The following is a 54,767-nucleotide window of genomic DNA, read 5'->3' on the forward strand; positions in this document are numbered from 1 at the left end:
ACGCTCAGGGCCGCACCGTCAGCGGAGAAGCGATCTACCAGTACATCTACGCGATCCCCCGCGGTGAACTCGCCAAGCGAGGGATCTTCCTGCAGTCCAAACGGACCAAGCGCAGGCCCCGCACCACCGGCCGATCGTGGGGATGGTCCCCATCGCGGAACGAGGCGAGGACGCCGCGCGGCGGCGGGTGCCGGGACACTGGGAGTGCGACCTGATCATCGGGAAGAACGGGTCCTCGTGCGCCGCGACCCTGGTGGAGCGGATGAGCGGTTTCACCGGCCTGCTCGCCCTACCCTCAAAACATGCCGAGGGCACCGCGGACGCAGTCATCGAGTACTTCACCGAGTCGCCCAAGATGATGCAGGCCTCGCTGGCCTGGGACCAGGGCTCCGAGATGGCGCAACACGCGAAGGTTTCCCTGGCCACGGACATGCCGGTCTACTTCGCCGACCCCCACTCGCCCTGGCAACGACCCAGCAACGAGAACACCAACCGTCTCTACCGCGAGTACCTCCCCAAGGGCACCGAGATCCCCGACCACCAGCCCTACCTCACCACCATCGCCGAAGAGATCAACAACCGACCCCGACGCCGACTCGGCTTCCTGACACCGACAGAATCCTTCGCCCGACTACTTGCCGGCGAACCCCATGTTGCTTCCACGCTTTGACACCACCGAGCACTATCGCCTCCGAATGCTCCTCATCGCGGGAGGCCTCGACGCCTCACCCCACACTCAACTCTGAAAAGCCTCGTGAATGGAGAGCACCTCCGACGCGGGCATGGACCGCGAAGATGGTCGAGATCCTTGCCGAGAAGCGGCGGTTCTTTGACGAGTTCGCCAAAGCCGACCATACCGCGAACAGCGCTCCAGAGGCATTTGATATCACCGAGGCTGAGCTGGCCCGTGAGATGATCGCGGCCGAGCGTGAACGCCTGGCTCGCCGCATCCAAACCAAAGACGTCCCGTCCCCCGCCACGACCGAGGAGATCTCATGAAGTTGGAGGAGATCGTCGCCGGAGCGACTCTCGAAGGCGTGGTCCCGACAGGACCTGTACAGGTGCTTGCTGTGCAGTCACACGGATCGGACACGCGGGAACTCACCTACAAGGACAGCGCAGGCCGGTTGGCCCAGCGCCTGGTCTTCCGCAGTGACGAGTCCGCCTTTTCGTCCCGTCAAGTCCTCTATCGCCCAGTTCGACGCCGATCCCGAGAAGTTCAAGATCGCGGCCGAGGCACAGCGGATCCGGCTCGCAGGACTGAGCGACCCGATGCTGGCGCTCGCGACCAGCGACGTCCAGCCGCCGCCGCACCAGATCCGAGCCGTGTACGGCGAGTCGCTGCCACGGACCCCTCTTCGCTTTCTCCTCGCCGACGATCCGGGCGCGGGCAAGACGATCATGGCCGGGCTCTACATCAAGGAGGCGCTGCTGAGGGACGACGTCAAGCGGTGCCTGGTCATTGCCCCCGGGGGTTGGTGGACCAGTGGCAGGACGAGCTCTTCCTCAAGTTCGGGCTCGACTTCGACATCCTGACCCGGCAGATGACCGAGGCGTCTTTCCACACATCCGTCTTCGACAAGCACCCCCTGCTCATCGCCCGAATGGACCAGCTTGCCCGCAATGAGGACCTGCAGGACCAGCTCGCCGAGAGCGAGTGGGACCTGATCATCGTCGATGAGGCCCACCGCATGGCGGCCAACTGGTGGGGCAGCGAGCTGAAGAAGACCAAGCGGTTCCTTCTCGGGGAGCTGATCGGTCAGCGCACTCGTCACTTGCTGCTCATGACTGCGACTCCTCACGCCGGATCAGAAGAGAACTTCCAGGCCTTCCTGACACTCCTTGACAGGGACGAGTTCGCCGGCAAGTACCGCAAGCGACTCGGTCAGACCGACACCAGCCGCTACATGCGCCGCATGATCAAGGAGGACCTCCTCACCTTCGAGGGCACACCCCTGTTCCCCGAGCGGGTCGCCGAGACGGTGCCCTACCAACTCACGGACGCAGAGCAGGAGCTCTACGAGCGCGTCACTGAGTACGTCCGCGAGGGGATGAACCGAGCAGCGAAATTGGAGGGCAAGCGGCGCAACACCGTCGGTTTCGCCTTGACCGTGCTGCAGCGCCGGCTGGCGTCCAGTCCAGCCGCGATCCACGAGTCCCTGAAGCGGCGGGTTGCACGGCTGGAGCGCAAGAAGCACGACCTCGAGAACGGCGTCGGCGTGCGCGAGGCACAACTGCCCACGGACATCGACTGGGATGACGACTATGAAGACGACATCTCGGCCCACGACCTCGAGGAGATGGAAGAAGAGCTCGTCGATGCGACCACCGCGGCCCGCACGGTCGAGGAGCTGACGATCGAGATCGCTGAGCTCGAGGAGCTCGTGGGTATCGCCGCAGACGTGCGCGCATCCCAGAAGGACGTGAAGTGGTCCGAGCTGCGGTCAATCCTCGAGGACAACGAGATCCTTGCGACCCCTGACGCCTCGACGCCTCGTCGTTTGATCGTGTTCACCGAGCACCGTGACACCTTGGAGTACCTGCGAACGCGGATCACCTCGGTCATCGGATCGGCGACGGCGGTCGAGGCCATTCACGGTGGCGTGCCGCGGCCGGAGCGTCGCCGTATCACCGAGGAATTCACGAAGAACCCCGAGTGCCGGGTCCTCCTGGCGACCGACGCGGCAGGGGAGGGCCTGAACTTGCAGTCCGCCCACCTCATGGTCAACTACGACCTGCCGTGGAACCCCAACCGCATCGAACAGCGCTTCGGCCGCATCCACCGCATCGGCCAGACGGAAGTTTGCCGCCTGTGGAACCTCGTCGCCCAGAACACCCGTGAAGGCCAGGTCTTCGACCGCTTGCTGGAGAAGATCGAGGAGCGCCGCAAGGCTTACGGTGGCAAGGTCTTCGACGTGCTGGGGCAGGCCTTCGAGAAGACCTCCCTGCGCACCCTCCTGCTCGAGGCCATCCAGTACGGCGAGCTCCCTGAGACCAGGGAGCGCATGCACGAGGTCATCGACGCGAGCGTCGCCGATGGACTCTCGGAGCCGCTCCAAGAGCGGGCTCTCGCCAGCGATGTGCTGGCGGACAACGAGGTGGAGCGGATGCGCCGAGTCATGGACGAGGCCAGGGCACGGCGGCTCCAGCCCCACTACATCGAGATGGCCTTCCGCGGCGCCTTCACCGCCATGGGCGGCCGCATGTCACGAAGGGAGACGGGGCGTTTCGAAATCACCCATGTCCCGGCGGCACTGCGAGGGCATCGCGAGCCGGTGTCGACCAGATATGGCCGGGTGTGCTTCGACATAGACAAGATCGACGACGCCCGCTTGGGCCGAGCAGACCTCTTGGCGCCCGGACATCCTCTCCATGACGCAGTCATGCACGCCGCCGAAGAGCTGTGGGGCGACACTCTGCGCCGAGGCACTGTCCTGATCTCTGCAGATCTCGAGGAACCGCACCTATTGCTCGGAGTCCTTCAGGAGGTGATTGACGGCACCCAGGAGAAGATTGCCCGACAGTTCCACTACGCGTACGCGGATGCGGATGGACACGTGACACTCGCAGGGCCTGCGCCATATCTCGACTTGGCCCCGGCTCCCACTGGTGAAACAGCCGACCGGGCTCGGTCGCTTCCGTGGACCGGGCAGGCGGCGGACAGCGCGGCCAGCCACTTGAGCGCTCACGTCCTGCCCGAGTACACCCGTGAGGTGACGGACCAGCAGACGGCCGTGATCGCTCGTACCCGCGTGGCCGTTGAGTCGCGGTTGCAGGCCGAGATCCACCGGTTGGACAGTGAGGCGCTCGGCGCGAGCCAGAGAGAGCAGGCTGGGCAGAAGGTCAAAGAGTCTTCGGCGTCGCTGACGCGCAAGGCCCGCGACATGGAAGTGCGTCTGCAGCGACGGCTGGGCCAGTTGGATGCTCAAGCGCACGTGCAAGCCTCACCGCCGCTGGTGACGGTCCAGGCACTGGTTGTCCCGTTGTCCTGGGTGGAGAGTGAGTCGCCCGCTGATGCTCCGGTGCACGCCAAGGAGACCAAGGCTGTCGAGCGGCGTGCCGTTGATGCAGTGCTGGGCGCCGAGCGCCGGCTCGGTCGAGATCCACAAGAGCAGGCCTTCAACAACAAGGGCTTCGACATTCTCTCGATCGAGCCCGACGGCCACGCCGTGACGATCGAGGTCAAGGGGCGGATCGCCGGTGCGGAGGACTTCTTCATCACCCACAACGAAGTGCTCACCGGCAAGAACGCCCAGCCCCGCTACCGGTTGGCGCTGGTGCGGGTCAGCCCGAATGGCCCCGACCACGACGAGATCCGCTACGTGGCGAACCCCTTCGCCGGGACCGAGCTGGGGTCCTTTGCCGCGACGGGGATGCGCGGTCATTGGGAGAAGACGTGGAACCAGGGACAGGACCCGTTCTGATGAGCGCCGCAAGCAGTTCCCACGCTGTCGGTACCCGGAAGTAAAGTGGCTCTTCAGAGTTGTGTGTGGGGTGAGGCGTCGAGGCCGCCGGTGATGAGGAGCATTCGGAGGCGGTAGTGCTCGAAGTTGCGGAAGCCGCGGGCGATGCGGCGGCCGAGTTCGATGATCCCGTTGACGGCCTCTGTGCCGCCGTTGCTCGCGCCATCGGTGTCGAAGTAGGCCAGGAACGCCGTCCGCCAGCGGCGCAGGGTCTTCCCGAGCCTGGCGATCTCGGGGATCGGGCAGGATGGCGGCCGCAGCGATCAGTCGCTCGGCGAGGCGGCGTCCCTGGGCGGGCGTGGGCTGGTGGAACACGCCTCGGAGGTCCTGGGCGCACTGGTAGGCGACCTCGACCGCGACGTGATCGGGATGGGCCGCGAATGCGCTGGCCAGGCGGGTCTGCTGGCGCGGCGTGAGGCGTTCCCGTCCGGCGCGGAGAACATGACGGATCCCGTAGAGGGGGTCGCCCTTGCGGCCTCGGTGGCCGAGAGTCTCCTGCTGGATCCGGCGGCGGACGTCATCGACTGCGGCCCCGGCGAGCTTCACGATGTGGAACGCATCCAGCACGCAGGTGGCGTCCTCGAGTTGGTCATCGATCGCGTTCTTGTAGCCCTGGAACGGGTCCAGCGTGGCGATCTCGACCCGCTTGCGGAACTCGTCGCCGCGCTCGTCGAGCCAGTCTCGGTAGGCCTTGCCGGATCGGCCGGGGACGAGGTCGAGGAGTCTGGCGATGGGGTGGGTGCCGCGAGTCAGATCGACCATCCCGGTGAGCTCCTTCGGTCCGCGCCGGCGCGGGTCCCGGTGGTGCCAGATGTGCTCGTCCACGCCCAGGACCTGAACGCCCTCGAACCGGACCGGGTCGTTCGCGGCCCGGGTCAGGACTGGTCGGACCTGGGACCAGAGCGTGTTCCAGGTCGTGCCGAGCTGGCGGGCCAGGCCCTGGATCGTCGCTCCTGATGGCGCTCATCGGTTTTCCCCGGAGTTGCTCGGTGAAGTTCCCCGGGTCGCGGGGCTAGGTTAGCGGAGGTTCGTGCCGGTGGTGGCGCGGCGGATTTCTTCGGCGGCGGTGGCGTGGTGACGGAGCCTGTAGGAGGCGCCGTCGAGGGTGACGACGACGGAGCGATGGAGAAGCCGATCGAGCATCGCGGCGGCGACGGTGGTGTCGCCGAGGATCTCGCCCCAGGCACCGACGGGCCGGTTCGTGGTGATCACGATCGAGGTCTTCAGGTAGCGCTGGTTGATGACCTGGAACAGGGCCGAGGCCGCTTCGGCAGGCAGTGGGAGGTAGCCGAGCTCGTCGATGATCAGCAGGGTGGGGCCGGCGAAGAACCGCATCATCGTGGACCATTTGCCCTCGATCGCGGCGCGGTGGCGGCGGGCGGCGAGGTCTGCGGCGGAGGTGAAGTAGACCCGGTAGCCAGCGTTGATCGCGGCGTGGCCGAGGCCGGTGGCGATGTGGGTCTTGCCCACTCCGGGCGGGCCGATGAGCAAGACGTTCGTCGCGGTCTCCAGGAACCGGCAGGATCCCAGCTCGTTCAGGAGGTTGGGGTCGATGCCGGAGGCGGCGTCGTGGTCGAAGTTGCTCAGCGTGGCTCCGGTGGGCAGGTTCGCGAACCGGAACCGGCCCGCGAGGCGACGCTTCTCGGTGGCACTGACCTCGATCGCCAGCAGGCGTTCCAGGGCGTGGGTGAGGGTCCAGTTCTCGGTCTGGGCTTGGTCCAGGATGCCGGGGAGGGCGTCGGCGGCGTCGGCGAGCTTCAGCTCGTCCAGGTGGCCCTTGAGCTGTTGATAGACGCTCGCAGGGGTCGGGGTGGGTGAGGTGGTGGTCATGTCAGGGTGTTCCTGTTCTTCGCGGCCTGCTCATAGGCGGCCAGGTCGATCACGGTGGCATTCGGGGCCGGTGGCCCATTCAAGACCTGGGCGGCGGCCAGCGCCGCAAGCACCGGGTGGGATGCGTTCCTTGCGGCGATGAGGCCGTCCCGGCGGGGCCGAGGCCAGTGCGATGGTCTCCAGCGCGGTGACGTGCTGATCGGTGCGCTGGGTGATGCCCAGGCCCGACTCGGCCAAGCGATGGCGGGCCACCGCGGCGCCGGAGGTGGTGGTGATCTCGATATGGTCCGCGCCGAGGTGCTGATGAACATTCACCGTGGCCATCGCGAGTTCGGGAGGGACGGAGTAGCGGTTGCCGCGCCAGTGGATCAGGGCTTGCCGAGAGACGCCCCGTTGCTCGGTCACCACCACCGGGAACGCCATCGGCGGCAGTGGCCGGAGCCGCTCTTGAGCACGCATCGCCGCTGCGGTGGTGGTCCCGGTCGGGCTCTCGCGGCGCCTGCCGTCCTGCCGGGCCGCGAACCTCTCAAGCGAGGTTTGGGCCTGCTCCGCGGTGATCTCATCGGGCAGAGTCCGCCACCAGCGCTGGGCGGCGGTGTGGTTGTTCTTCTCGACCACGCCCTTACGGTTTCCCGAGCGGGGCCGGCAGACGACGGCCCGGACCCCGTGATGCTTCGCGAACGCGGAGAACATCGCGGTCAGGTCTCCGGTGGCGGGATCCAGCACGGTCCGCATCCGATCGAACCGCCACACCCGCGTCAGCCCGCCCAGCAGGCCCACGACGGTCGTCATCGCGGCCAACAGGTGGGGCAGGTCCATCGAAGGTGCGATAGCGGCCCGCCAGACGCCGGAATGGGCGAGTGACCCCACCAGCACATACGCGCCCTTCCGGGGGTAGCCCCACTGCTCGGGTGCGTCGGGCGGCTCGAGCCAGTCGAACTGGGTTTCTTCCCCGGGTGGGTGCTCGATCACCGCGTTGGGACGCTTCGTGACGTGAGCGCAGGCCTGGCAGGCCGGCCGCAACGACCGGTCACGGATCTGACGGGTCAGCGACTGGTAGGAGCCCGCGAACCCCAGCGGCCGCGGCTCGTCCAGCGGCGTCACCGCCCACAAGTGCGGGTCCTCGATCAGCCTGGCGGTGACGTAGTCGGTGAACGGCTCGAACACGTCCGGGGCGGCAGGTTTGCGGACCCCGGGCTCGCGATCACCGCGGAGGTAGGAACGGATGGTCTTGCGGTCATGGCCGGTGCGTCGGGCGATCTCGCTGATCGTGATTCCCTGCCGGTGCAGAGCGTGGATGTCCACGCCGCTCCTCTCTGAGAGCATGAGCGTCGGGCCTCCCTGGAAGGCTGGTGAGTGGTCAGAGACCACCAGCATCCAGGGAGGCCCGCCTCATGCGACGGAGCGACCCAGACTGGGGAATTTCAGTGAGCACAACTGGGGAATTTCAGCGAGCGTCATCACTCCCTCGCGCCGGAGTTGGCCGATCGCCCAGCGGATCGCGCGCGTGCTCAGCAGGCCACGCGGTGCACAGACCTCCGGGTTCTGCTCGGCGAAGGTCGTCACCGCGCAAACGCGCTCGAGGCAGATCCAGCGGCGCTTGCGCCACCGAATCCGCACCGGTCGGCCAGCCCATGGCGCGTCGATCATCTCGACCACCACTCGGCCGTGACCAGTGGCGATGACACCGCAGCCAGGGCATCCGGCCACTGGATCGCAGGACTCAACCTCAAGCAACAGTCCGGCCCGGGCCTTCGAGACGGCCACCAGATGAAGGCCAGGGAAGTCCAGGAGAACGTCGCATCGGTCGCGGCGGTCAAGCGCGTCAGGGCATACGCAACTATGGTTGGGCATCGTCGAGGTCCTTGGTGCGAGCAGAGGTTAGAGTCCGCTCATCATCGGGGACCTCGACGTCTATCCCCAGCTACCCCGCATCACCGGCGCGCCCACACTCAACTCTGAAGAGCCGATTATCGGCCTCAGTGGCGGTGCAGTCGAATCGATCCTCGGGGCCACCGTCCTTGCGGCCGTCGCAACTTTGCTAAAGTATCTGATTGATCGCGATTCCCGAATGAATGCGGTGGTGGCCGCCGTGGTTGAGTTTCGGCGACTCGACGACAGGTAGATTGAAAGTGCGTCAATTTCGGAGGTTTCGATCTGAGTTCAAAGCCGACTCTTTTGGTGATGTTGTCCTGCTAGGTGAGCGCTGGCGATGTTTCTTAGCCTAGCTCGTAGCTCCGCGTCCACCGCGAACACATACGTCCCCCGCATCCCCCGCGTCAGAAGCACGCGATAGACATTGGTGATGTATCGCGGCAGATCGTTGTCCGTGGTTGTCTGCCCTCGGGTCCGGTTGCTGGCTTTGCCCTTGGCGTCGAAGTAGTTCTTGCGATCGGCGACGAGCAGGCCTGTTCCGGGATCGATGCGCAGGTCGCCGCCGATGATCACGCCGGCGTAGTTGAGGTCGTAGCCCTGCACGGTGTGGATCGAGCCCACCTCCTCGAGGGAGGTCTTCGAGGCGATCCAGTCCACGTCGGAGACGTTCCAGTCCAGTGCGACGCCGTCCAGCTCGATGTCGTGCAGGCCGCTCTTCTTCCTCTTTGCGCCATCTCCACGCGTAGCCGGCGACGAGTCGGGCGAGGCCGTGCTCGGCGTCGCGCTCGCGGATCCGCTGATGCATGGCCCCGAGGTCGTCGAACAGCTCGAACTCGTAGTCACCGAGATCGGGCACGGACGTGGGTGGGTCGTCGGAGATCAGAGCTCGGGCGAACTCGAGGTACTCCTTGCCGCCCTTCACGCGCATCTGGGTGTCCAGCGGGTAGAGCCGCTTCTGATCGTGCGCCTCGGCCAGCACCCGCTCGAACACCTCTGCCTCGATGTCGATCGGGCGGACGCTCTGCGCCGTGTCGAGCAGCAGGATTGTGTGGCGGGAGCGCTTGCGGATCCAATCGAGCTGATTGATCGAATGGTCGTCACTCCCGAACAGCCGCCGTGTGATCTCGCCGTACCGCTTGGTGAGGGTGCCGTGGGCCTGTGCGCCGCGCTGGGTGAGACGGTGCGCCTCGTCGACCACGATGACGTCGAAGTCCTCATCGGCGTCCGCGACGTCGTAGGGGGTGAGCACCTGAGCGTCGCGCAGGGCCGGCACTTTTCGGAACACCCTGTTGATGGACTGGCGCAGCGACTTCTGAGGGATGACGAGACCGATCCGCAGATCGCGGAACAGCTCGCGGTTCCCCTCGACGAAGAGGTCCGAGAACATCGAATCGCCCTCCACCTCGTCGGTGGGATCGAAGTCGGCGAGATCGCGCATGAGCTTCATGAGGTAGATCCCGACGATCGTCTTGCCCGTCCCGGGATCGCCCTGGATCGCGGCGAGGGTGTGCACGTCGGGGTGGTGGAGGTCCTCGACCAGTCCCTCCATGATGTCGAGCACGGTGACGCCCTGCTCGGTGTTGAGTGCCTTGTACGGGGAGAGCTTGAAGAGGTCCGAGTTCTCGATCTCGGGGATCGACCGTTCGAAGTACCCGCGTGAGCGGAGCTCCTCGAAGATCTCCTTGAAGGTGTCGTTGTACTCGCTGCGCTGGAAGTAGTCCTGGTTGGTGATGCCCTCGTTGCGATTCATCACCTGGAACCTGCCGTCGCCGCCCAGCAGTCGGATCAGCAGGGACTCGAGGTCGAGGCAGGCGGAACCGTTGAAACGCTCGTCGAACACGATGCGCACCTCCTTGAGGTGCCCCTTCTGCTCGGACTTCAGATGCTGGCGCATACGGCGGTCGGCGCCGCCGGTCTCGCCCACGTAGATGTCGCGGCCGTCCTCGATGAGGTAGACGACGGGCCAGTTGGAGAACCGGGGGAGTCGGCTTCGCGTCTCCTCGACGGACTCCGGGGTGAAGCGGAGCTCCTCGATCTCAAAGGCGGTCATACTTCGTGCTCCGTCCCTTGGCCTTCTCGACCGGGTACTTCACCCTCGTGCGCTCGAGCTTCGCGCGGACAATCTCCTCGGGATCGAGGTCCAGCTGATCTGCGAGGTGGAGTGCGTAGGTGAGGACGTCGGCGAGCTCGCCGGCGACCTCGTCCCTGTCCGCGTCAGGACCCCACTGGAAGCACTCCAGGAGCTCTGCGGCCTCGATCGAGATCGACTTCGCGAGGTTCTCCGGGGTGTGGAACTGGTGCCATTCGCGCTCGGCGGCGAACGCTCGAAGGGTGTCCATCACGGAGTCGCTGGTCATGACCTCACGCTAGCAAGCGGTCTCGACAGAGAGCGCACAAAATCTGGCGCTCACTTCGCGATGGCCTTCTCGGCCACCCAGTCGCTGAGCCGGCGGAGAAGTTCGGGGCCCTCCGGGGAGCCACTCTTCTCTGCGAGGGAGTCGACATCGGGGCGCAGGAGGACGAGCAGTTCGTCGACAGTGGGGGATTCGTTGGGGAGCTCCCACGTGATGTCGTCCCCGCGCGCGCTCGCAAAGAAAAGATGAGCGACTCGAGATCCACGCGCTCGAGTCGGTTGCCGCCGCGGCCGGTGGGCATTTGCTCCCGCCACTCATCGAGGCGACCGATGTACGTCTGGTAGCTCTCGGTATCCCACGATCCAGTGGTCAGTGAGATGTCTGCCTCCGAACGGAACCAGCGGCGCACCACCGCATCCATCACCGGCGTCGTATCTGCGACCTCGGAAGCGGCAGTGAGGAAGTAGAGAAACTTCGTCCCGAACGCAGGACCGAGGTACTTGAGGTAGTCCGCCTGGCCCCGATGTTCTGCGATGTGCCGGAAGGCGTCCTCCCCACCGTTGGGGGACCCCTGTGCACGAGATGCGACGTCGATCAGGTGCTTCACGACGTCAGGGTCGGATGCGAGAACCCGAGACGTGCGATAGGGACCGTATCCGGTAGTGCCGTACCCCCAAATCATTGCCGCGAGGAAGGCCGTGACCACGGCTCGTGCGTCGTGTTCACCATCGCCAGGCATCAGAATCTCGGGCGCATGGAGAGAAGTGACTATCGTGCGATCGATGCGGTGAAGCCTCCCGTCCTCGGCCGCCTGCGTCGCCTCGGAGACCGCGCCTACCGCCTGTGCAAGATCGATCCCTTCGAGGGTGGACGCGTCAGCTCTCGTGAACCGTCGTTCCCAGGTGGCCGGGCGCCAGAGAAATCTAGGTTGCGGCGGGTAACCGCCACCCTGCCAGCGGTCGAGGGCCTCGAGGAGAGACGATGGAATCCGGGTCATGTCCAGATCGTAAGAATTTGCCGGCCCGTATGGGGCGGAAGCGGGCAACCACGGTGGCGACATCTTCGATCTACGATCACCTCATGCCCTCCACCGACGACGCCGAGGACGACATCCTCGCTCGCTTCCGCAAGCTGACCGCTGGTCTCGACCATGAGGTGTTCGGCCACCCGCCCGAGACCGCCGATCGCCGCCGGCCTGAACCGTCGGCCGTCCAGGTCCTCACCGTCCGCGTCGACCTCCACCGCTCGACCCCACCGATCTGGCGGCGCCTCGAGCGCGCAGCGATCTCTCCCTCGAGGATGTGCACACCGTGCTCCAGACCGCCTTCGGCTGGGCGGGCTACCACCTGTGGCGCTTCGCCGCCGGCGGCGCCCCGTTCGATGAGGACGCGCGGCAGTTCCTGTGCGAGTTCGACGTAGAGGAGGGAGAGGATCCGGACGGGATCCCCGCCGGCGAGGTGCGGCTCGGCGAACTGCTGCAGAGCGAGGGCGACACCCTGGAGTACCTCTACGACTACGGCGACGGCTGGGATCTCGGGATCGTCGTCGAGTCCGTGCGAGAGGCGGAGGAGGGCGATGCGCCGGCCCGTGCCACGGGCGGGAGACGCGCGGCCCCGCCCGAGGACTGCGGCGGGCTGCGAGACGAGGAGGACCTGAAGGCCCTCCTGGAGGACCCGGCGTTCTTCGACGTCGCGGCCCTGGATCTGGAGCTCTGGTCGGGTACGACGATGCTGACCGTCCCGGAGGACGACGTCGTGCCCGCGCTCCTCGTCGAGCCGTTGACGTTGATCGGCCGCGCCCGCGCTGGCCAGGACCTGATGGACCGAGCTCTGCTGCTCGGCGCCCCGCTCGCCCCGCTCCCGGACAGCGCAGTCGAGTCGGCCTTGCGCGCCCTGACCTGGTTCCTCGAGCGAGCCGACGCCGAGGGCGGCATCCCGCTGACCGGCGCCGGCTACCTGCGTCCTGCCGATGTCGAGGCAGCGAGCGCGGTCCTGCCCCAGATGGCGGACTGGATCGGCATGAACAACCGCGAGGTTCACGCCGTCCCGCTGCAGATGTTCCGCTCCTCCCTGCGGCGCGCCGGGATCCTGCGGAAGCACAAGGGCGCCCTCCTGCTCACCCGACGCGCCAGGGCGTACTACCGGACCGGCAATGTGCGAGAGCTCTTCCTGGACTCCCTCGTCCCGAGCAGGTACGAGACCGAGGAGCTCGCCCAGGTGGTGCTCCTGACCTACGTCGCGACGACCAAACCGGGACTGCCGGCGCCGATGGTCGAGATCACGCGCGTCCTCACCGCGATCATCGGACCGAGCGAGTCCGGCCCCGTCACGGCCGGCGAGATCCTCGACCTGCCTGCCTGGCATCTGCTCGCCAACACCGGCACCGTGACCTCGCGGCTCAGCGAGCGGGGCTTCTGCTTCTCCCCGGAGGCGACTTCCCTTGCCCGGGAGGCGCTGACCCGCTGAGCCGCGGTGTCGGGTCAGGGGCTGGCGAAGCAGATCGTGTGGATGCAGGTCAGCGGCCAGGACGCGGTCGCCCTGCAGGAGGGCGAAGCGGTGGCGGCCTCAGCGACCCAGCGACCGGGCGAAGAAGCCCTTCTCCGGAGCCGCCTCGGCGTGGCCGGGGCAGCGGTCGGCGGGGCGGATGTCCTTCATGACCTGGTCGACGTGCTGGCCGCGGCCGGCCCAGGTGGTCTTGCCGCAGGTGTTGCAGGTGGTGGCTCGGCACATGGCGTGCTCCTTCGGTGAGAGGTGAGAGAGGAGGGGTGTGAGCGGGGTGCGGGGCACGGTCCGGCGCGCCCCGGGGGGGGGAGGCCGCCCGGCACCGGAGCGGCGGGCTCCGGCGCGGGGCGGGTGACCTCGGCGGGTGGCCTCAGCGCGCCGCGACGACGCCGGGCACCAGGGCGGTCTCGACGGTGGGGGTGTCGGCCGTGCGGTTCCACGGCATCCTGGCGAGCACCGCGGCCATGGCGCAGGTGTCGCTGAGCGCCGAGTAGGTGAGCCCTGCGCCGATCGCGCCCGCGACCAGGCCCAGGCGTCGGTGGACCAGGCGCCCGGCGAGGGTGCCGGCGAGCACCAGGGTGCCTGCCGTCATCCGCACCTGGCGGTCCATCGCCCAGCGGCCGCCGCTGCGGTTCACGCCGCCCACGGCGTCCTGGTAGGCGGCGATGCCGCCGTCGAGCACGTCGATGTCCTCCAGGCCGGACTGCTGCGGCGCCTCGCAGGCCTTCCCGGCGCGGGCGCCGGAGCGGCACACCAGCACCACGTGCTCGCCCATGCGGCCGGCGAGCGTGTCGGTGTGGGCGGTGAGCAGATCCAGCGGCACGTTGTGGGAGCCGGGGATGTGGACGGTCTCGAACTCGCCGGGGGTGCGCACGTCGATCACCATCAGCTCGGGGTCCGTGCTGAGGCGGTGGGCGAGCTCGGCAGGGGTCACGGTGCGAGTGGTGGGGGTGGCGGTCATCGGGCGTCCGCTCCGGTGGTCCCCAGGTCGTGCTGTGCGGCGGCCCAGCGGGACCAGCCGGCGTAGCTGCCCTCCAGCTCCACCACGTCGTAGCCGGCGCGGCGCAGAGCGGCCGCGGCCACGGAGTTGCGCGACCCGGACTGGCAGAAGGTGATCAGGCGCCCGGCGTCCTTCGCGGGCAGGTCGTCGGGGTGGAAGAGCACCTTGCCGGCGGAGAGCTGGTCGGCGTCGTCCACCGTGCCGGCGGCGTGCTCGGTGCGCGTGCGCACGTCCAGCAGGTGCGCATCCGGCTCCTGCGCGCGCGGCGCGGCGAGGTCCGCCGGGGCCACGGTGGCGGGGGCGGACAGCTCCAGCCCGTCCAGGGAGGGGATGTAGCCGGTGAGCGCGTCCACGCCCACCCGCACGAAGTGGTCGTTGTAGGCGGCGGCGGTGGCCGCGTCGGGCGCGAGCACCACCAGCTGGGCGTCGTCGGCCTCGGGGTCGAAGGCCCAGCCGATGTGGGTGGCGGCCTTGCCGAGGAGGGGATCGACAGCGCGCCGGGCACCGTGCCCGCATGCACGTCCGCCACGGGACGGGTGTCCACCAGGGCGAGGGAGCCGTCGGCGAGGCCGCCGGAGAGCTCCCCGGTCGCCACCTCGCGCGGGGCGGGGCGCTCGCCCAGCAGGGCGGGGCCGTCGGTGTTCTGCCGCTTCATGCGGGCGAAGTAGGCGTGGGCGTCGGGCTGGCCGTCCAGCGGCTCGTCGATGAAGCCCTGCTCGTCGTCGTTCTCCAGGAACGGGCCCCACCAGGCGAACCTCCGCTCGTAGCCCACCGTGGTGGAGGGCAGCGCACCCAGCGCCTTCCCGCAGGCGGAGCCGGCGCCGTGGCCGGGGAACACCTGCACGTGATCGGGGAGGGTGAGGAACGCGCTCTTCAGGGAGGCGAACAGCCGCTTCGCGCCGGCGAAGCGGGTGTCCTCCATGCCCACGGCCTCGTCCAGCAGGTCCGGGCGGCCCAGGTCCCCGGAGAACACGAAGTCGCCGGTGAGGAAGTAGCCGGGCTCGTCGGCGAAGGCGCCGTCGGTGACCAGGTAGCTGAGGTGCTCGGGGGTGTGGCCCGGGGTGTGGCGGGCGGTGACGGTGATGTTGCCCAGCTGGATCGACTCGCCGTCGTGCAGGCGCTCGGCCTCGAAGCCGTACTGCCAGTCCTCGCCGCCCTCGCCGGAGACGTACGCCGTGGCGTCGGTGGCGGCGGCGAGCTCGCGGGTGCCGGAGAGGAAGTCGGCGTGGATGTGGGTCTCTGCCACGGCGGTGATCGTCATGCCGTGGTGGGCGGCGAGGTCGAGGTAGACCTGGATGTCGCGCCGCGGATCGACCACCAGCGCTTCCTTCTGCGCCTGACAGCCGATGAAGTAGCCGGCCTGGGACAGGTCCTCGTCATAGATCCGTTCGAGAAGCATCGTTCCTCCAGTGGGTGTGCGGACAAACAGCGAATGGGATACCCCCGAGGGTATCAGGTACCCCGGGGGGTATGCGAGGCGGGTCGGGCGGTGCGCAGCGGACAGGACGACACCAGCATCCAGCATCCGGCGGCGAGCAGGGCGAGAAGCGCCACGACTCCGCCGACGACGGCGCCGGCGGCGCCCGGGAGCTCCTGCACGAGGACGAGAGCCCCCATGGCGAGGACGAACACCCCGAAGCCCGTGCGCGGCGCCCGCTCGGGGAGGTGGCCTGCCGCTCGCGCGCCGAGCAGGGAGCCGAGCACGGCCGCCAGCGTCACCCCGCCCACCAGGGCCCAGTCCAGCGAGACGGAGGTGAGATAGCCGGCGAGCCCTGCGAACGACTTCATCGCGATGACCACCAGCGACGTGCCCACGGCGACCGGCATCGGCAGTCCGGCCAGCGGCGCCAGCGCAGGTACCACCAGGAAGCCGCCGCCCGCGCCGACGAGCCCGGTGACCAGGCCCACTGCGAGCCCTTCGAGCACGATCCTGCCCGCGGACGGCTCCCGGCTTGGCCCCTCCTCCGCGGGCGCGCCCCGTCGGCTCCGGAGCATCGCGACCGACGTCGCGATCATCATCAGTGCGAACGCGACCATCAGCACCGTGCTCGGGATGTGTCCTCCGAGGAGCCCGCCCAGGAAGGCCCCGGCCATCCCGGCGGCCCCGAAGCTCACCCCGGTGCGCCACCGCACCCGGCCGGCGCGGGCGTGGCTGACGGCGGCGACGGCCGAGGTCACGCCGACCACGACGAGCGAGGCGGCGATCGCCTCCTTGGCCGGAAGTCCCGCCACGTAGGCGAGGATCGGCACCGTCAGGATCGAGCCCCCGCCGCCGAGCAGTCCCAGGGAGACTCCGATGAGCACGGCCAGCGAGCAGGGTGAGCGCGAGGGTGGGTGTCACGAGGGGCCTTTCGAGAGGTGGGTCGGAGGCTCGCGGCGCGACCGCCTCCGCCGCCGAGCCTGCCACATACCCCAGGGGGTATGCAAGACACCCCTGGGGGTATAGTCTGGGGCGTGCGAACCGACCCGAGGAGAGCGCCATGGACCTGAACCCCGACGACATGACCCCTGTGGTCAACCGCCTCAAGCGCGCCCAGGGACAGCTCGCGGCCGTCACCCGGATGATCGAGGAGGGCAAGGACTGCAAGGCCGTCGTCACGCGACTCTCCGCCGTTTCCAAGGCGCTGGACCGCGCCGGTTTCGCGATCATCGCCAGCGGAATGGAGCAGTGCATGACCAGCCCGGAGAAGGACCTGGACCGCAAGGAGCTCGAGAAGCTGTTCCTCACGCTCGCATGAGAGGCGGGGTGCGACCCGACGCCCCCCGACGCCCCATCAGCAGACACTCCGGGCTCGCCTCGCCGTTCTCTCGCGGCGACGGGTGCCGACATCGGCTCGGAGCGCCGTGTTTGGGAGCGGCGGCCGACGGGCACTCCCCGGGAGCCGCCTCGCTCATCGCCCCCGCGCGGCGAGCCGTGCCATGAGCCCTGAGGGGGCGAGACGGGCGGCGGTCCAGATCGCGGTGTAGCGCCGACTCGGGACGGAGACGGCCTTGCCCCGCTCGGCATCGCGCAGCGACTCCTCGACCACCCGCGGCGCCTCCAGCCACAGCCAGTCCGGGATCCCCTCCTCGCCGCGCGGCAGGCCCAGCCGGGCGTGGAAGTCGGTGTGCGTGTAGTCGGGGCAGACCGCCGTGACGGTCACGCCGCGACCCTGTAGGCGCCGCTGGCCCAGCGGGAGAACTGCACCTGCCAGTTCTTCACCGCGCCGTAGGTGAAGCGGGGCATCACCGCGGAGACGGAGGCGATGTTCAGGATCGTGTCGAAGCGGCGCTCGAGCATTCCCGGCGGCGCGGCGTGCATCAGACGCATCGGCACCTCGACGTGCAGGCGCAGATGCCGGGCCTCGTCCTCGATGTCGTTGCGCTCGAAGTCGAGCGGCGACCCGAAGCCGGCGCTGTTGACCAGCAGATCCACCGGCCGGACCGGAGCCGGATGCCGGGATCAGCGCTCCCTCACTCCTCCTCGTCCTCGTCGCTCTCCACGTTCCACCCGGCACCGCAGTCCTCGCACGTCCGGTCGCTGAAGGCCAGGACGCACCCCTGCCACTGGACCCACGGCGGATCCTCCTCGTCGAGGCGCGGGTCCGGACCGCCGAGCGGATGGTGGATCACCTGGGGCGAACCGCACACGGGGCAGGTGCCGCGCGGCTGGTCGTACGGCTCCGGCGGCTCGTCGCCGAGGATCATGATCATGGGGTGAGAGTAGGGCGGGGATCCGACAGATCCACGCCCCCGCCGGACCGGCGCACCTCCCGCTAAAACACCGGGAACACGGCACGCCACACCGCGGCCCGCCCGATTCCGGAGGAGGGTTGCATATCCGCCAACCAAGGGGCGTAGATTGCAACTAGTGACCGACTTCCGGCGTCCCGCAGTGCGGCGGCCCGCCGGGGCCGGCACTCCTCCCATCCCCTCGTGATCGGCAAGGCCCCCATGACGACCGGCTCCACGGACACCGCCACGGAGGAGACGTTCCCCGTCCCCACCGGCGCGCCGCCGGCCCCTGCGGAGGTGCGCGAGCCCGCCGAGAAACCCCTCGGCCGCGCGGCCGCTGCAGCTGCTCGGCGTCGGACTGATCCTGATCGGGCTGAACCTGCGCATCGGCGTCGCCGCGATCGGACCGGTGATCGGCGAGATCCGTGCCTCGCTGGGCCTGTCGGCGACCGTCGTGAGCCTGCTGACCACGATCCCCGTGTTCGTGTTCGGGGCGTTCGCGTTCCTCACCCCGGGCCTGACCCGGCGGCTCGGCATGCACCGACTGCTCGGGCTCGTGCCGCTGGTCCTCGCGACGGGGAACCTGCTGCGGCACGAGCCGAGCATGACCGCCCTGTTCGCCGGCACCGTGCTCGTCGGCTCCGCGATCGCGGTGGGGAACGTCGTGATGCCCGCGGCGATCAAGCAGGACTTCGCCCACCGCGCCGGGCTGATGATGGGCCTGTACACGATGTCGCTGTTCGTCGGCGCGGCCTTCGCCTCCGGGCTGACCGCGCCGCTGTCGCCGGTCCTCGGCGGCGGCTGGCGCGGCTGCGCTGGCGATCTGGGCGCTCCCGGCCGGGCTGGCCCTTCTCGTGTGGTCGCGGCAGTCGCTCCGCTCGCCCGGACGCCTGCGCTCCGGCAGTGCGGTCGCCGACGCCCCGGTCGACCACGGCCGCTCGCCGCTGGGAGCGATCCTCACCGACCCCACCGCCATCGCCGTCACCGGGTTCATGGGGCCGCAGAGCGTCAGCTACTACACGACGGTGACCTGGGTGCCGACCATCCTGCAGGACGCCGGGATGGACGTGACCGCCGCCGGCGGCATGATCGCCTACTCCGCCTTCCCCGCCGCGCTCGCCGCCCTGCTCGCGCCGACCCTCGCCGCACGGATGCGGCCGACGTGGTCGCCGCCCGTCGTGGCCGTCTTTGCTCCTCTGCGCCGCCTATCTCGGGCTGATCATCGCGCCCGCCAGCGGAGCCGTGGCGTGGATGACGGTGCTGGGCCTCGGGCTCGGCGCCTCGATCAGCCTCTCGCTGACGTACATCGTGTGGCGCTCACCGACCACGCACCTGACCGGCCACCTCTCGACGGTGTCGCAGGGCTTCGGCTACCTGGTCGCCGGATTCGGCCCACTCGGCATCGGCGCGCTCCACGCCGCGACCGACAGCTGGGCCGTGCCGCTGATCGTGCTGTGCGTGGTGCTGGTCGGGCGACTCGTCGCCGGGGTCGTCGCGAGCCGGCCCGTGCACATCAGTCCTGCTTGAACTCCAGCACCCGCTCCTGACCCTCGCCGTTGGTCGCCCAGGAGGGATCGCCGGGCATGACCGCGAGCGGATCTCGTTCCCGGGGTGCGCGGCTCACGTCCGGTGCGGCCAGGCTTCGGCGCAGGGCCTCGTCGATCGTCACCCGCGCCGCATGGCCGTCCGGCAGCGAGCTCGGAGAGCCACCGCTCGTCCCGCGCGACCATGTCCTCGCGCAGGCTCTCCATCAGCGCGGTGACCGTGGGGGCGGGGATGTCGGAGAGCCACGATCCCACCGCCGTGACCAGGGCCTGGGGCATCACCGGGACCGAGAACCCTGGCCGTTCCTGGTCGGTGAGCTCGAGGACCTTCTGGACGAGCTGCGGATAGGCGATGACCTCGCCCCCACCGATGTCGTACACGCCGTGGGCGCTCTCGGTGGTCACAGCGGCCCGGATCGCGGCGACGGCGTCGACCACGGCGATCGGCTCGACCAGATGGTCCATCCAGTCCGGGAACACGGTCACCGGGAGTCGGTGGGCCAGCTGGGTCATCAGCTCGAAGCTGGTCGAGGCCGCGCCGAGCACCACTGCGGCCCGCAGGCCCACGAAGCGGCATCGCGCCGCGGAGAGCTCCTCCTCGACCTCGAGGCGGGAGGCCAGGTGCTCGGAGAGCTCCTCGCGGGGGACGTCCGGGATGATTCCCGAGAGGTAGGCGAGGACCTTCACCTCGGACGCGTCGACGGCGGCGCGCACGCGCTGCGCGGCGGCGCGATCCACCTCCCGGAAGTCGTCTCCTCCCATGCCGTGGACCAGGTAGACCACCGCCTCCAGCGACGGGTCCGCCGCGATCGCGGCACGCACGGAGTCGTCCCCGGTCGCATCCAGCTCGACCCTGTCGACGGCGTCGCCCCACCAGAAGGCGTCGAGCTTGTGGAGATCCCGGGCCCCGGCGACCACCTGATGCCCGTCCTCCAGCAGTGCGGGGATCAGCCGGCTCCCCACATACCCCCCGGCTCCGATGACGAGAACGCGCATGATCTACCTCCGTGTCCGTGCTCCCGTGCCGCGAGCCGTGCCTCAGGTCTATACGAGCCGGCGCCCTCGAGCAAGACCCGCCTCGCCCCGGCGCGGCGAGCGGCCTCGTACGCTAGGCGCATGAGCCCCGAACCTCCCGCCTCCCGTCCCGGCGCGTGGTGGGTGGCCGGCCTCGCCGTCGTGGTGGCTGCGCCGCTCCTGGCCGCGTCGCTGCGCGCCGAGGGCGGGGGCCGGGGACCGTCGCCGGCTGGGCACTGGGAATCGCCCTGACCTGGACAGTCGGCGGGTCGCTGATCATGCGCCTGGCACCTTCGGATCTCGCCGGCCGGGCCCCGGGGCTCGCACCGAAGGTCGCGGTGGCCGCGCGGGCGTCGGCCTGGCCGCGGCCTCGCTGGCGGGCGGGCTGGTCCTGGCCGGTATCCCGGCCACTGCCCCGTCGGTGGCCGGCCCCGTCGCCGCAGCGGCCGACGGACGCTGGGGTGTGCTCGCGGTCGCACTGGTGGCGGGCGCCGCTGAAGAGGTGTTCTTCCGCGGCGCGGCGCCTCGGCCGCTCACCGGCTCGGCCCGCTGGGTGGTCCCCACCGCGGTGTACGCCCTCGTCACGCTGTGCACCGGCGGCCCTGCTCTCGCGGTGATGGCCCTCCTGCTGGGACCGGTGGCGATGTGGGCCCGCGAGACCTCCGGCTCACTCGCCGGGGCGCTCTTCGTCCACGCCCTCTGGACGCTCACCATGGTGGGACTGTTCCCCGCCGTCGTCGTCCGTGTCGGCATCGCGGGCTGAGGCGTCCAGCCGCTCGAGCCGAGCGAGTCGGTCCGCGGCCTGGCGGCGGCGCTCGTCCTCGGGGCGCTCCCACCATGCGGGACCGCGCTCTCCGAGGCCTTCCTTCGCGAGCTGGACGCGGTCGCGAGCTGAGCGGACGCTCGCCGGGTCGTCGTCGCGGCCGGCGCGCCCGACCTGGGAGCGGGCTCTGCCCAGATGGCTCTTCAGCGCCCGGACCACGTCGGCGTCCAGCGCCGGGTCCGTGCGTCGCCATCTCCGTCCCCGGATGACCAGGTAGCGGTCGTCGCTGCGGTTCATCCCACCCATTCCAGGAACTCCTCCGCCGTGATCACCGGCTTCTCCCACCTCGCCGCATTCTTCGCCTTGCTCGACTGCGAGCCGGCCTCGGCGACGACCAGCACATCCGTCCGGGTCTTGGTGAGGGTCGGTACGGCCCGGAGCCCGCGCGCCTCGGCCATGGCGTGCAGCTGCTCCTTCTCCAGCCAGCCGTGCCGGGGCGAGTGGACGGTGCCGGAGAAGCACACCCGCGCCCCCGGCACGAGCACGTCGGCCGCGCTGATCGGGCCTGTCGCCTCGAAGCCCTCGGGCGGCACCCGCACCCCGAAATGCTCCTCGACCCCGCGCAGACGCTCGAGGACCTCCTGATCGGGGGAGAGGACCCGCCGCCAGGTCCCTTCGAGCAGGTGGGCGAGCACCTCGGCGGCGTCGTCCTGCGCGCCGAGGTTCCCGCCGACGACGAAGCCCGTCGGGGCGCTGGTCCCCGTCGGCCCCGTCGTGCGGGCGAGCAGATAGCCGTGCCCCGCCACGACCTGCCGGAACGCCATCCCGCCGCCGGGCGGCTCCTCTCCCGCGGCCCGCACGCGCCGCACCGCGTCACGCACCGCCCGGGCCCGCTCGAGCGCTGTCGGCGCGTTCAACCGGGCGCGCTCGCCGGCGCCGAGCAACCTGCCGGGGACCTCGAGCCCGAGCGGCACCGGCTCGACGATCCCGTTGCGCTTGAGTTCGAAGTCGACGTGGGCGAGCTGACGGTCGATGTCCACGCCGACGGGCACCCGCCCGGCCAGCGGCGCCGACAGCGCCGGCCACGCTTCCATCAGCGGCGGCGCGAGCCGCACGTCCCGCGTGGTGATCCCGAACTCGTCCCGTGCGGAGAACAGGTCGGAGGTGGGGTTCACGACGGTGGAGACCTCGTCGCCGTCGTCGGTGACCACCGCGATCTCCACCGGCCGCGGCCGCCAGCGGTCCCCGGTCGTGCCCACGGTCAGCACCGACAGGTACGCCTCGCCGAGCGTCTCGGTCGCGGACGTGCCGCTCGCGAGATAGCGCCGCACGCGCTGATCGGTCTTCAGGTCCCGCGGCGGCACCTCGCGCCTCAGCACCAGGCCCTCCAGGCTCGTGCACCGCGACAGCGCCACGTACAGCTGGCCGTTGGCGAAGGTGCCGCCGGTGAGGTCCACGACCACCCGGTCCAGGGTCTGCCCCTGCGACTTGTGGATCGTGATCGCCCAGGCCAGCTTCATCGGCGGCTGCGTGAACGTGCCGATCACCTGATGCACCAGCGAGCCGCCCTCGACGCTCGGGCGCGTGATCTCCCAGGTGTGCTCGCGCACCTGCTCGGTGCGGCCGTCGCGCAGCGAAGCACGGTGACGACCGGCCCGTCGGAGTCGGCGCCGATCGCGGTGATCCGGCCGAGCGTGCCGTTGACCCAGCGATCGAAAGGGTCGTTGTTCAGCGGCATCACCTGCGCGCCCACCGCGATCCGCGGCGTCTCCTCGGTGGGCTTCTCGAATCCGTCGGTGTCCCCGCTGATCTGCGCGGTGAAGGACTGCGCCGGATCGGGCAGGCGCTCGAGCATCTGCCGGTTCCGCGCGCCGACGATCCGGTTGGTGGTGGCGAGCGTCAGCCAGAACTCGTCCAGCCCGGGCTCGAAGTCGGGGTCCGCCCGACGGTTCAGCTCGGCCCGCGCCTCCTCGAGCGGCGTCCCTTCCCGCACTGCGTTCAGCAGGTCCACGAGCTGGTCATCGCCCTGCTGGCGGAACACGGCGGACAGCTCCACCACCGGGAACGTGTCCTCGTTGAAGGAGTGGGCGGAGAAGAAGAACGGGGTGCCGTAGCGCTCCTCGATCCAGCCTGCTTCGTGATCGGTCACCACCGGCGGCGACTGGTAAAGGTCGCCGACGAGCACCAGGCGCACCCCGCCGAAGGGCGTGCCGGGCCGGGGGCCGTACTGCTCGAGCGCGGCGGTGAGCGCGTCGAAGAGGTCCGCTCGCACCATCGACGCCTCGTCGATGATCAGCGTGTCCAGCTCCTTCAGCGCCTTCGCGAAGCGTCCCGGGTAGTAGGAGCCGCCGCGCACCTGCTCCTCGGTGACCCCGAGCGGGAAGGAGAACAGGCGGTGGATCGTGTACCCGTCCACGTTCAGCGCCGCGATGCCGGTGGGTGCGACGGTGATCGTGGAGCGGTCGGTCTGCTCGAGATAGTGCCTGATCAGCGTCGACTTGCCGGTGCCGGCCTTGCCGGTGAGGAACAGGTGATGGCCGGCGTGCAGGTGTTCGAGCGCGGCGGCGAACTCGTCGGTGATCACCAGCGGGACCGACGACGTCTCAGCGGGCGCGGAGGTCGCCGCCCGGGCCGACGGCGCGGGGGCCTCGGACCGGGACGTCGAAGCGGCGGGCGCCGCCGACGCGACAGTGGGCTCCGCGCCGTCCGCCTCTGCTCGGGCTGGCCGTCGGCCAGTCGTGTGTGATTCTGAACCACTTTCCCGCGGATTCTGGCTCAGAATCTGACCCGATCCTGGATCAGCCGGCGGGGCCGCCTCGGGCCGTGCCGTGGTGTCAGGTGCAGTGTTCTGCGACCCCATCGCCGCTCGGTACTTGGCCACGAGGTCGGCCTTCAACCGCCCACGGTCGCCGACGGGAATGCCCTGCTCCCGTGCCCACGCCCGGATCGCGGTGGGGGAGAGGTCCACCTCCGAGGCCTGCTCGTCGGCGAGCTGTGCAGGAGCCGACGCATCGGCTGAGGCCGCGGGCACCGCTCGAGGCGGCATCGCCGCGGACGACGACGTCGGACGCAGTGCACTGCCCGTCGGGGGAGGGGCGGGTGCGGAAGGCGTTGGAGACGGAGCCGCCGACGGTCGAGCCGCCGCCCCACCCCGCGGCGCCCGCGAGGCAGTCAGCGGGGCGTCGTACCCCGTCTGCCGATCCATGGCGAGATACCGCTCGAGCGACCCGGCCGCCGCATAGGCGTCACCGAGCGCGGAGTGCGCCTGCTGATGGGTCACCCCGAGCGCCGCGCGGCATGCGGCGAGCGTCCGCCGCCGCAGGTGGGGAAGATAGACGGTCGCGCCCTGCGGCGTGCAGTAGGTGGACACCTGCGGCATCGGCAACGAGGCCCGGGCGAACTCCGCCTGGAGGAACGCGAGGTCGAACTCGGCGTTGTGCGCGACGAGCACCAGTCCCTGCAACGCGGTGCCGATCTGCACGGCGAGGTCCGCGAAGCGCGGGGCGCCGGCGACGTCCGCGTCGGTGATGCCGTGGATGTGCGTGGCGCGCACCGGCCCGTCCGGGTGGAAGCGCGTCACCCACTGGTCGATCGGCCGGCCCTCCTCGTCGGCCCGCAGGATCGCGAGCTCCAGGACTCGCTCACGCTCGGGGTCGAGGCCCGTCGTCTCCACGTCGATCACCGCGAAACGAGGAGCCCCCGACGGAGCGGGAGGCGGCGTCGCGGACGGCGCCGAGGCGCGGCCGCGGAAGCGATCGAGCAGTCCCACGAGGATCCTCTCCGGGCAGGGGTGGTGATCGCTCGATCATCTCAGGGAGCGGGGACAGAGGAAGGGCCGTTCGCAACGGGAGCAAACGGGCCTCGTCCGTCCCCTTGTGGTCCTCGGAGAACGCCGGCGCCCTTGACCTCGACGCCGAGATCGAGCTGTGGAGCCGCGCAGGTCAGATCAAGATCGCCGTCGGCAAGCACATCGACGTCCGCCGACTCGACCTGCTGATCGCGAACGCGGTGCTGCGCTGGTCCTGAGTCGGGGGATCGGGCCGGGGGCGGGCCCGGTCCGTCTACAGTGACCGTGTACGCGACGAGGGGAGCAGCGATGGCGGCGAAGAAGTTCGCACAGGTGGACACGCAGAGCAGCAGTCTGAAGAAGGCGCTGGCCTTCCTCAGCGCGGCCACACCTATCGTGATCCGGGTCGTGCAGACCATGAGGGACAACCCGGAGATCGCTGACTTCGCGAAGAAGCGGCTCGACAAGCTGAGGCGCAACGACAAGGCCACGCCGGAGGCGATGCTCGCGACGCTGGAGGCCCTGCGCGAGCAGGTCACGCTGTTGACCGAGTCGGCTGACGATGGGCAGGAGGCCGCGCAGGTCGCCGCGTGGTCCGCCAAGCTCGACGCCGCCACCCGTGCCGCGCGGCTCCTGGCCGCCCCGGGCTCCACCGCGTCACAGCGCAAGACGCTCAAGAAGCAGATCGACTCGCTGCGTCAGGACATCTTCGCCGCGTATGTCGCCGAACTCGGCGAGGACGCTTCCGCCGGCAGGAAGTGACCGCCGGCGGACTGTCGCGGTGTCGTCCGCTCACTCGTCCACCCCTAGCATGGCGGGCGATGACCTCCGACTCCGCCCGCCTCACCCAGCTCCTCACCTCCCTCGACGGCCGAGGCTACGGCTCCTACAAGCGGCTGCGCGGCGGCTACGACCTGGGATCGTGCCGGCTCGTGATCGACCACGTGCAGGCCGACCCCTTTGCGCCGCCCTCGCTCATGCGCCTGGTCGTGGACCGGGCCGCGGCGGGCTTTCCGGAGGACCTGCTCGCCGACCGGCACGGACGCGTCGCGACCTCCGACTTCCTGGCGCGGGCGCTCGCCGAGACTGCCGCCCGCACCGGGGAGCGGGTCGACGTCGGCACCCCGGGGCAGGAGGTGCTCGAGCGCACCACCATCGCCCTCGCCGACGGTTCGATCGAAGCGCGCCTTGCCGCCGAGCCGCCCGCCTCCGGCCGCCGCATCCAGGGCCGACGCGCCGCGCGCCTGCTCACCGAGGACCTGCCCCGGATCGCCGAGGCCGTCCTGTTCCACGCCCGCCACGACGCGGAGGCGCGCGCGTCCATGTCGCCCTCCACCGCGACCAGGAGGCGCGCGCGACCGGCTCGCCGGCCGCGGTCTCGTGGCCCTCGTCGGCGACGGCGCGATCCTGCCCCGTCGCGCCGGCGACTCCGACCTGCCGCTCACCGAGGGCGCGATCCCCTTCGAGAGTCCGGCCTCGCTGCGCGTCGAGATCGACCTGCCCAGCGGCCGACGGGTGAGCGGCATGGGCATCCCCGAGGGGGTGACCGTGATCGTCGGCGGCGGCTTCCACGGCAAGTCCACGCCGCTGCGCGCCCTCGAACGCGGCATCCACCCGCACCGCGGCGGCGACGGCCGCGAGTGGGTGATCACCCGGGCCGACGCCGCGGCGATCCGCGCCGAGGACGGCCGCGCCGTGACCGGCGTCGACATCTCCCCGTTCATCAGCGGGGCGCCCTCGGGGACCGACACCCGCGCCTTCACCACCGCGAACGCCTCGGGCTCCACCTCGCAGGCCGCCTCGCTGATCGAGGCGGCCGACGCCGGCGCGTCGGCGCGCTGATCGACGAGGACACCTCCGCCACGAACTTCATGCTCCGCGACGCGAGGATGCGCGCGCTGATCCCCGCCGACCGCGAGCCGATCACCCCGTTCGTGGATCGCGTCCGCCCCCTGTTCACCGAGCGCGGGGTCTCCACCGTGCTGGTCGCGGGCGGCTCCGGTGCCTTCTTCGACGTCGCCGACCACGTGATCGCGATGGACTTCTACGTCCCCCGCGACGTCACCGCCGAGGCCCGCGCCCTCGCGGACGAATCACCGCGCGCGACCGGCCCGGTGTTCACCGCGCCGCGGCCCCGGATCCCGGACCCGGTCTCCCTCCGCCCCGCGGGCGCCCGCAAGCCCGCCTCCGCCCGCGGCCGCGACACGATCCGGCTCGGCCGCGAGCACCTCGACCTCTCCGCCGTCACCCAGGTTGCTCGATCCCGCGCAGACCCAGGCCGTCGCCCACGCCCTGGACCGCCTCGCGGACCTGCTCGCCGAGGACGGTCCGCTCCCGCTCGAGGACGCGGTCCAGATGCTCGTCGACCGGATCGAGAACGGCGGCCTCGAGACCCTCTCTCCTCACCGCGGCCATCCCGGCCATCTCGCCCGGCCGCGCGCGCTCGAGATCCACGCCGCGGTGAACCGGTGGCGGGGGTCGCGGCTCTCATGACCGCTACGGCGCCACGTTGAGGGTGCGGCGGAACATGTTCCCCGGGTCGTAGATCTGCTTGATGCGGCCGCAGGCGCCGGTAGGTCTCCGCCCCGTACGCCTCGCGGGTCACCTCGGGCACGGGCCGGGTCCGCTCGATGGAGCGGAAGTTGACGTACTCGCCGCGCTCTCGCGGCCGGGCGAGCTCGGCCGCGGCCCGCTCGGCGAAGGCGCGGAAGCGGGCGTCCTCCCCGGGGTCCTGCCAGGCGAGATGGATCGAGACCATGAGCCGCCCGCCGCGGTGCGGGAAGGCGGTCGCCCCCTCCGGCACGCGGGCGAACGCCCCGCCGAGCAGGTGCAGGTCCAGGCTCGCGCCCGGCCCGGGCAGCGCCTCGGCGACTGCGGCGAGAGCGTCGAGCACCTCCTCGTCCAGGCCGCGGAAGCTCGCGTTGCGCCACAGCCCGCGCACCCCCGTCGGCACCGCCTCGCTGCGCGCCCCCTGCCAGGCCTCCCAGCTGACAGGCCCGATCAGCTGACGGTCCGGAGGCGGCGCGCGGCGCGCCGCGCCGATCAGCGCCTCGCCCGCGGCATGGTCCTGGTCGATCCAGACGCTGTGGATCGCCAGCGCGGAGCGTCCCCGAACCCGTCCTCGGGCGGCGGCGAGGCGATCGAGACCTCCGCGGCGAGCTGGTCGGGCAGGTCGCGGCTCCACCGCTCGAAGGCGCCGAGCGCCCGCCGCCACTGCGACCGTCGGTAGTACAGGCTCGCTCCGAGCACCGTCTCCGGCATCGGCACGGCCCGGTAGGTGAACGCGGTGACCACGCCGAAGTTCCCGCCCCCGCCGCGCAGGGCCCAGAACAGGTCCCGGTGCTCCTCCTCGCTCGCGCGCACTCGTCGGCCGTCGGCGAGGAGGACGTCGGCGGCCTCGAGCCGGTCCAGGCTGAGCCCGGCCTTCCGCGACAGCCAGCCCACCCCGCCGCCGAGCGTCATCCCGGCGATGCCGGGGGAGGACGGTGCCCAGCGGCACGGCGAGCCGGTGCGGCGCGGTCGCGGCGTCGACATCGCCGACCCTCGCCCCAGGCGAGGCCGTGACCAGGTGGGCCGCGGGGTCCACGGTGACCTCGCGCGCGCGCCGAGATCCAGCACGATCCCGTCGTCGACGGTGCCGAGCCCCGCGACGGAGTGCCCGCCCCCGCGCACCGCGAGCGGCAGGCCCGTCTCCCGCACCGCCTCCAGCACGGGCGCGACGTCATCGATCGTCGCGGCGCGCACCACCAGGTAGGGGAAGCGGTCCTCGCGCCCGTTCCACACCGCCCGCGCCGCGTCGTAGTCCGGGTGGCCGGGCACCACCACCTCGCCCGCGACCCGGTCGCGCGACCGGTCCAGGGCCGCGCGTGATTCCGGGATCGGATCCTCGCCCGTCTTCCATGTCATGGCCTGGCGACCTCCTGGAATGGTGGGCGAACAGGCCGCCCACGACCAAGGAAGAGTGCCGGGACGCACCGCCCGGGCACCCTCCGTGGACTGTGCCTGACCAGCGGGCGGGTCGCCCGTCGGCAGGCGGGTGGAGCTGATCCGACGGTACTGCGCGGCGAGGGGGAGGGCAACGGGCCTCCCGCTCGTGGTGCCCGGGCACGTCGACGCCTATGACCGCGCCGACGCGGCCGATGCTCATCCCGGCCGCGCGAGGTGGCAGGCTGGGCGTACCCGCCCCACCCCGGACGAAGGAGCACCATGTCCGTCCCCCATCTGCTCGACCACATCGTCATCGCCGGCCCCGACCTCGCCGAGACCGTCGAGTGGTTCCGCGAGCTCACCGGCGTCACCCCCGCACCCGGCGGCAGTCACCCCACCGGCACCGCGAACGCCCTGGTCGCCCTCACCGTCGGCGGCGAGCCACGCCCGCACTACCTCGAGCTGATCGGCCCCGACCCGGAGCGCGAGGGGGAGGAGGCGCCGAAGACCTTCAGCATCAACCGCCTGAAGCGCCCCACCCTGATCACCTACGCCGTGCACCCCGAGGGCATCGACCAGGTCGCCGAGCGCTCCCGCGGCGCCGGCGTCGATCCCGGCCCCGTCGAGGACCTCTCCCGCACCACTGCCGACGGCGAGCTCCTGCAGTGGCGGCTCACCCAGGCCCGCGCCCCGCGCAACTACGGCGTGCCCTTCCTCATCGACTGGGGCGCCACCGAGCGCCCCGGCCTCACCGACCTGCCCACGATCGAGCTGGTCTCCTTCGAGCGCATCGAGGTCAGGCCCGAGCCGCGCAGAAGGCGCTGGCCGCGCTCGACCTCGGCGACGGCGTCGCCCCGGTCCATGAGGGCCCCGGCTCCCGCTTCGTGCTCCAGCCGCGCACCGAGGACGGGCGCGAGATCGAGATCTGAGACGTTCCACGGCCGCCCCTGGCATCGTCCCGCCGCGGGTGCGTGCCGCATGTGGTCAGGTGATGGCGTATGGCGTACCGCTACGCCTATATGGCGGTGTCAAGCGGTCAGTGCACTGTCAGCCAGGACCTGCTGAAACACTTCAGCCGGAGTCCTCCAGCCGAGGGTTTGACGTGGCCTCTTGTTGAGCGACCTCTCGGCTTCCGCGACCTGCTCGTCAGTGACCTTCCGGAAGTCCGTGCCCTTTGGGAAGAAGTCACGTAGTAGTCCGTTGGTATTCTCATTCGACCCTCGCGCCACGGCGAATGAGGATCACAGAAGAACACTTGGATATTCGTCGCGAGGGTGAGCTCTGGATGCGATGCCATTTCTGGCCCCTGATCCCACGTAAGAGTCTTCCGTATTACCTCAGGCAGGCTCCCGATCATCTCTGCCAGCGGCGGCATGGCTGATGTGGTGTCATGCTTGCCTGGAAGCCTTCGGAGAATGACCAGGCGCGAAGTCCTTTCCACGAGCGTTATTATCGCGGACTGGTTCTTCGTTCCCACCACCAGGTCCCCCTCCCAGTGCCCGGGAACTGCTCGATCCGCAACCTCCGGCGGACGCGTCGAGATGTGGCACCCCTGCACCCAGGTCTGCCCCCGAGCTTTCGGAAGTCGCGATTGGGGCACTCGTGACGTGCGACCGGATCGCAACGCCTTCTCCTTGGCCAGCTCCTGGCGAAGCGTCCCTCGACCCTGCATGTAGAGCGCCTGGTAGATGGTCTCGTGCGACACCCACATCTCCTCGCGATCCGGGAAGTCCTTACGCAACTGCGCGGCAACCTGTCGCGGGGAAAACCAATCGCGCAAGTAACCGATCACAGCCTGACGCAACTCGGGACGAGAGTCCAGAAAGCACTGCCGGACCCTGCGTCGACGGCGATCTGTATCCCTCTGTGCGGCACGAGCGTGATAATGGCCGTTCGTGCCAGTGTTCCGCTTCAGCTCCCGCGTTACGGTCGACGCAGAACAGCCTATATAGCGAGCGATTGCGACCCCTGACATGCCTTCCTCGTGCCTTGATTGGATATGCGCTCTATCGAAAGCGTCGAGACGTCGACCATGACCGGGAGTGTGCACGTCTGAGACTACCTCGGCAGGGCGATCCTGCACGACAAGACGAACCCCTCCCTTGTTGCCAAAACTCGGGGTGTAGCCCGCCTCGCGAGACCACCGTGAAATCGTGTGGCGATCCCATCCCAGTTCGCGCGCCACCGCGCTCATAGACAAGCCATCCTCGAGCAACCCGAGGACCTCATCCATGTCGTCCTGCGTCGCAATCCTGCGCCTACCGCTCATCGCTCCTCCAGATCATCACCACCGATGCAGTGATCATCTGAAACCGCCATATAGGCGTACTGGTACGCCACACGCCACTACTCGACCATGGCTCGAGGCCCAGAGTGCGAGGAACCGGGCTCGAGGCCCAGAGTGCGAGGAACGGGGCTCGTAGCCCAGGGTGCGAGGCGCCGGGCCCGCGGCCGCGGACAAGAGCCGAGGCGCGCGCGGCACCGGAATCACAGGCACGCGGCTCGGAAGCACTGGGCCGGGCCCGCACGGCACTGCCCCGCCCGATCAGGACGCGCCGTCATTCCTGCCGTGCCGGATCTCGGCCCTCCTTCGGCGCCCGCCGGCGGGCGCCGCCTCGACCGCTCGGCCCGGAATCTTGCCGTGCCGGGGGCCGCTGATTAGCGTGCCGAGCAGTGATCGCGGTCCGTGGACCTCGCGGATCGCGCAGGTCATCGACAAGGAGGACCTCCCATGAACGACACCGTCACCGTCCCCGATCCGGCAGGATCCACGCGCACCGGGCGCGAGAACGCCGAGCAGGGCTTCCTCGCCCCCGCCGCACTCACCAAGAACCTCCAGGCCGTCCTGGTGGACCTCACGGCCCTGCACCTCGTGGGCAAGCAGGCGCACTGGAACATCGTGGGCCCGAACTTCCGCGACCTGCACCTGAACCTCGACGAGGTGGTCGCCATCGCCCGGGCGAGCGCCGACGACGTCGCCGAGCGCATGCGCGCCCTCCACGCCGCGCCCGATGCCCGTCCGGCGGTGGTCGCCGAGCAGACCACGCCGCCCGAGTTCCCCCAGGGCGAGGTGCTCACGCACGATGCGATCGACCTCGTGACCGCGTCCATCGAGGGGACCGTGGGCACGATGCGCTCGGTCCATGACGAGGTGGACGAGGCGGATCCCACCTCCGCGGACATCCTGCACGGGATCATCGAGAAGCTCGAGCAGCAGGCCTGGTTCATCAGCGCGGAGACCCGCACCCCGAAGGAGCGCTGATCCCTCGCGTTCCCGGTAATCGCCTCCGGCACGACGCGCCGTCATCATGGACGTCATGAGGGAGACGCACAGCTCGCGAGACGACCACCCCGACCCCGACGACCTGTCGGTCGTGTTCTCCGCCGCTCCGGCGCCGGAGGCCGAGGACGCCGCGTCCGCCGACCCGGCAGAGCCGACCGGCTGGCCCTGGTTCCTGCCGCAGGACGGCCTCGGCCGGGAGGAGCTCGAGCCAACGGTCGACGTCGAGGACGATCCGGTCGGGGCCGCAGAGACGCTCGCCCGGATCCCGCTGGTGCGCGGCGCCGTGGCCCTGCTCAAGCACGTGGGCGAAGGGCTCCCGCTCACCTCCGAGGGCGAGCTCGGCTCGGGCGACGTCCGCGCGCTCGCGGCGGCCATGGGCCTCGACCTGGGCGAGCAGGAGCCGGTCTCGATGCGCGAGATCGGGGCGATCGTCGGCCCCTGGAACTCCCTGATCGCCGGGAAGTGGCTGAGCGTGAGCGGCGGCGAGGTCGTGCCGGGGAGGGGATGGTGCCCGCGGCGGCGCGGTCCGAGGATCCGGTGGCCTTCGTCCGCTTCGCCCGCGCCGTGATCGTGCCGCTGGTCCTCGAGAGCCTTCGACAGGGCGGTGAGGAGGGTGGGCTGTTCGGCGGCTCGGACACCTTCACCGCGCTCGCTGCACACGGTCGCGCCCGGCGGGCTCCTGCTTCCGGCGACGATCCGCGTCGCCCTCGATCAGGGCCTGGTGCCGGCCGATCCCGCCGGCGACCCGGACATGGACGAGATCAACCGGTACTGGCAGGCGGAGCGCGACCTCGGCACGCTCGCCGCCTACGGGCGCTGCACCGGGAGCCGCTCCCGGACGGGCAGGCCGTCCGGTATCTCGGCACCGTGGAGGTGCTGGTCGAGGCGTACGGCGCGCTGGAGATGTTCCAGGATCCCGACTGAGCGTCGCCGCGGCCGTGCGACCCGTGGCCCTCACGGCGGTGACGCCGGAGCACGCGACGAGGGCGGCCCCACCCGATGGAGCCGCCCTCGTCGACGGAGACGGGCCTCGGCCCGGCGGCGATCAGTCCTTCGAGTCCTTGCCGCGCAGGCCGTCGACCGCGCCCTTGACGGTGTCGCGGGCGTCCTGGAGCTTGTCCTTCGCGTCGGCCTTGCCCTGCTGGGCCTGGCCCTCGGCCTCGGTCTCCTTGTCGCCGGACAGCTTGCCTAGGCCCTCCTTGGCCTGGCCGCCCAGCTTGTCCTTGCTGTTCTCGAACTTCTCGTCGGTGCTCATCGCAGACCTCCTCGGTCGAGTGGACGCACGGCTCCCGTGCGATGCCCCGAGACTACGCGCCGACCCTGCACACCGTCCGACCCTCCGGTCGATCGGCCCGGCCCGCCCTCACAGGTCCTTCGCGGTCAGCGGGATCCGCCCGCCGGCGAGCACCATGTCGACCTGCCGCGGCGAGAGCCGGTGGTGCGACCCGATGTCCCTCCCGCCGATCCGGGCGGTGAGCGCGTTCCCGGCCCGCGGCGCCGCATGGATCCCCTCGAGCACCACCTCGGCGCCGGCCTCGATCCCGTCGTGGTCGGCGGGGTCGTCGAACTCGAGGGCGAGGATCCCGAAGTTCGCGAGGTTCTGCCAGTGGATGCGAGCGAAGGACTGTGCGATCACGGCGCGCGACCCCAGGTGGCGGGGCGCGATCACGGCGTGCTCGCGGGAGGAGCCCTGTCCGTAGTTCTCCCCGGCGATCACCACGTGCCCTGCCTCCGCCTCCTTCGCCCGCTGCGGATAGGTCTCGTCGATCCGGGTGAAGGAGAACTCGGCGATCTTCGGGATGTTGCTGCGGAAGGGCGGCGACCCGGGAGCCGGCCGGCATGATCTCGTCGGTCGAGACGTCATCGCCCATCACCAGCGGCGCCGGCACCCGCAGGTCGTCCTCGATCGGTGTGAACTCCGGGAGGGTGGAGATGTTCGGGCCCTTGACGAGCTCGACCCGTGCGGCCTCCTCGGGCGGCGGCGGCGCCTGCGGCATGTCGTCGATCCGCGCGTAGCGCTCGGGCATCGCCGGGCGCGCGTACGTGATGCCGTGGCTGTCCTCGAGGGTGCGCGGGTCGGTGATCACCCCGGCCAGCGCCGCGGCGGCCGCGGTCTCCGGCGAGCACAGCCACACGGAGTCCTCCTCGGTGCCGGAGCGGCCGGGGAAGTTCCGCGGCATGGTGCGCAGGGAGTTGCGGCCGGTCGCCGGGGCCTGCCCCATCCCGATGCGGCCCATGCGGCCGGACTGGTGGATGCGCGCCCCGGCCGTGACCAGCGGGGTGAGCCAGCCGCCGGTGACCAGGTCCGCGAGCACCTCGCGGGAGGTGGGGTTGATGTCGAGGGACAGCCCGGGCGCGGTCTGCCGCCCCTGAAGGATCTCGGCCACGACGGCGAAGTCCCGCGCCCCGGGTTCGCCGAGGAGCCGACGACGACCTGCGAGACCTCCTCCCCGGCCACGGACGCGACGGGGACGACGTTCCCGGGGGAGGAGGGCCGGGCGATCAGCGGCTCGAGGGCGGCGAGGTCGATGTGCTCGGTGCGGTCGTAGCCCGCGCCCTCGTCGGCCTCGATCCGGGTGAACTCGTCGCCGCGGCCGACGGACCCGAGATAGTCGCGCACCGCGTCGTCGGCCGGGAACACGGTCGCGGTCGCGCCGAGCTCCGCTCCCATGTTGGCGATGACGTGGCGGTCCATCGCGGTCAGCGCGCGAGCCCCTCGCCGTGGTACTCGATGATGCGGCCCACCCCGCCCTTCACGCCGTGGCGGCGCAAAGATCTCCAGCACCACGTCCTTGGCGCTGACCCAGGCGGGCGACTCGCCGGTCAGCTCCACGCCCCAGATCTCCGGCGTGGTGACGTACAGCGGCTGGCCGGCCATCGCCATCGCGATCTCGAGTCCGCCCACGCCGATCGCGAGCATGCCCAGCGCCCCGCCGGCGCAGGTGTGGGAGTCAGAGCCGATCAGGACCGCGCCGGGCCGGCCGAAGTGCGCCTGGTGCACGGGATGGGAGACGCCGTTGCCCGCCTTCGAGAACCACAGCCCGAACCGCTGCGCGGCCGATTCGAGGAAGAGGTGGTCGTCGGGGTTCTTCCAGTCCGTCTGCAGCAGGTTGTGGTCCACGTACTGCACGGACAGCTCGGTGCGGATCCGGTCCAGCCCCATCGCCTCGAGCTCGAGCATCACCATGGTGCCGGTCGCATCCTGGGTGAGGGTCTGGTCCACCAGCGACCCGATCTCCTGCCCGGGATCGGCACCGCCCTCGACGAGATGGCCGGCGATCAGCTTCTGGGCGACGTTGCGCGGCATGGATCCGTCCTCCTCACGGGTCGGACCGCCGGCGAGGCCCGTCGGCGGGCCTGCCCCCACCGTACGCGGGAGCCGCGCTCCTGTCCGCTCCTCGACTCCCGGGATGGCGCGGGCGCCGGAAACGTGTAGGGTCCCTCCCATGCAGAAGCGTTGGCAGTTCTATGCGAAGTCGGCTCCGGAGGGGCCGGCCGCCGTATAGCGCCACCGACCCTCTCCAGAGCCGACAAGGGCAGAGCATCCGCTCTGCCCTTCGCCATTCCCGGCGGGCTCTGCAGCAGTGGGTCCGCCCCCACCCGGAGGACAGGACCCATGACCCTTCTCGCCACCGCCACCACCGCCGTCCAGGCCGACACCGATGTCGCCCCCGACCGCCACATCGCGGGCTTCACCGCGCCGCCCACCCCCGCCGAGCTCCGCGCCGAGATGCCGCTGACCGGCGTCTCCGCCGCCCAGGTCGCCGCGCACCGGGAGCAGATCCGCGACGTGCTCACCGGCGCCGACGACCGTCTACTGGTCGTCGTCGGCCCCTGCTCGATCCATGACCCGGAGGCGGGGCTCGACTACGCGCGACGCCTCGCGGACCTGCGCGCCGAGATGCAGGACGACCTGCTGCTGGTGATGCGCACCTACTTCGAGAAGCCGCGCACCACCGTCGGCTGGAAGGGCCTGATCAACGACCCGCACCTGGACGGCTCCCACGACATCGCCGCGGGGCTCCGCACCGCCCGCGCCTTCCTCCGCGAGGTCACCGCGCTCGGCCTGCCTGCCGCCACCGAGTTCCTCGAGCCGATCAGCCCCCAGTACATCGCCGACCTCGTCAGCTGGGGCGCGATCGGGGCGCGCACCACCGAGTCGCAGATCCACCGCCAGCTCGCCTCGGGACTGTCCATGCCGATCGGGTTCAAGAACGGCACCGACGGCGGGATCCAGGTCGCGCTCGACGCGCTCGGCGCCGCCTCCGCCCCGCAGTCCTTCCTCGGCATCGACGCCGACGGGAGGGCCGCGCTGGTCGCCACGACCGGCAACCCCGACCTCTCCCTCATCCTGCGCGGCGGGGCCGACGGACCGAACTTCGCCCCCGCCCAGGTCGCGGAGGCCGCGGGGCGGCTGGAGGCGGCCGGACTGCCGCGGCGCCTGATCATCGACGCCTCCCACGCCAACAGCGGCAAGGACCACGTGCGTCAGCGGGAGGTCGCGGGGCCGCTCGCCGAGCAGGTCGCGACAGGCGGCGCCGCGATCGCCGGGATCATGCTCGAGAGCAACCTGCTCGGCGGCGCGCAGAAGCTCGACCCCGAGGTCGGCCCCGTCGGGCTCGTCCGCGGCCGCTCGGTGACCGACGCCTGCATGGGCTGGGACGCGACCGAGGAGGCGGCGCGCGAGCTCGCCGCCGGGGCGCGCCGCCGGCGGGGCTGAGCGGCTCGGGCTACCGGCTCCTCAGCCGCGGCGGTCCTCCGAATCCAGCCACTGCTCGAAGGTGGTCGCGCCGATCCGGGCCGTTGCGGGGTCGCCGCCGCGGCGCCCCGGAGGCCAGTCCCCGCCAGTAGGTGCCGGGCAGGCGCGGCTCGAGCACGCGCCGGGAGATCCCGTCGTGCGCGTACTGGCGGCGGATCATGCCGGTGAGGGTCTCCTCCTCGGGGCCGATCAGGTCCGGGGCACGCCGGGAGGGGCCGTCCTCCGCGAGATCCACCAGGTGGTGCCCGACCTCGCGGGCGGCGACGGGCCGTGAGAGCATCCGCGGGGCGAGGGTCAGCGGGCCGAGGGTGGTCTGCGCGATGATCTGGCCGGCGAACTCGTGGAACTGGGCGGCGCGGGCGATGGTGTGCGGCGGCGCGGAGGCCTCGACCAGACGCTCCTGGGCGAGCTTGCCCGCGTAGTAGGCGGCGTCGGCCGCCTCCAGCCCGACGATCGAGAGCAAGACGTGATGGCCGACGCCGGCGCGTTGCTCCGCCTTGAGCAGGTTCCTGCTGGTGGCGGTGAAGAACTCGGTCGCCTTCCGGGCGTTCTGGGTGGTGATGTTCAGGGCGTCGATGACGATGTCGGCCTCCTCGAGCGCGGCGTCCAGCCCCTGCCCGGTGAGCACGTCGACGCCCTCGCGGCGGCTCAGCACCGCCGTGTCGTGCCCGCGCTCTCGAGCGGCCTCGGTGATGCGTCGTCCGACCATGCCGGTTCCCCCGGCGATCGCGATCCTCATCCTGACCCTCTCCTCGCTCCCCGTCGCCGCCACCCACTCTTCCCTACCCGGCCCCGCCCGTCGAGGGGACCGAAACCCCCGCGCGCACACTTCGGCGTCCTGTGCGTGACCTCAGACCGCCAGAGGCGCTGAGGTCACGCAGGGAGCGCAGAAGTGTGCACCGCCTCCCGCCGACCACTGCCCGGCGGCATCGCGGCGGGGAACAATCCCGTCAACGCCCGCGTTGACCCCGGTCCGTCTCACCCCGCCCGCCGCGTCCTCCGAGGAGCTCCCATCACCGCGACCACCGCCCTGCCCACCCTCTCCGCCCAGGCCGAGCGCCTGATCGCGCTCGACCTCCACGCCCTCGCGGGTCTCCCGGCCGACGTCGCGCGCGGGACCGCAGAGCGCGCGGGCGCCGACCGCACCGACGCCCTCCTCGCGATCGACCCCGCCCTCGCCCCGCCCTCGTCCCTCGCCCCGCTCCTGCGACGCGGCGAGAAGCCGGGCTTCGTCGTCGAGGACATGACCGACGTCGACGCCTTCGCGCCCACCGGTGCCGACCTGCCCGAGGCGCCGCTCTACCTCGTCCAGGCCCCGGAGCGCGGCGACGAGTTCGAGAACGCCTCCCCGGCCGAGGCGCTCGAGTCGATCACCGCCGCGGGGCGCGACCCGCTGCTGCTCACCGAGGGGATGCTCTGGGTGCGCAGGTCCCCGAGGTCCTCGAGCGGAACCACTGCTTCATGACGATCGGCTCCCGGACTCGGAAGTCGAGCGGCACGCTCGACTCCCGCACCCCCGCGCTGTGGATCTCGGGCGGCGCCGGCCGCGATGGGAAGGAGCGGAAGGACGCGCCGAAGCTCGGCTGGTGCTGGTGGAACAACCGCCACACCTGGCTCGGCATCGCCTCGGCGGGCGGACGCTCGGCCGGCTGAAAGACGTGGACTCCGCCCGGTGCCGCGGATAGCCTCCGCCTCATGACCGACGACGAGACGCCCACCTGGTGGCAGGAGCATCACGCCTTCCTGCAGGAGGGCGCCGAGGAGGGCGAGGTCGACGCCGGCCCGCCCTTCTCGCCGCAGGCTGCTCGACCTGCTCGCCAACGTGGAGCGCGCCTTCGAGGTGACGGGCGCGGACACCCCGCCCTGGCCAGACCCGCATCTCGGGCCCGACGGCGAGGACACCCCCGTGCGCGAGGAGGAGTACAGCCGGCGCCTCGACCCCGGCAAGCACAGGATCCTCGCCGCCCGCGCCGAGGCCTGGGCCCAGGTGCTCGTCGCGAAGGGCTGGGCCGAGCGCGAGGAGATCGCGGACGGTGCGGCCCTGCTCTGGAGGGCCGAGTCCGGTCTGCCCCTCCACCGCGCCATGGTGTCGCGCCCCCACCGGCGCGGGGCGTCGCCCCTGCTCCTCGTGCGCACCGCCCCCGACGAGGAGGACGGTCATCACGACCTGACCACGGCCGACGCGCGCGCTCCCCGGCATCGTCGTCGCCCTCGGAGACCCACCGCTGCCCGTCGAGACGCGCCCTTCTGCGGCTGCGATGCCTGTGACTCCGGCTCCCGCGACCTGCTCGAGCGACTGGACGAGGCGATCCTCTCGATCGTCGACGGCTCCTACGAGGCCCTGATCTCCCCGCACGGCCGGCGGGAGCGCACTTCCTTCCATGCGTCGTCGGGATGGAGCGTCGACCAGCCCGCCGTGCCCGCCCACCTCACCGCCGGCCCCTGGGCCGAGAACTGGACTCCGCGACTGATGGACCCGATGCTCGAGCCGGAGGACCGCGCATGAGAGCAGGGGGAGCGGAGGTCACCGTCCCCCTCGACGCCCTCGAGAATCCGCCGGCAGGGCTCCGCCGTCTGCACCGCAGCACCGTGTCGCCCGGTGCGGAGCTCGAGCTCCACCCGTCGACCGGGCCCCTGCCCTAGAGTGGACCCACGCGCTCGACGAGGACGCGGAGGAGCCGGAGGCCGAGGGAGGTCGCCCGTCCCCGCACCACGGCGGACGCGCTTCCCGCCCCCGCCCCGAAGGACGACTCCTCGTGAACTCCCTGGTCCTCGCCATCGTGGGAGTCGGCATGATGATCGCCGGCTACCTGCTGTACTCGCGCTATCTCTCCAAGAAGGTGTACCGGCTCGACGCCGGCTTCCGCACCCCCGCCCATGAGCCGCAGGACGGGGTCGACTACGTCCCCACCAACAAGTTCGTGCTGTGGGGCCACCACTTCACCTCCGTCGCCGGCGCCTCGCCGATCGTCGGCCCCGCCGTCGCCGTGATCTGGGGCTGGGCCCCCGCCTTCCTCTGGGTCACCCTCGGCACCGTGTTCTTCGCGGGCATGCACGACCTCGGCGCGCTGTGGGCCTCGACCCGCAACCGCGGGCAGTCCATCGGCACCCTCGCCGCGAAGTACATCGGCCGCCGCGGCGCCCGGCTGTTCCTCGTGGTGATCTTCCTGCTGCTGCTCATGGTGAACACCGTCTTCGCCGTGGTGATCTCGGGGTCGCTGGTCTCCACCCCGTCGGCCGTGATCCCCACCTGGGGAGCGCTCGTGGTCGCGGTGCTGGTGGGGCAGGCGATCTACCGCCTGAAATGGAACCTGCCGATCGTGTCGGTGGTGGGGGTGGTCGCCCTGTACAGCCTGATCCTGCTCGGCGACCGGTTCCCCGTCGCGGCGCCGGAGGGCTTCCTCGGCATCGGTGCCGAGCCGTTCTGGATCCTGGTGCTGTTCGTCTACGCCGGCATCGCCTCGATGTCGCCGGTGTGGGTGCTTCGCTGCGACCGCGCGACTACATCAACGGCCTGCGGCTGTTCGTCGGCCTGGCCCTGCTGTACGGCGCGGTGCTGATCTTCCGCCCCGAGATCGTCGCCCCGATGCTCAACCAGGCCGTGCCCGAGGGCACCCCGAGCATGATGCCGGCGCTGTTCGTCACCGTCGCCTGCGGCGCGATCTCCGGATTCCACGGCATCGTCTCCTCCGGCACCTCCTCCAAGCGGCTGGACAAGGAGACCGACGCACGGTTCGTGGGCTACTTCGGCGCGGTGGGCGAGGGCCTGCTGGCGCTCGGCGCGATCATCGCGACCACCGCCGGCTTCCGCACCCTCGCCGACTGGGAGGCGGTCTACTCCGCGTTCAACGAGGGCGGGGTGGAGGCGTTCGTCGCCGGCGGCGGCTCCATCCTGAACGCGGGCCTCGGCATCCCGACCTCCCTGTCCGCCACGATCCTCGCCACCATGGCGGTGCTCTTCGCCGCCACCACCATGGACACCGGGGTGCGCCTGCGGCGCTTCGTGGTCCAGGAGATCGGGCAGATCCTGGGCCTGCGGCTCGGCACCTTGGTCGCGACCGCGATCGTGCTCGTGGTGTGCCTGGCCCTCGCCTTCGGCGCCGGTTCCGGAGGCACCGGAGGCATGGTGATCTGGCCGCTGTTCGGCACCACCAACCAGATCCTCGCCGCGCTGACCCTCGCGATCCTCGCCGTGATGCTCACCCGCAAGCGCCGCCCGGTGTCGCCGGTCCTCTTGCCAGCGCTGTTCGTGCTCTTCGTGAGCGTGTTCGCGCCGCTGGTGCAGGTGGGGCAGTACGCCGACCGAGGGCGACTGGCTCGCTGCTGGTGCTCGACGTCATCATCCTCGTGGCCGCGGTGTGGGTGATCGTCGAGTCCGCGATCGCGCTGACCCGCGCCCGGACGGAGCCGCCCGAGGTCGAGGGCGCCGACGAGGAGCCGCTCGAGGACTCCTCGGCCTGATGACGGTCTCGTCCCGCCTGCGCGCCCTGGCCGAAGGGTCGCACGAGTTCTACGTCGGCCCCTACCGGCGCACCTTCGCCCGCGCGCGCGGGACGAGGACGACCTGTTCCGCATGCTCGTGATGAGCGAGATGCTCGGCGTCCCCAACCCCGCCTCCTATTACACGGCCGAGTTGCTCCCGGTCCTCTACGACGGCTTCCACGACTGGCACCCCAGGATGGGGATGGAGCGCTCGCCGCTCGAGGAGTACCGATGCTGCTGAGCCTCGCGCGGTCCCGCCGCGTGCTCTTCCTCGGCGGGAAGGGCGGGGTCGGCAAGACGACCCTCGCCTCGGCGGTCGCCCTCGGCGCCGCCCGGTCCGGCCGGCGGGTCCTCGTCGTCTCGACCGACCCCGCCCACAACCTCGGCCATCTGTGGGAGCGGCGCATCGGCGACCGGGTCTCGCCGCTGGCCGACGGGGCGGGCTTGGGCTCCCTGCACGGCATCGAGATCGACCCCGACGCGACCACCGACCAGCACCTGCGCGACGTCGCCACCACCCTCAAGCGGCTCATGCCCCGCACCCTCCACGGCGAGGTCGACAAGCACATGGACCTCTCCCGCCGCTCCCCGGGCACCCACGAGGCGGCGGTGCTCGAGCGGATGACGGAGCTGGTCGAGCAGGGACGGGAGGAGTTCGACCTGGTCGTCCTCGACACCGCCCCGAGCGGCCACACCGCCCGCCTGATGGCGGCGCGCCGGAGGTGATGACCGCCTGGACCGACGGGTCGCTCGCCCGGCGGGAGAAGTCCGCCCGGCTGGGCGCGGCACGGCGCGGACTGGAACGGCGCGGACCCGGCCGACGCGCGGAGGGCGACCTCGGTGCCTCCGTGCTCGGATCCAGCGCGCCGCGGGACCCGCTCGAGGAGCGGGACGAGGAGATCCGTGCGATCCTCTTTGCGCCGCCGTGACCGGCTCGCCGGGCGCGCGAGACCCTCACCGACCCGGCCGTCACCTCCTTCGCGATCGTGCTGGCCGCCGAACGGCCGCCGGTGCTGGAGACGATCGAGCCGCACGAGGAGCTCACCCGGACCGGCGTCCACGTCGGCGCGCTCGTGGTGAACAAGCGCTCGCCCGCGGACCGCGGCGACTTCCTCGCCCGCCGCCGCGCGGTGGAGGAGGAGCATCTCGCCACCCTCCGCGCCGTCCTGCCCGAGGTGCCGTGCCAGGAGGTCCCGCTGGGGGAGGAGGACGTCGTCGGCCCTGCGGCGCTCGCCCGGTTCGCCGAGTCGCTCGACCCCGCGGCCACAGGCGGCCACGGGGCGCGTCGCGTCTAGACTCGCGGGACCCGCGCCGGACGGCGCGAGGAGACGTGCCGAGGAGGACCGCCGCATGACCAGTGACGACGGCGGCCGGCCGCCGCGCGGCCCTGTGACCCTCGCGGACGTCGCCCGCGAGGCCGGCGTCTCGATCGCGACCGCGTCCTTCGTGCTCTCGGGCCGCGGGGGCCTGCGCTCGGCGGGCTCCGCCGAGACGAAGGCGAAGGTGCGCGCCGCCGCGGAGCGGCTCGGCTACGTCCCCAACCGTCACGCGCAGGCCATGCGCACCGGCCGCGGCGGCGGGATCGTGCTGGCGCTGGGCACGCTCGAGGACCCCTGGGGCGTGCGGCTCGCCACCCGGGTCCGCGACCGGGCCCTGGCGCACGAGCTGTCCACCCTGGTCCTCGCCGACGAGCGCTGGTACGAGTACCTCCTCGGCGCTTCCGCCGACGCCGCCCTCGTCACCAGCATCGACTTCGTGCCCGAGGGGCCAGAGCAGATGCGGCGCCTGGCCCGCTCGACCCAGACGGGGCTGGTGGCCTTCAGCGCGCAGATGGAGCCCGAGGGCTTCGACGTCGTCTCCTCCTCGCCGTCGCCGGCCATCGGCGCGCCTACCAGCGGCCGCGCTCACGGCACGAGCGGGTGCACCTGCTCGCCCCGGAGGTCGACCGGCCCGGCGGCGTCCTCGCCCATCAGCGCACCCGTGCCTTCCTCGAGGCGGTCCGCGCCCACGGCGACGACGCCGAGGCGCTCGTGCACGTCGTGCCCGAGGGCAGCCACGACACCTACCGTGCGGCGCTCGACTGGCTCGCGGGCCCGGACCGGCCCGGTGCGGTCGTCTGCTTCACCGGCTACCAGGCGGTGGCGCTGCGAGCTCGCGGCCGAGCGGGCAGGCCTGTCGGTCCCGGACGACCTCGAGTTCGTCGCGATCGGAGACATCCCCGCCAGCTCGGAGTTCTTCGGCCCGATCAGCGTCTACGGCGTCGAGGACGTCTTCTCGCGGTTGGCCGGGATCCTGGTGGACCGGGCGGTGGACCGCACCGACCGGTCCGGGACCAAGCACGTCTTCGACTGGCGCTTCTTCCCCGGCACCACCACGGCCGACGACGCCTGAGCGGTCAGGCGGCCTGCGGCCGGCGCGGCGTCGTCGCGAGCGGCGCCGCGATCGAGCACATCACGCCGCCGGCGACGAAGGCCCAGGTCGCGCCCGAGGCCTGGGCGAGCTCGGCGCCCGCCCCGGACTCCGCCGCGACCGCAGCGCCGAGGGTCAGCGGCGCGATGAACACCGCGGTGCCGAGCGCCCCGGCGAGCCGCTGCAGGGTGTTGAGGATCGCGGACCCGTGGCCGTACAGCTCCTTCGGCGGCCGCACCGAGGGACAGCGCCATCAGCGGCGTCATCACCATCGACATGCCGATCCCGAGCGGCACGTTCAGCGCGATGACCAGACCCTGGGTGGCGTCGCCGTCCAGCAGCAGCATCGACGCCCAGCTCACCAGCGCCATCAGCGCCGCACCGGGCGGCACCAGCGGCGGCGGGCCGACCCGGTCGTAGAGCGCGCCGACCAGCGGCCCGAGCGACCCCGAGGCCGCCGCGCCGGGCGCATCGTCAGCCCCACGGCGAGGGTCGACATGCCGAGCGCCCCGGTCATGTACAGCGGCGGCGCCACGACGGTGCCGAGCATCGTGGCGAAGCACAGCAGGATCACCAGCAGGGAGACGAGGTAGGTGCGCACGGTCAGCGGGCGCAGGTCCAGCAGCGGCTCCTGGCCCCGCGCGCGCATCCGCACCTGCCTCGCGGCGAACACCGCGAGGGCGAGCAGGCCCGCGGCGGCGGCGAGCGGCGGCACCAGGCGCGCATGCCCGTCGACGATCGCGCTGATCGAGGCGAGGGCATAGATCACGCCGCCGAAGCCGATCGCGGAGAGCACCACGGAGAGCACGTCCAGGCGCACCGCGCGCGGCTCGGTGTAGTTGCGCATGAACAGCGACCCGATCACCAGCGCGACCACGATGATCGGCAAGCATCATCACGAACAGGTAATGCCAGGAGCCGCGGGCGAGGATGGCGCCGGAGATCGTCGGCCCGAGCGCGGGCGCCGCCGAGATCACCACGCCCACCAGACCCATCACCAGGCCGCGGGAGCGCAGCGGGACGAGCGCGAGGACGCTGGTCATCAGCAGCGGCGGCACCATCGCGGTGCCCGCCGCCTGGATCACGCGCGCCCCGAGCGGCACGGGGAAGCTCGGCGCGATGACGGCCAGCGCCGTCCCGGCGAGGAACAGCGCCATCGCCAGGAGGAACACCGTGCGCACCGACAGGCGCGTCATGAGGAATCCGGTGGTCGGGATGACCACGGCCATGGTGAGCATGAAGCCGGTGGAGAGCCACTGCGCGGTCACGGCCGTGATCGACAGGTCCTCCATCAGCACCGGCGGCGCGACCGAGAGCGGCGTCTCGTTGAGGATCATGACGAAGGCGGAGACCACGAGCACGGCGATGATCGGCGTGACCCGGGTCGTCGCGGTGGGCTCGGGGGCGGAGGTCGAGGGGCCGGCGTCCACGGCGGGCGACTCACCGGTCGGGGTGGGGGAGGGGGCGTGCATGGCTGGCGCGCTTTCGTCGAGTGCGGTCCGGCGGGTCGGGACCGGAAGGCCACCCGTCGGAGGGGCGGCGGACGAGGTCCGGGCCCGCACAGATCGTCCCATGCGACCCTGCTTCTCGTCACCGTGATATCAGGGACAGAGGGGCGGCTGGGCAGGGACGATCAGGAGCCTCGGTGCTTGCTGCCACCACAGCGCCGCCTGCACGCGGGAGTCCTGGCCCAGCTTCATCAGCGCATGGGAGAGATGGGACTTCACGGTCGTGATCTCGACGAACAGCTCGCGGGCGATCTGCTGGTTCGTCAGCCCCTGCGCGACCAGCGCCAGCACGTCCTCCTCCCGCCCGGTGAGCGCGGGCTCCGGGGTGGTGGACGGCGGGGAGGCGGGCGGGGCCTCGTCGGGCGCGCCGCCCTCCCGGCCCCGCGGCGCCGCGAGCACGGTGCGGGTCGCGGCCGCCGAGAGCACCGCGTCGCCGCGGTGCACGTCCCGCACCGCGGCGAGGATCCGCCGCGGGTCCTCGGACTTCACGAGATAGCCGTCGGCCCCCGCCGCGAGCGCGCCGAGCACGAACTCGTCGAGGTCGAAGCCGGAGATCACCAGCACGCTCGCCCCGGTCTCCCGCGGCCGCGGGGTGATCTCGATGCCGGTCGCCCCGGGCATCCGCACGTCGGTGAGCACCACGTCGGGGCGGTGGGCGCGGGCGGCCTCGAGGGCGGCGGGCCCGTCCGCCGCTTCGGCGAGCACGGTGATGTCCGGGGCGGAGCCCAGCAGCGACGACGAGCCCCGAGCGCACGCCGGGATGGTCCTCGGCGACGACTACCCGGATCGGAGCGGAGGAGGGGCGGTCGGGCGCCGCAGGGGAGGGGGACGGATCGGTCATCGCGGCGAGGCCTCCGTGGCGGTGAGAGTCGTGCCGGTCAGGGGCGGTTCGGCCGGCGGGTCGCCCGATGCGTCGAGCGGCGCACCGCCTCCACCCGCCATCCCGGGGACCCGTCCGCGTCCGGGACCGGGCCCGAGCTCGCCGTCCCGCCGACCGCGAGCGCCCGGTGCGCGAGGGCCGCACGACCCATCCCGGCCCCCAGCGGCTCCGCACCGTCGCGGCCGTTGACCAGCTCGATCCGCACCGCGCCCTCCTGGATCCCCGCCGTGAGCCGGATCGGCGCCCGGCCGTGCCGCACCGCATTGGTCACCGCCTCCGCCCCGATCCGCGGCGCCGCGGCCTGCACCGCGGGCCCCACCCGGGCGGGATCGGCGAGCGCGGGCGCGATCTCGACCCGGGCCGACGGGTCCCGCGCCCCGCGACCGTGCGGCGAGGGAGGGCCAGTCCAGGGTGGCGCTCGGCAGGGTGCCGGTGCCCTCGTCGGCGAGCACCCCGATCATCGAGCGCAGATCCCGCGGCGCGGCCTGGGCGGAGGAGCGGGAGGCGGCCAGGGAACCCTCCCTCGCCTCGCGGTCCTCGAGCGAGGCGGCGAGGGAGGAGTGGAGGGCGACGGCGCTCAGATGGCCGGCGATGACATCGTGCAGGTCGTGGGCGATCGAGCGCCGCTCCGCCTCGACGGCCTGCGCGGCTCGGCTCTCGGCGAGATCGTGCTCGAGGCCCGCCAGCCGCTCGGCGGCGCCGCGCGCCTCCCGGTGGTGGCGCACCTCCCAGCCCCACAGCAGCGGCGTGCTCGCCATCAGCCCGGCGATCATCGCCACGAGGAACACCGCCGGTCCCGGCAGGCCGCCGAGCGCCGCCGCGAGCATCGCGGCCGCGCGGCGGCGATCGAGATCGCGGTGCAGGTGCGCGCCACGCGCCGAGTGCCGTGCATGACGGGCACGAACAGCGCCTCGAACAGCAGGAAGTAGGCGGAGATCTGCCCGCCGCCGATGATCTCCGCGGTCGCGAGCGGCCCGGCGACGACGAAGGGCACCAGCGGGCGGCCGCGTCGCCAGCACAGGCTCGCGCACGCCGCCAGCAGCGAGCACGACCGAGACCCCTCGAGACCACTGTCGGCCCTCGCCGAGGAACCCCGAGCCCGAGATCCCGGAGAGGGCCAGCCCGACGACGAGCGCCGCATAGATCCCCGCGGTCAGCAGGTCGCGCCCCGTGACCCGTGGCGCGCCGACGGCGGCGGTGTCGGGGGCGGCGGAGGCGTCGGCACGGACGTCGGCGGGCATGATGCGAGCCTACGCGGCCGCGCCCGCCCGGCCTCGGGCCTCCGCCGGGTCTCGTCCCAAGGGAGGAGGACCGGCGCGCGCCCGCCGCGCACGATGGAGCCATGGACCAGCTCGCCTCCCTCGCCGGCCCGCTCGGGCTCATGGTGCTCGCCCTCGTCGACTCGACCTCGATGGGCACCCTCGTCATCCCCCTCATCCTGCTCGTGGTGGGGGAGGGCGGGGCCCGCCGCGTCGCCGGGCGCACGCCGCTGTACCTCGCGGTGATCGGGGTGTTCTACCTGCTGCTCGGCGTGGCGCCGCTCGCCGGCCTGCTCCCGCTCATGGAGCGCCTCGGCCACCTGCTCGCGGCCCCGCAGACCATGGTGTCGCTCGCCGCCGCCGGGGCGGCCCTGCTGTGGTGGTCCTTCCGCCTCGACCCGAAGGCCATCGTCAAGCGCGGCGGGGACCCGGAGGCGTCCGCGCGGCGATGGACCGCCCGCGCCCGCCGCGCCTCGGGACGGCCCTCCGCGCTGATCACGCTCGCCCTCGGCGCGGGCCTGATCGAGGCGGCCTCGATGATCCCCTATCTCGCCGCGCTCGGGATCATCGCGGACATGGGCATCGGCCTGACCCGCGGGGCGCTCGTGCTCGTCGGCTACTGCGCGGTGATGATCCTGCCGGCCCTCCTGCTGTGCGCGGCGCGGGTGCCGCTGGGGGAGCGCGGCGACCGATTCCTCGAGCGGGTCCACGACGGGGCGGTGCGCCACGCGAGCGGCGCCTTCTCCTGGACGGTGGGGATCATCGGCGTGATCCTCTTCGCTGAACACCGCAGGTCCTGCGATCGGCTGGCTGAGCGGGGGAGCCATCGCCTGACCGTGCGCAAGAGTTCTGCGACGAAGGACGCGACATCGCCGTGACCAGCGTGTACTCTCCTACTTCGTGGTCATTTCGGCCGCAATGCTCGTTTGGTGCGGAGGTGCATCCCGGTGGTCGCAGCGAACGACGACAGCATCGCGCCCCCGGCCGCCGCGAGCCGGGGCGGGGGTGTCGTCCTGGCGCTCGGCGACCTGGGTGATCCATGGGGCGTCCAGCTCACCAGCCAGGTGCGACAGGACGCGCTCTGCACGGGCCTGTCCACCCTGGTCCTCACCGACCCGCGCTGGTACGAGCATCTCCTCGGCGCCGACGCCGACGCCGCGCCGCTCACCGCGATCGACCTCGAGCAGGACGGCCCGCGCCGCGTGCGCGACCTTTCCGACCGCACCCGCAGCGGCCTCGTCGCCTTCAGCGCGCAGATGGAGCCCGAGCGCTTCGACGTGGTCAGCTCCAGCCCCGTCCCCGCCGTGCACCACGCCTATGCCCGCCTCCGCGCCCGCCACGACCGCGTCCACCTCCTCGCCCCCGATCTGCGCTCCCGACCCGGCGGCGCGCTCAGCATGCCCCGCACCGCCGCCTTCGTCGACGCCGTCGCCGTCCACGACGACGGTCCGGCCGAGCGGCCGCATGCGCCTGACCCCCGAGGGCACCCGCGGCACCTTCGAGATCGCCCTGGACTGGCTGAACGGCCCGGACCGCCCCTCCGCGGTCCTCTGCTGCACCGGCTACCAGGCCGTCGCCCTCCGCCTCGCCGCGGCGCGGGCCGGGGTGGAGGTCCCGGAGGAGCTCGAGATCATCGCCATCGGCGACATCCCCGCCGAGGCCGAGCCGCTCGGCCCGATCAGCTACTACGGCGTCGACGACGTCTTCGCACGCCTGTCCGGGGTGGTCGTGGACCGCGCCGTCGAGCGCGGCGACCGCCCCGGCCGCCTGCACCGCTTCGACTGGGAGTACTTCCCCGGCACCACCACCCGCGACGACGAGACCCCCAGGAGACCCGATGACCGCTGAGACCGCCCTCCCCGCACGCACCGACTGGACCCTGCCCGGCCTCGCGCTCGCCGACCTCACCCTCCCCGTCCCGCTGGACCACGCCGACCCCGCCGGGCCCCGGATCGAGCTCTTCGCCCGCCTCGTCGCCCGGCCCGGCGGCGAGGACCTCCCCGTCCTCGTCTACCTCCAGGGCGGGCCCGGCTCCGAGGCGCCGCGGCCCCTGGACCCCGCCTCCCCGCCCTGGGCGCCCCGCGCCCTGCGCGAGCACCGCGTGCTCATGCTCGACCAGCGCGGCACCGGCCGCTCCACCCCCGTCGGCCCCGACGCCCCGCAGCGCCCGAGGGAGCGATCTCGGGCGCCCGCACGCGCGCGAAGCGAGCCCCGACCAGCAGGCCCGCTACCTGACGCACTTCCGCGCCGACGCGATCGTGGCGGACGCCGAGCTGTTGCGCGAGGCGCTCGGAATTCCGCGCTGGTCGCTGCTGGGGCAGTCCTTCGGCGGGTTCACCACCCTGCGCTATCTCTCCGCCGCCGCGGGCAACGTCGAGAAGGCCCTGTTCACGGGCGGGCTCCCCACCGTCGGCCCTCACATGGACCAGGTCTATGCCACGACGTGGGAGGGCATGATCGCCCGCTCCGAGAAGTACTGGGCCCGCTTCCCCGGCGACCGCGACCGCTTCCGCCGCCTGGCCGACGAGGCCGCCGCGGGCCGGCCGCGCGCCCCGGGTGGGAGGCGCATCGGCGTCGAGTCCCTGCGCCGCCTCGGCCACCTGCTCGGGGCCTCCCAGGGCGCCGAGCGCCTCCACCTCCTGCTGGACCTCGACCCCGCCTCGCCGGCCTTCGCCCACGACCTCGCCGCGGCCCTGCCCTTCTCCGGCCGGAACCCGCTGTACGCCGTGATCCACGAGAGCCGCTGGGCCGACGGGATCGCCACCCGCTGGGCCGCGGACCGCACCATGCCCGCCGCGGTCGCGGAGGACCCGACGCTCCTGGCCGGCGAGCACATCCACCGCGACCTGTTCGCCGAGGACCCCGAGCTCGCCGTGTGGGCCGAGGCCGCGGACCTGCTCGCCGAGCACGAATGGCCCCGCCTCTACGACGAGCAGGCTCTTCGCGCCGCCGAGGTGCCCGGCGCCGCCGCCGTCTACTACGACGACGCCTACGTCCCGCGCGAGCACTCGATGGCCACCGCCGCGCTCGCTGCCCGGTGTGCGCACCTGGGTCACCAGCGAGTACGAGCACAACGGCCTGCGCGCGAGCGGCGAGGGCGTGCTCGACCACCTCCTCGACCTCGCCACGGGGCTCCGCGCCGCCTGACTTCCCGCCCCGGCCGCCCCGCCGACCCCGATCTGCGGAAGGGGCCGCCGAAGTCCCGTTTCTGCCGACGCCATCCCTCCGGAATCGGTTGTGACCCGCACCACGCCCCGGTAGCGTGGTTCATCGCGCCCGTGCGCCACGATCCGACGACGACGACGGAGGTCCCCCGTGAACCCTGCACCCTCGCCCCATCCCGCTGCACAGCCGGCCCGACCGGGACGACGCCGCGTGCTCGCCTCCCTCGGCGCCCTTCCCGCCGGCGCCGTCCTCGCCGGCGCGGCCTCCGCCCAGGCCGCCCCCGCCCGCGGGAAGAAGAGGGCCGACGGGGACTTCCGCCTCGGCGTCGAGAACCTCCTCGAGCCCGCCGCGCTCGAGACAATGCACGACCAGCGCGTCGGACTGATCACCAATCCCACCGGTGCCGACCGCGAGCGCGCTCCACGATCGACCTCCTGGTCGAGGCGCAGGGGACGGGCGGGTTCACCATGACCGCCCTGTTCGGACCCGAGCACGGGGTGCGCGGGGCGGAGCCCGCCGGAGGCGCCGTCGGCGACTACATCGACGAGAAGACCGGCCTGCCGGTCCGCTCCCTGTATGGCGAGACGCAGAAGCCCACCCCGGAGATGCTCGCCGACGTCGACGTGCTCGTCTTCGACATCCAGGACATCGGCGCCCGCTTCTACACCTACATCTGGACCCTCTACTACGCGATGCAGGCCGCGGGCGAGAACGGCAAGCGGTTCGTGGTGCTGGACCGTCCGAACCCGCTGGGCACCGACATCGAGGGCTTCGTGCTCGAGCCGGAGCTGTCCTCCTTCGTGGGGCGCGCGAGATCCCCCAGACCCACGGCCTCACCGTCGGGGAGCTCGCCCGCCTGTTCAACGGCGAGTTCCTGAACGGCGAGGTCACCCTCGAGGTGGTCGAGATGAGCGGCTACGACCCCGAGGAGCCGCCCGTCCAGGAGCCGCCCTGGGTGCTACCGTCCCCGAACATCCCCACCCCGGACACCGCCGTGGTCTACGCCGGCACCGGCCTCATCGAGTCGCTGAACATCTCCGAGGGCCGCGGCACCACCACACCCTTCCTCTGGTTCGGCGCCCCCTTCATCACCGAGGAGCACGTCGATCAGCTCCTCGAGACCCTCCGCGCCGCGGAGCTTCCGGGCGTGCTCTACCGGCCGATGTTCGCCACCCCCACCACCTCCAAGCACGCGGGCGTCTTCTGCGGCGGCCTGCAGGCTGCACGTCACCGATGCCGCCGCCTACGAGCCCGTCCGCACCGGCATCCACGTGATCGCCGCGCCGCTGCGCACGGTGGAGGAGGTCGACTGGCGCGAGGGCGATGACTGCCGCAGCGAGGACGACGTGTGCTGGATCGACAAGCTCACCGGCACCAAGCGCACCCGTCAGATGCTCGAGGACGGCGAATCCCCCGAGGCGATCGTCGCGGCCTGGCGCCGCGAGGCGAGGCGCTTCGAGGTCACCACCAAGCGCTACCGCCTGTACTGAGCACGCCGACGTCCCGAGAACTCCAGGAGATCCCCATGTCATCCCTCTCCCGCCGCGCCTTCACCGCGGCCCTCGCCGGCACCGGTGCCGCCGTCGCCCTGCCCGTCGCCGCCCAGGCCGCGCCCTCGAAGGGCCACGCCGACCGGATCGAGGAGATCCTCGCCGGCATGAGCGTCGAGCAGAAGATCGGCCAGCTCTTCGTCGCCGTCGGCTACGGCTCCCGCGCCGACCAGGTCCACCCCTCGAACACCTCCACCACCGGCGTGGACACGATCGCGGAGATCGTTCGCACCCTCCACGTGGGCGGGCTGATCTACTTCGTGTGGAGCGAGAACCTCCAGAGCATCGAGCAGGTCGCGACGCTCTCCAACGACGCGCAGGACGCGGCGCTCGAGAGCGGCGGGATCCCGCTGATCATCAGCGCCGACGAGGAGCGCGGCGTCGTCTACCGCCTGCCGGCCCCCGCGACCCCGCCGCCGGGGCAGATGGCGCTCGGGGCGACCGGCTCCCGCGCCCATGCCCGCAAGGCGGGGGAGATCGTCGGCGCCGAGATGCGCGCCGCCGGCCTCCACCAGGCCTTCTCCCCGGTGGTCGACGTCAACGTCGAGGCGCAGAACCCCGTGATCGGGGTGCGCTCCCTCGGCGCCGACCCCCGCGCGGTCTCCCGCCTCGCCGCCGCCCAGATCAAGGGCCTGCAGGGCGTGGACTGCTCCGCCGCCGCCAAGCACTTCCCCGGCCACGGCGACACCGCGACCGACTCCCACCTGGGCCTGCCGGTCATCGACCACACCCGCGAGGAGCTCGACGCCCTCGACCTCCCGCCCTTCGTCGCCGCGATCGAGGAGGGCATCGATTCGATCATGACCGCGCACATCGTGGTGCCCGCCCTCGACGACTCCGGCGTCCCCGCCACGCTCTCCCGCCCGATCCTCACCGGGTCGCTGCGCGAGGAGCTCGGCTTCGAGGGTGTGATCGTCACGGACCCCCTGGCGATGGAGGGCGTGCGCACCCTGTTCGGCGACGACCGCGTCCCGGTCGAGGCGATCCTCGCCGGCGCCGACCAGATGCTCATGCCTCCGGACCTCGTCGTCGCGATCGGCGGGGTGCGCGAGGCGGTCGCGAGCGGCGAGATCACCGAGGAGCGGCTGGATCAGTCGGTGCGGCGCATCCTGGCCCAGAAGGCGCGCCGCGGCCTGTTCGACGACGTGCACGTGGACGCCGCCCGGGCCGAGGGCGCGATCGGCACCTCCCGCGCGCTCGCGGCCGCGGAGCGCATCGCCGAGGACTCGATCACCCTGATCACCGCCCAGGACGGCGCGCTCCCGCTCGCGGACGGGGCGACGGTGCTGGTCACCGGCTCCGCCACGGCGGCGAAGCTCGAGGTGGTGGTCGACGCGCTGACCTCGCTGGGCCACGCCGCGACAGGGCTCGCCGGCGCGACGCCCGAGCAGGCCGCCGAGGCCGCCGCCGCGGTCGACGCGGTCCTCGTGCTCACCTCGTCCTCCGGCTTCACCACCCCCGCGGCGCAGGTCTTCCTGGTGCGGGCGCTTGCCGAGACCGGCACGCCCGTCGTGCACGCCTCGCTGCGCAATCCCTACGACGTGGTGCACGTGGGGGAGGTGACCGCCTCGCTCGCGGCCTACGGCAACGCCGACGCCTCCCTGCGCGCGCTCGCCGGCGTGCTCGCGGGCGAGGTGAAGGCCCGCGGGAAGCTCCCGGTCGCGATCCCCACGACCGACGGGACGGGGAGGCCTTCCCGCTCGGCCACGGGCTCGGCTGAACCGGCACTCGGCCCTCCGCCTGCAGAATCGGGACTCCAGCGGCACGGCGCGGCGCTGAGCCTCAGCGCGTGCCGCTGGGGGTCCCTTTCTGCTGATCCATCGTGTCCGCGGCCTCGCCGTGCGCCCGCGCCTCGGCGGCATCGCGGGCCAGGCGCCGGCGGCGGGCCTTCACCCAGCCGGAGGTGAAGACCGCCCCGGTCACCGCCAGCACCACGGCCATCACCGCGATCACCACGGTGAAGGTCGCCTCCAGGGAGACCAGCGAGATCAGCGCCGAGGAGGTGATGATCCCGAGCGCGTTCGCGGTGCGGAGCGGCGCGAACACCTCGGCGCGGTGCTCGGGCGCGACGAGCCGGTCCAGCACCAGGGAGTAGTAGGTCGCCAGCGGTGCGAGCACTGCGCCGACCAGCGCGCGCCGACGATGGTCGCGGCGACCGAGTGGCCGAAGCCGACGATCGCGACGCCGAGCGCGGTCACGCCCAGCCATACCAGCACGGTGCGGCGGCGCGGCTCCCGGTTGTGGATGCTCACCCACACGCCGCCGCCGACCGAGGTCACGCAGATCGCGACGGGGAAGAGCGCGCCCCAGGCGGCCGGCATGCCGAAGGAGACCGCGAGGGAGACCGCACCGATCTCGATCGCGGCGATCGAGGCGGCGCTCGCTCCGCCGCACACCAGCCACAGCACGATCATCGGGCTGAGGCGCGCGCGCCGCCGCGGCGCTCGGGGCCCGGTGCGGTGGCCGAGGGGATCGACGGCGCAGGAGCAGCGGCGCCGCGCCCAGCGACACCATCGCCCAGGCGGCGAGTCGCGGGGAGATCCCGCCGAGAGCGGCGGCGATCACCGGCGAGGCCACGAAGGTGACCTCGTTCAGCGTGGCAGCGATGCCGAGGGAGCGGGGAAGGCGGCTGGCGGGCACGAGGTGGTTCAGCACCGCGCGCGCGTGCCGTAGGCCGCGCCGTTGACGAGTCCCGCGAGC

50 protein-coding genes and 14 pseudogenes (2 of these 64 only partly in view) are annotated in these 54,767 nt (G+C 71.7%); 36 read left to right on the plus strand and 28 right to left on the minus strand.

Annotated elements, in window-relative coordinates:
* From WKH84_RS17360 to WKH84_RS17380, 5 genes are all read left to right on the plus strand, one after another.
* A protein-coding gene (locus tag WKH84_RS17360; protein ID WP_341854556.1) for a hypothetical protein crosses the window boundary here: on the plus strand, positions 1-215 show its 3' portion. It extends 16 nt beyond the left edge of the window; only the last 215 of its 231 coding nucleotides appear in the window; its start codon lies off the left edge, out of view; it ends in the stop codon at positions 213-215.
* On the plus strand, positions 143-670 hold the full coding sequence (locus WKH84_RS17365; RefSeq protein ID WP_341854557.1) for an IS30 family transposase: 528 nt from the start codon (positions 143-145) through the stop codon (positions 668-670). Before WKH84_RS17360 ends, WKH84_RS17365 begins: the two co-directional genes overlap by 73 nt.
* Before the next feature lie 125 nt (positions 671-795).
* Positions 796-999 carry a hypothetical protein gene (locus WKH84_RS17370; protein WP_341854558.1) on the plus strand — a complete coding sequence of 68 codons (204 nt, stop codon included), beginning with the start codon at positions 796-798 and terminating at the stop codon, positions 997-999.
* 153 nt (positions 1,000-1,152) lie between these two features.
* The gene (locus WKH84_RS17375) at positions 1,153-1,536 is read left to right on the plus strand and encodes a hypothetical protein (RefSeq protein WP_341854559.1); all 384 of its coding nucleotides are present in this window, start codon (positions 1,153-1,155) and stop codon (positions 1,534-1,536) included.
* Positions 1,479-4,424 carry a helicase-related protein gene (locus WKH84_RS17380; protein ID WP_341854560.1) on the plus strand — a complete coding sequence of 982 codons (2,946 nt, stop codon included), beginning with the start codon at positions 1,479-1,481 and terminating at the stop codon, positions 4,422-4,424. The genes WKH84_RS17375 and WKH84_RS17380 overlap by 58 nt, the downstream gene beginning before the upstream one ends.
* A gap of 53 nt (positions 4,425-4,477) precedes the next feature.
* On the opposite strand, the pseudogene WKH84_RS17385 reads toward WKH84_RS17380, so the two are convergent.
* The 7 genes and pseudogenes from WKH84_RS17385 to WKH84_RS17415 form a co-directional block, all read right to left on the minus strand.
* A pseudogene (locus tag WKH84_RS17385) lies at positions 4,478-5,414 on the minus strand (ISL3 family transposase); the annotation flags it as partial.
* Between the two features lie 66 nt (positions 5,415-5,480).
* Positions 5,481-6,293, minus strand: coding sequence for an IS21-like element helper ATPase IstB (gene istB / locus WKH84_RS17390; RefSeq protein WP_341854561.1), 813 nt, complete (start codon positions 6,291-6,293; stop codon positions 5,481-5,483).
* Positions 6,294-6,323: 30 nt separating this feature from the next.
* The gene (locus WKH84_RS17395) at positions 6,324-7,598 is read right to left on the minus strand and encodes an IS21 family transposase (RefSeq protein ID WP_341854562.1); all 1,275 of its coding nucleotides are present in this window, start codon (positions 7,596-7,598) and stop codon (positions 6,324-6,326) included.
* A gap of 87 nt (positions 7,599-7,685) precedes the next feature.
* On the minus strand, positions 7,686-8,147 hold the full coding sequence (locus WKH84_RS17400; RefSeq protein ID WP_341854563.1) for a transposase family protein: 462 nt from the start codon (positions 8,145-8,147) through the stop codon (positions 7,686-7,688).
* A 309-nt stretch (positions 8,148-8,456) separates the two neighbouring features.
* Entirely contained in the window at positions 8,457-9,011 is a 555-nt protein-coding gene (locus WKH84_RS17405; protein WP_341856946.1) for a DNA/RNA helicase domain-containing protein, read from the minus strand.
* Positions 8,938-10,218: pseudogene (locus WKH84_RS17410) on the minus strand (DNA/RNA helicase domain-containing protein); the annotation flags it as partial. The gene WKH84_RS17405 and the pseudogene WKH84_RS17410, both read right to left, overlap by 74 nt.
* Positions 10,205-10,525: a nucleotide pyrophosphohydrolase gene (locus tag WKH84_RS17415; protein ID WP_341854564.1), complete on the minus strand. Its 321-nt coding sequence runs from the start codon at positions 10,523-10,525 to the stop codon at positions 10,205-10,207. The gene WKH84_RS17415 and the pseudogene WKH84_RS17410, both read right to left, overlap by 14 nt.
* Before the next feature lie 1,256 nt (positions 10,526-11,781).
* Here WKH84_RS17415 and WKH84_RS17420 point away from each other — a divergent pair.
* Complete coding sequence (locus WKH84_RS17420) at positions 11,782-12,987, plus strand: plasmid pRiA4b ORF-3 family protein (RefSeq protein ID WP_341856947.1); 1,206 nt, start codon at positions 11,782-11,784, stop codon at positions 12,985-12,987.
* A gap of 99 nt (positions 12,988-13,086) precedes the next feature.
* On the opposite strand, the gene WKH84_RS17425 is transcribed toward WKH84_RS17420, so the two are convergent.
* The 4 genes and pseudogenes from WKH84_RS17425 to WKH84_RS17440 form a co-directional block, all read right to left on the minus strand.
* Positions 13,087-13,251 carry a hypothetical protein gene (locus tag WKH84_RS17425; RefSeq protein ID WP_341854565.1) on the minus strand — a complete coding sequence of 55 codons (165 nt, stop codon included), beginning with the start codon at positions 13,249-13,251 and terminating at the stop codon, positions 13,087-13,089.
* Positions 13,252-13,393: 142 nt separating this feature from the next.
* Positions 13,394-13,984, minus strand: a complete 591-nt coding sequence (locus WKH84_RS17430) for a rhodanese-like domain-containing protein (protein WP_341854566.1) — start codon at positions 13,982-13,984, stop codon at positions 13,394-13,396.
* Positions 13,981-15,422: pseudogene (locus tag WKH84_RS17435) on the minus strand (MBL fold metallo-hydrolase). Before WKH84_RS17435 ends, WKH84_RS17430 begins: the two are co-directional and overlap by 4 nt.
* Positions 15,423-15,475: 53 nt before the next feature.
* Positions 15,476-16,364, minus strand: a pseudogene (locus tag WKH84_RS17440) (sulfite exporter TauE/SafE family protein).
* A gap of 139 nt (positions 16,365-16,503) precedes the next feature.
* Between WKH84_RS17440 and WKH84_RS17445 the strand changes: the two are divergent.
* Positions 16,504-16,761 (plus strand): metal-sensitive transcriptional regulator, encoded by a 258-nt coding sequence (locus WKH84_RS17445; RefSeq protein WP_341854567.1) that lies wholly within the window; start codon positions 16,504-16,506, stop codon positions 16,759-16,761.
* A 153-nt stretch (positions 16,762-16,914) separates the two neighbouring features.
* On the opposite strand, the gene WKH84_RS17450 is transcribed toward WKH84_RS17445, so the two are convergent.
* The 3 genes from WKH84_RS17450 to WKH84_RS17460 are packed head-to-tail and all read right to left on the minus strand — an operon-like array spanning position 16,915 to position 17,716.
* Positions 16,915-17,166, minus strand: coding sequence for a hypothetical protein (locus tag WKH84_RS17450; protein ID WP_341854568.1), 252 nt, complete (start codon positions 17,164-17,166; stop codon positions 16,915-16,917).
* The gene (locus WKH84_RS17455; protein WP_341854569.1) at positions 17,163-17,438 is read right to left on the minus strand and encodes a hypothetical protein; all 276 of its coding nucleotides are present in this window, start codon (positions 17,436-17,438) and stop codon (positions 17,163-17,165) included. The genes WKH84_RS17450 and WKH84_RS17455 overlap by 4 nt, the downstream gene beginning before the upstream one ends.
* Before the next feature lie 38 nt (positions 17,439-17,476).
* Positions 17,477-17,716: a hypothetical protein gene (locus WKH84_RS17460; protein ID WP_341854570.1), complete on the minus strand. Its 240-nt coding sequence runs from the start codon at positions 17,714-17,716 to the stop codon at positions 17,477-17,479.
* A gap of 430 nt (positions 17,717-18,146) precedes the next feature.
* Here WKH84_RS17460 and WKH84_RS17465 point away from each other — a divergent pair, with 430 nt between their 5' ends.
* Positions 18,147-18,956, plus strand: a complete 810-nt coding sequence (locus WKH84_RS17465; protein WP_341854571.1) for an MFS transporter — start codon at positions 18,147-18,149, stop codon at positions 18,954-18,956.
* Positions 18,957-19,107: 151 nt separating this feature from the next.
* Here WKH84_RS17465 and WKH84_RS17470 read toward each other — a convergent pair whose 3' ends face one another.
* A complete protein-coding gene (locus WKH84_RS17470; RefSeq protein WP_341854572.1) occupies positions 19,108-20,277 on the minus strand; it encodes an NAD(P)H-binding protein in 1,170 nt (389 codons plus the stop codon).
* Between the two features lie 120 nt (positions 20,278-20,397).
* Between WKH84_RS17470 and WKH84_RS17475 the strand changes: the two genes are divergently transcribed.
* Entirely contained in the window at positions 20,398-20,547 is a 150-nt protein-coding gene (locus WKH84_RS17475; RefSeq protein ID WP_341854573.1) for a hypothetical protein, read from the plus strand.
* 211 nt (positions 20,548-20,758) lie between these two features.
* Positions 20,759-21,058, plus strand: coding sequence for a CPBP family glutamic-type intramembrane protease (locus WKH84_RS17480; protein WP_341854574.1), 300 nt, complete (start codon positions 20,759-20,761; stop codon positions 21,056-21,058).
* A gap of 293 nt (positions 21,059-21,351) precedes the next feature.
* On the opposite strand, the gene WKH84_RS17485 is transcribed toward WKH84_RS17480, so the two are convergent.
* Positions 21,352-22,668: a hypothetical protein gene (locus WKH84_RS17485; protein WP_341854575.1), complete on the minus strand. Its 1,317-nt coding sequence runs from the start codon at positions 22,666-22,668 to the stop codon at positions 21,352-21,354.
* On the minus strand, positions 22,602-24,827 hold the full coding sequence (locus WKH84_RS17490; RefSeq protein ID WP_341854576.1) for a histone-like nucleoid-structuring protein Lsr2: 2,226 nt from the start codon (positions 24,825-24,827) through the stop codon (positions 22,602-22,604). Before WKH84_RS17490 ends, WKH84_RS17485 begins: the two co-directional genes overlap by 67 nt.
* 92 nt (positions 24,828-24,919) lie before the next feature.
* Between WKH84_RS17490 and WKH84_RS17495 the strand changes: the two are divergent.
* The 7 genes and pseudogenes from WKH84_RS17495 to WKH84_RS17525 form a co-directional block, all read left to right on the plus strand.
* Positions 24,920-25,084 (plus strand): annotated as a pseudogene (locus tag WKH84_RS17495) (PH domain-containing protein); the annotation flags it as partial.
* 70 nt (positions 25,085-25,154) lie between these two features.
* Positions 25,155-25,607 carry a hypothetical protein gene (locus WKH84_RS17500; protein ID WP_341854577.1) on the plus strand — a complete coding sequence of 151 codons (453 nt, stop codon included), beginning with the start codon at positions 25,155-25,157 and terminating at the stop codon, positions 25,605-25,607.
* A 59-nt stretch (positions 25,608-25,666) separates the two neighbouring features.
* Positions 25,667-26,074: pseudogene (locus WKH84_RS17505) on the plus strand (ABC-ATPase domain-containing protein); the annotation flags it as partial.
* Positions 26,075-26,225: 151 nt separating this feature from the next.
* On the plus strand, positions 26,226-26,687 hold the full coding sequence (locus WKH84_RS17510) for a P-loop domain-containing protein (RefSeq protein ID WP_341854578.1): 462 nt from the start codon (positions 26,226-26,228) through the stop codon (positions 26,685-26,687).
* A 47-nt stretch (positions 26,688-26,734) separates the two neighbouring features.
* A pseudogene (locus WKH84_RS17515) lies at positions 26,735-26,887 on the plus strand (P-loop domain-containing protein); the annotation flags it as partial.
* Positions 26,888-27,098: 211 nt separating this feature from the next.
* Complete coding sequence (locus WKH84_RS17520; protein WP_341854579.1) at positions 27,099-27,338, plus strand: hypothetical protein; 240 nt, start codon at positions 27,099-27,101, stop codon at positions 27,336-27,338.
* A 263-nt stretch (positions 27,339-27,601) separates the two neighbouring features.
* Positions 27,602-27,853: a hypothetical protein gene (locus tag WKH84_RS17525; protein ID WP_341854580.1), complete on the plus strand. Its 252-nt coding sequence runs from the start codon at positions 27,602-27,604 to the stop codon at positions 27,851-27,853.
* Between the two features lie 34 nt (positions 27,854-27,887).
* Here WKH84_RS17525 and WKH84_RS17530 read toward each other — a convergent pair whose 3' ends face one another.
* A complete protein-coding gene (locus WKH84_RS17530; protein ID WP_341854581.1) occupies positions 27,888-28,751 on the minus strand; it encodes an FAD-binding oxidoreductase in 864 nt (287 codons plus the stop codon).
* A gap of 300 nt (positions 28,752-29,051) precedes the next feature.
* Here WKH84_RS17530 and WKH84_RS17535 point away from each other — a divergent pair, with 300 nt between their 5' ends.
* The 4 genes from WKH84_RS17535 to WKH84_RS17550 all read left to right on the plus strand — a co-directional run bounded on the left by WKH84_RS17535 (position 29,052) and on the right by WKH84_RS17550 (position 32,979).
* Positions 29,052-29,837, plus strand: coding sequence for a VOC family protein (locus tag WKH84_RS17535; protein WP_341854582.1), 786 nt, complete (start codon positions 29,052-29,054; stop codon positions 29,835-29,837).
* A 1,666-nt stretch (positions 29,838-31,503) separates the two neighbouring features.
* Entirely contained in the window at positions 31,504-32,034 is a 531-nt protein-coding gene (locus tag WKH84_RS17540) for a DNA starvation/stationary phase protection protein (protein ID WP_341854583.1), read from the plus strand.
* A gap of 55 nt (positions 32,035-32,089) precedes the next feature.
* Positions 32,090-32,623: a hypothetical protein gene (locus tag WKH84_RS17545; protein WP_341854584.1), complete on the plus strand. Its 534-nt coding sequence runs from the start codon at positions 32,090-32,092 to the stop codon at positions 32,621-32,623.
* Entirely contained in the window at positions 32,593-32,979 is a 387-nt protein-coding gene (locus WKH84_RS17550) for a hypothetical protein (RefSeq protein ID WP_341854585.1), read from the plus strand. The genes WKH84_RS17545 and WKH84_RS17550 overlap by 31 nt, the downstream gene beginning before the upstream one ends.
* 121 nt (positions 32,980-33,100) lie before the next feature.
* Here the strand turns inward: WKH84_RS17550 and WKH84_RS17555 are convergent, their stop codons facing one another.
* From WKH84_RS17555 to WKH84_RS17570, 4 genes and pseudogenes are all read right to left on the minus strand, one after another.
* Positions 33,101-33,310: a CsbD family protein gene (locus WKH84_RS17555; RefSeq protein WP_341854586.1), complete on the minus strand. Its 210-nt coding sequence runs from the start codon at positions 33,308-33,310 to the stop codon at positions 33,101-33,103.
* 108 nt (positions 33,311-33,418) lie between these two features.
* Complete coding sequence (locus WKH84_RS17560; RefSeq protein WP_341854587.1) at positions 33,419-33,919, minus strand: hypothetical protein; 501 nt, start codon at positions 33,917-33,919, stop codon at positions 33,419-33,421.
* Positions 33,920-34,202: 283 nt separating this feature from the next.
* Positions 34,203-34,442, minus strand: a pseudogene (locus tag WKH84_RS17565) (aconitate hydratase); the annotation flags it as partial.
* A 74-nt stretch (positions 34,443-34,516) separates the two neighbouring features.
* A pseudogene (locus tag WKH84_RS17570) lies at positions 34,517-35,503 on the minus strand (aconitase family protein); the annotation flags it as partial.
* A 168-nt stretch (positions 35,504-35,671) separates the two neighbouring features.
* On the opposite strand from WKH84_RS17570, the gene WKH84_RS17575 reads away from it, so the two are divergent.
* Positions 35,672-36,775, plus strand: coding sequence for a 3-deoxy-7-phosphoheptulonate synthase (locus WKH84_RS17575; RefSeq protein ID WP_341854588.1), 1,104 nt, complete (start codon positions 35,672-35,674; stop codon positions 36,773-36,775).
* A 10-nt stretch (positions 36,776-36,785) separates the two neighbouring features.
* Here WKH84_RS17575 and WKH84_RS17580 read toward each other — a convergent pair whose 3' ends face one another.
* Positions 36,786-37,553: an NAD(P)H-binding protein gene (locus WKH84_RS17580; protein ID WP_341854589.1), complete on the minus strand. Its 768-nt coding sequence runs from the start codon at positions 37,551-37,553 to the stop codon at positions 36,786-36,788.
* 153 nt (positions 37,554-37,706) lie between these two features.
* On the opposite strand from WKH84_RS17580, the pseudogene WKH84_RS17585 reads away from it, so the two are divergent.
* From WKH84_RS17585 to WKH84_RS17620, 8 genes and pseudogenes are all read left to right on the plus strand, one after another.
* Positions 37,707-38,467: pseudogene (locus tag WKH84_RS17585) on the plus strand (DUF5701 family protein).
* Positions 38,468-38,636: 169 nt separating this feature from the next.
* On the plus strand, positions 38,637-39,320 hold the full coding sequence (locus tag WKH84_RS17590; protein WP_341854590.1) for a DUF6226 family protein: 684 nt from the start codon (positions 38,637-38,639) through the stop codon (positions 39,318-39,320).
* A 250-nt stretch (positions 39,321-39,570) separates the two neighbouring features.
* Positions 39,571-41,275 (plus strand): annotated as a pseudogene (locus tag WKH84_RS17595) (carbon starvation protein A).
* Positions 41,275-41,537 (plus strand): annotated as a pseudogene (locus tag WKH84_RS17600) (cory-CC-star protein). The pseudogenes WKH84_RS17595 and WKH84_RS17600 overlap by 1 nt, the downstream one beginning before the upstream one ends.
* On the plus strand, positions 41,528-42,022 hold the full coding sequence (locus tag WKH84_RS17605; RefSeq protein WP_341854591.1) for an ArsA family ATPase: 495 nt from the start codon (positions 41,528-41,530) through the stop codon (positions 42,020-42,022). Before WKH84_RS17600 ends, WKH84_RS17605 begins: the two are co-directional and overlap by 10 nt.
* Positions 42,022-42,225 (plus strand): hypothetical protein, encoded by a 204-nt coding sequence (locus WKH84_RS17610; RefSeq protein WP_341854592.1) that lies wholly within the window; start codon positions 42,022-42,024, stop codon positions 42,223-42,225. The genes WKH84_RS17605 and WKH84_RS17610 overlap by 1 nt, the downstream gene beginning before the upstream one ends.
* Positions 42,226-42,282: 57 nt before the next feature.
* Entirely contained in the window at positions 42,283-42,591 is a 309-nt protein-coding gene (locus tag WKH84_RS17615) for an ArsA-related P-loop ATPase (RefSeq protein WP_341854593.1), read from the plus strand.
* 55 nt (positions 42,592-42,646) lie between these two features.
* Positions 42,647-43,687: a LacI family DNA-binding transcriptional regulator gene (locus WKH84_RS17620; protein ID WP_341854594.1), complete on the plus strand. Its 1,041-nt coding sequence runs from the start codon at positions 42,647-42,649 to the stop codon at positions 43,685-43,687.
* A 965-nt stretch (positions 43,688-44,652) separates the two neighbouring features.
* On the opposite strand, the pseudogene WKH84_RS17625 reads toward WKH84_RS17620, so the two are convergent.
* The 3 genes and pseudogenes from WKH84_RS17625 to WKH84_RS17635 form a co-directional block, all read right to left on the minus strand.
* A pseudogene (locus tag WKH84_RS17625) lies at positions 44,653-45,279 on the minus strand (MFS transporter); the annotation flags it as partial.
* A gap of 27 nt (positions 45,280-45,306) precedes the next feature.
* Complete coding sequence (locus WKH84_RS17630) at positions 45,307-45,918, minus strand: response regulator transcription factor (RefSeq protein ID WP_341854595.1); 612 nt, start codon at positions 45,916-45,918, stop codon at positions 45,307-45,309.
* Between the two features lie 132 nt (positions 45,919-46,050).
* The gene (locus tag WKH84_RS17635; RefSeq protein ID WP_341854596.1) at positions 46,051-47,334 is read right to left on the minus strand and encodes a histidine kinase; all 1,284 of its coding nucleotides are present in this window, start codon (positions 47,332-47,334) and stop codon (positions 46,051-46,053) included.
* A 101-nt stretch (positions 47,335-47,435) separates the two neighbouring features.
* Between WKH84_RS17635 and WKH84_RS17640 the strand changes: the two genes are divergently transcribed.
* Positions 47,436-48,230: a GAP family protein gene (locus WKH84_RS17640; protein WP_341854597.1), complete on the plus strand. Its 795-nt coding sequence runs from the start codon at positions 47,436-47,438 to the stop codon at positions 48,228-48,230.
* Positions 48,231-48,245: 15 nt separating this feature from the next.
* Here WKH84_RS17640 and WKH84_RS17645 read toward each other — a convergent pair whose 3' ends face one another.
* Entirely contained in the window at positions 48,246-48,818 is a 573-nt protein-coding gene (locus WKH84_RS17645; RefSeq protein WP_341854598.1) for a hypothetical protein, read from the minus strand.
* Between WKH84_RS17645 and WKH84_RS17650 the strand changes: the two genes are divergently transcribed.
* The 5 genes and pseudogenes from WKH84_RS17650 (at position 48,817) to WKH84_RS17670 (ending at position 53,974) form a co-directional block, all read left to right on the plus strand.
* A complete protein-coding gene (locus WKH84_RS17650; protein WP_341854599.1) occupies positions 48,817-49,200 on the plus strand; it encodes a substrate-binding domain-containing protein in 384 nt (127 codons plus the stop codon). The genes WKH84_RS17645 and WKH84_RS17650 overlap by 2 nt on opposite strands.
* A gap of 410 nt (positions 49,201-49,610) precedes the next feature.
* A pseudogene (locus WKH84_RS17655) lies at positions 49,611-51,442 on the plus strand (exo-beta-N-acetylmuramidase NamZ domain-containing protein); the annotation flags it as partial.
* The gene (locus tag WKH84_RS17660) at positions 51,425-51,844 is read left to right on the plus strand and encodes a hypothetical protein (RefSeq protein ID WP_341856948.1); all 420 of its coding nucleotides are present in this window, start codon (positions 51,425-51,427) and stop codon (positions 51,842-51,844) included. The pseudogene WKH84_RS17655 and the gene WKH84_RS17660, both read left to right, overlap by 18 nt.
* Positions 51,738-52,007, plus strand: a complete 270-nt coding sequence (locus WKH84_RS17665) for a hypothetical protein (protein ID WP_341856949.1) — start codon at positions 51,738-51,740, stop codon at positions 52,005-52,007. The genes WKH84_RS17660 and WKH84_RS17665 overlap by 107 nt, the downstream gene beginning before the upstream one ends.
* Positions 52,008-52,042: 35 nt before the next feature.
* Positions 52,043-53,974, plus strand: a complete 1,932-nt coding sequence (locus WKH84_RS17670) for a glycoside hydrolase family 3 N-terminal domain-containing protein (protein ID WP_341854600.1) — start codon at positions 52,043-52,045, stop codon at positions 53,972-53,974.
* A 741-nt stretch (positions 53,975-54,715) separates the two neighbouring features.
* Here WKH84_RS17670 and WKH84_RS17675 read toward each other — a convergent pair.
* On the minus strand, positions 54,716-54,767 hold the end of the coding sequence (locus tag WKH84_RS17675) for a hypothetical protein (RefSeq protein WP_341854601.1). Its footprint extends 341 nt past the window's final position; only the last 52 of its 393 coding nucleotides appear in the window; its start codon lies beyond the right edge, outside the window; the stop codon is at positions 54,716-54,718.

This window comes from Brachybacterium sp. GPGPB12, assembly GCF_038396325.1.
Taxonomy (GTDB): domain Bacteria; phylum Actinomycetota; class Actinomycetes; order Actinomycetales; family Dermabacteraceae; genus Brachybacterium; species Brachybacterium conglomeratum.

Excerpts from the sequence above, each read along its gene's own strand:
- WKH84_RS17560 (WP_341854587.1), bottom strand. The coding sequence starts at position 33,919 with ATGACGTCTCGACCGACGAGATCATGCCGGCCGGCTCCCGGGTCGCCG.
- WKH84_RS17640 (WP_341854597.1), top strand. The coding sequence starts at position 47,436 with ATGGACCAGCTCGCCTCCCTCGCCGGCCCGCTCGGGCTCATGGTGCTC.
- WKH84_RS17425 (WP_341854565.1), bottom strand. The coding sequence starts at position 13,251 with ATGTGCCGAGCCACCACCTGCAACACCTGCGGCAAGACCACCTGGGCC.
- WKH84_RS17460 (WP_341854570.1), bottom strand. The coding sequence starts at position 17,716 with ATGATCATGATCCTCGGCGACGAGCCGCCGGAGCCGTACGACCAGCCG.
- WKH84_RS17555 (WP_341854586.1), bottom strand. The coding sequence starts at position 33,310 with ATGAGCACCGACGAGAAGTTCGAGAACAGCAAGGACAAGCTGGGCGGC.
- WKH84_RS17445 (WP_341854567.1), top strand. The coding sequence starts at position 16,504 with ATGGACCTGAACCCCGACGACATGACCCCTGTGGTCAACCGCCTCAAG.
- WKH84_RS17400 (WP_341854563.1), bottom strand. The coding sequence starts at position 8,147 with ATGCCCAACCATAGTTGCGTATGCCCTGACGCGCTTGACCGCCGCGAC.
- WKH84_RS17530 (WP_341854581.1), bottom strand. The coding sequence starts at position 28,751 with ATGACATGGAAGACGGGCGAGGATCCGATCCCGGAATCACGCGCGGCC.
- WKH84_RS17610 (WP_341854592.1), top strand. The coding sequence starts at position 42,022 with ATGACCGCCTGGACCGACGGGTCGCTCGCCCGGCGGGAGAAGTCCGCC.
- WKH84_RS17645 (WP_341854598.1), bottom strand. The coding sequence starts at position 48,818 with ATGCGGCCGCTCGGCCGGACCGTCGTCGTGGACGGCGACGGCGTCGAC.
- WKH84_RS17580 (WP_341854589.1), bottom strand. The coding sequence starts at position 37,553 with ATGAGGATCGCGATCGCCGGGGGAACCGGCATGGTCGGACGACGCATC.
- WKH84_RS17540 (WP_341854583.1), top strand. The coding sequence starts at position 31,504 with ATGAACGACACCGTCACCGTCCCCGATCCGGCAGGATCCACGCGCACC.
- WKH84_RS17620 (WP_341854594.1), top strand. The coding sequence starts at position 42,647 with ATGACCAGTGACGACGGCGGCCGGCCGCCGCGCGGCCCTGTGACCCTC.
- WKH84_RS17605 (WP_341854591.1), top strand. The coding sequence starts at position 41,528 with ATGCTGCTGAGCCTCGCGCGGTCCCGCCGCGTGCTCTTCCTCGGCGGG.
- WKH84_RS17650 (WP_341854599.1), top strand. The coding sequence starts at position 48,817 with ATGCGCCTGACCCCCGAGGGCACCCGCGGCACCTTCGAGATCGCCCTG.
- WKH84_RS17430 (WP_341854566.1), bottom strand. The coding sequence starts at position 13,984 with ATGACCGCCACCCCCACCACTCGCACCGTGACCCCTGCCGAGCTCGCC.
- istB (WP_341854561.1), bottom strand. The coding sequence starts at position 6,293 with ATGACCACCACCTCACCCACCCCGACCCCTGCGAGCGTCTATCAACAG.
- WKH84_RS17535 (WP_341854582.1), top strand. The coding sequence starts at position 29,052 with ATGTCCGTCCCCCATCTGCTCGACCACATCGTCATCGCCGGCCCCGAC.
- WKH84_RS17525 (WP_341854580.1), top strand. The coding sequence starts at position 27,602 with ATGAGCCGCCCGCCGCGGTGCGGGAAGGCGGTCGCCCCCTCCGGCACG.
- WKH84_RS17500 (WP_341854577.1), top strand. The coding sequence starts at position 25,155 with ATGGCGGCGAAGAAGTTCGCACAGGTGGACACGCAGAGCAGCAGTCTG.
- WKH84_RS17475 (WP_341854573.1), top strand. The coding sequence starts at position 20,398 with ATGAGCCCCGAACCTCCCGCCTCCCGTCCCGGCGCGTGGTGGGTGGCC.
- WKH84_RS17670 (WP_341854600.1), top strand. The coding sequence starts at position 52,043 with ATGTCATCCCTCTCCCGCCGCGCCTTCACCGCGGCCCTCGCCGGCACC.
- WKH84_RS17365 (WP_341854557.1), top strand. The coding sequence starts at position 143 with ATGGTCCCCATCGCGGAACGAGGCGAGGACGCCGCGCGGCGGCGGGTG.
- WKH84_RS17575 (WP_341854588.1), top strand. The coding sequence starts at position 35,672 with ATGACCCTTCTCGCCACCGCCACCACCGCCGTCCAGGCCGACACCGAT.
- WKH84_RS17415 (WP_341854564.1), bottom strand. The coding sequence starts at position 10,525 with ATGACCAGCGACTCCGTGATGGACACCCTTCGAGCGTTCGCCGCCGAG.
- WKH84_RS17545 (WP_341854584.1), top strand. The coding sequence starts at position 32,090 with ATGAGGGAGACGCACAGCTCGCGAGACGACCACCCCGACCCCGACGAC.
- WKH84_RS17370 (WP_341854558.1), top strand. The coding sequence starts at position 796 with ATGGTCGAGATCCTTGCCGAGAAGCGGCGGTTCTTTGACGAGTTCGCC.
- WKH84_RS17635 (WP_341854596.1), bottom strand. The coding sequence starts at position 47,334 with ATGCCCGCCGACGTCCGTGCCGACGCCTCCGCCGCCCCCGACACCGCC.
- WKH84_RS17470 (WP_341854572.1), bottom strand. The coding sequence starts at position 20,277 with ATGCGCGTTCTCGTCATCGGAGCCGGGGGGTATGTGGGGAGCCGGCTG.
- WKH84_RS17660 (WP_341856948.1), top strand. The coding sequence starts at position 51,425 with ATGAGCGGCTACGACCCCGAGGAGCCGCCCGTCCAGGAGCCGCCCTGG.